The following is a 56,321-nucleotide window of genomic DNA, read 5'->3' as shown; positions in this document are numbered from 1 at the left end:
CCGAGGCGAGACCCAGCACCACGAAGAACGTGGCGACGCCGGGGATGCCGAGGCCCCGGTCGCGCAGCAGCGCGATCACGAAGGTGAGGTAGCTCACGTAGCCGGCGCCGAAGAGCACGTACCAGCCGAACGTCGGGGCGAGCCGGGCCAGGTCCGCGCGGGGCAGCCCGGCCCGGGTGGCCCCGGTCACCGGCGCGACCCGCCGCACCGCGACCAGCGCCGGGCCGACCGCCAGCACCGCGACCACCCCCAGCAGCAGCCAGCCGGAACGCCAGCCGGCGTCCCCGGCCACGGTGAGCGCCGCCGGCACCAGCAGCCCCGAGAGCGCCACGCCGACGCCCACCCCGGCCATGTAGATCGCGACCATGAGTGCGCCCCGTCGCTGCCCGTCGCCGGTGGCGACCCGGGCGGCCAGCGCCGAGCCGAGGACGAAGGCGACCGCGGTGGTCAGGCCGCCGACGAACCGCAGCAGGTTCAACAGCGGGTAGTCGGCGGTGGTCGCGGTGAGCAGCAGGGCCAGCGCCCCCACCGCCAGGGTGCCGACGAAGGCGGCGCGGTCACCGAACCGGCGGGCCCAGAACACCGCCGTGCCGGCGCCGATGACGTAACCCGCGGCGTTCGCCGTGTTCAGGCCGCCGGCCTGGGCGTACGTCCAGTGCAGGTCGTCGCGCATGGCCGGCAGCAGCAGCGCGTACGCGAAGCGGGTGAAGCCGAGCGCGACGACCGGCCCGGCGGCCAGGCCCAGTGCGGTCAGCGGTTCCCGCCAGCGCGGGGATCGGGACATGGTTCCTCCTTGGTCGGCGGGCTCGTCGGCCCGCTGATCAGGTAGAACCGGGTGGGGTGGGTGGGCGATGGCCGGCGTTGTGGACAGCCGACCCTCGGATCGGGACATGCCGGGTCCCGACCCGGATGACCGGAATCTGGCTCAGTCGGCCAGTTCGTCGGCGAGCAGCTCCATCAGCAGCGCGTCGTGCCAGGTGCCGTCCTCGCCGCGCTCGTACCGGCGCATGATGCCGACCGGCCGGAAACCGACCTTCGCGTACGCCCGGATCGCGGCGGTGTTCGCCGCCGCCGGGTCGATGGTGAGCCGGTGGTGGCCGTGCGCGGCGACCAGGTGCCGGGCCAGGGTGCGGATCGCGTCCCCGCCCAGCCCCGAGCCGTGCACCGCCGGGTCGAGGTAGATGTCCAGCGCGGCGTGCCGGTAGTCCGGGTCCGGCTCGGCGTAGTACTGGACCAGGCCGACCACCCGCCCGTCGTGCTCGACGGCGTACGCGATCAGGTCGTCGTCGGCCAGCTCGGCGCGGACCGCCGCGGCCAGGTCGTCGCCGCCGCGCCACCACCTGCGCACCTCGGCGGTGGCCCGGATCGCCGCGAGGGCGGGCACGTCCGCGTCCGTCACCGGTCGCAGGATCACGCTCCGCCCCCGCAGCATCGCCTCAGCCCCGGATCTCGCCGTGCTCGACGCAGGTCGCCGACCAGCCGACCGGCAGCACCTGCACCTTCATCCGGCGGCGGCAGCGCGCGCAGTAGCGCGGCGGCTCCAGCGCCCGGGCCGCCGCGCACTCCGCGTGCGGACCGGCCGTGGCGTCCTGGCCGCAGCGGTCGCACCAGGTCACCGCCGGCTCCACAACGTCGGTCACGGTCGGCCTCACAGCGTGGCGGAGAGCGCCTTGACGGGCATCTTCAGGTCGTCGAGCAGCTGCAGGTCGGCGGTCGCCGGCCGGCCCAGCGTGGTCAGGTAGTTGCCGACGATCACCGCGTTGATGCCGCCCAGCAGGCCGTCCCGGGTGCCCAGGTCACCGAGGGTGATCTCGCGGCCGCCCGCGTACCGGAGGATGGTGCGCGGCATGGCCAGCCGGAACGCGGCGATGGCCCGCAGCGCGTCCTTGCCCTCCACCACCGGCCGGTCACCGAGCGGGGTGCCGGGGCGGGGGTTGAGGAAGTTCAGCGGCACCTCGTGCGGGTCCAGCTCGGCGAGCTGCGCGGCGAACTCGGCCCGCTGCTCCACCGTCTCGCCCAGGCCGAGGATGCCGCCGCAGCAGACCTCCATGCCGGAGTCGCGGACCATCCGCAGCGTCTCCCAGCGCTCCTCCCAGGAGTGGGTGGTGACCACGTTCGGGAAGTAGGAGCGGCAGGTCTCCAGGTTGTGGTTGTAGCGGTGCACGCCCATGTCGACCAGCTCGTCGACCTGCTCCTGGCTGAGCATGCCGAGCGATGCGGCGACCTGGATGTCGACCTCCGCCTTGATGGCGGCGACACCCTCGCGCATCTGCTTCATCAGCCGGGCGTCCGGGCCGCGCACGGCGGCCACGATGCAGAACTCCGTCGCCCCGGTCGCCGCGGTCTGCTTCGCCGCCTCGACCAGCGAGGGGATGTCCAGCCAGACCGACCGGACCGGCGAGGTGAACAGGCCGGACTGCGAGCAGAAGTGGCAGTCCTCCGGGCAGCCGCCGGTCTTCAACGACACGATGCCCTCGACCTCGACCTCCGGGCCGCACCAGCGCATCCGCACCTCGTGGGCGAGCTGGAGGGCGGCGGGCAGGTGCTCGTCGGGCAGGTTCAGCACGGCGAGGACTCCGGCCTCGTCGAGGCCGACGCCGTTCTCCAGCACCTGGATACGGGCCTGGTCGAGGATCTCTGGCATGGCTCGTACCCTACAAGGCCGCCCCGGGGCGGAAAAACGGCCGAGGTCGAGCGCTCGCCGAGCGTCACCGGCACCCCGGTGCGGCGGCCCCGCGCCACGCCGGTGCCGGCCGGGCGGGTGGTAATTTCGCCCGGCGGCGCGTTGCTCGCCGACGACCCCTCCGCGTCGGATGCCGGGGGAGGCGACCTGCGCGGCGGAGGGAGACGGTGACGGTGGCGGACTGGCTGGCGGCCCTGGAGCGCCGCGCCGAGCTGCGGGCCAAGGCGGGGCTCACCCGCACGCTGCGCCCGCGCGCCGCCGACGACGCCGTGGTCGACCTCGCCGGCAACGACTACCTCGGGCTGGCCACCCACCCGGAGGTCACCGCCGCCGCCGCACGGGCGCTGTCCGCGTACGGGCTGGGCGCCACCGGGTCGCGGCTGGTGCGCGGCTCCACCCACGCCCACCACGCGCTGGAGGACACCCTCGCCGAGTGGCTCGGCACCGACCGGGCGCTGGTCTTCTCCTCCGGCTACCTGGCCAACCTCGGCGCGGTCCGGGCCCTGGTGCAGCCCCGTACGTTGCTCGTCTCCGACGCCCACAACCACGCCTCGCTGATCGACGGCTGCCGGATCGCCGGCGCCGAGACGGTGGTGACCCCGCACGCCGACGTCGACGCGGTGGCCGCCGCGCTCGCCGCCGCCCCCGGCCGCCCGGCCGTGGTGGTGACCGAGTCGGTCTTCTCCGTCGACGGCGACCTCGCCCCGCTGGCCCGGCTGCACGCCGTCGCCCGGGCGCACGGCGCGCTGCTGCTGGTCGACGACGCGCACGCGCTCGGCGTCACCGGCCCGGGCGGCGCCGGCGGGGTGGCCGCCGCCGGCCTGGCCGGCCAGCCGGACGTGGTGGTCACCGCCACCCTGTCCAAGGCGCTCGGCGGGTCGGGCGGGGTGGTTGCCGGCCCGGCCGAGTTCGTCCGGCACCTGGTCGAGACCGGCCGCACGTTCATCTTCGACACCGCGCTGCCGCCGGCGGTGGCGGCCGGTGTGCGGGCCGCCGTGACGCTGGCCCGCGCCGGCGACGACCTGCGGGCGGAGCTGGCCGACCGGGCCGCGCTGGCGGTCCGCCGGCTCGGCGCGGCGGGGCTGACCGTCTCCGCGCCCGACGCGGCCGTGGTGTCGGTGACCGCGCCCGGCCCGGAGGCCGCCACCACGTGGGCCGCCGACTGCCGCGACCGTGGCGTCGCGGTCGGCTGCTTCCGGCCGCCCTCCACCCCGGACAGCCGCTCCCGGCTGCGGCTCACCATCTCCGCCGGGGTACCGCGGGCGGAGTTCGAACGGGCCCTGGAGGTCATCGTGGAGTGTGCCCCATGACCGAACCGTGGGAGGGTCCGGTGCTGGTGACCGGCACCGACACCGAGGTGGGCAAGACGGTGGTGACCGCCGCGGTCGCGGCAGCCGCGCAGGCCGCCGGCCTGCGGGTCGCCGTGGTCAAGCCCGGCCAGACGGGTACGGCCACCGGCGAGCCCGGCGACATCGACTCGGTGACCCGGCTGGCCGCCCCGCTGACCGGGCGGACCCTGGCCAGCTACCCGGACCCGCTCGCCCCGCTCGCCGCGGCCCGCGTCGCCGAGCTGGAGCCGCTGGAGCTCTACACCGCCGTCGACGCCATCCGCGAGGAGATCGACAAGCACGACCTGGTGCTCATCGAGGGGGCCGGCGGGCTGCTCGTACCGATGGGGTTGCGCCCCTCCGGGGAGCCGTGGACCGTCGCGGACCTCGCGGTCTCCCTCGGCGCCCCCGCCGTGGTGGTTGCCCGGGCCGGCCTCGGCACGCTCAACCACACCGCGCTGACCCTGGAGGCGCTGGAGCGGCGGGCCGTCCCGGCCGGCGTGGTGATCGGCGCCTGGCCGGCCCAGCCGGAGCTGGTGCACTGGGCCAACCTCACCGACCTGGTGCCCAACCTGCTCGGCGCGCTGCCGGACGGCGCCGGGGCGATGGACCCGGGCGTCTTCCGCCGCTCCGCCCCCGGCTGGCTCACCCCCGCCCTCTACGGCGTGCTGGACGACTGGCGCGCCTGGGCCGAGGACAGCTGACCACCTGACCTTCGTCGGTGCCCGGGCCCGCCGGGCGTCGGTAGCCTGGCCGACGTGCGCGAACGCGAGATCTGGCGCCGGGTGGACCGCCGGGTGGCCGGCGACGTGGCGCTCTGGGCCGGGCTCGCCGCCCCGGTGGCGTACGCCCGGCTGACCCCGCCCTACGAGCCGTACGTCGTACCCCTGCTGGTCGGCTCGGTGCTGCTGCTGGCCGCGGCGGTGGTGGTGGGCCGGCGGCTGCCGGCGGTGGCCGTGCTGCTGGTGCTGCTCGGCTCGGTGGTGGACGGCAACTTCGTCTTCGCCCTGCTGGTGTTCAGCTACCTGGCCGGGCGGCGCGGGGAACGGGCGGCCCCCGCCGGGGTGCTCTTCGCCGTGGTGGCGGCCGCTGGCACGCTGCTGCACCTGGTGCTGCTGGACACCGGCATGGCGACCTGGTTCCTGCTCAGCTGCGTACTGCTGGGCGCCGGGGTGTTCCCCTGGCTGGTGGGCCGCTACCGGCGGCAGCAGCAGGCGCTGGTGCTGGCCGGCTGGGAGCACGCCGAGGCGGTGCAACGGGAGCAGCGGGGCGCCGCCGAGCGGATCCGGCTGCGGGAACGGGCCCGGATCGCCCAGGAGATGCACGACACCCTCGGCCACGAGTTGAGCCTGATCGCGCTGCGCGCCGCCGCCCTGGAGGTCGCCGGGGACCTGGACCCGCGCCACCGGGCGGCGGCCGGCGAGCTGCGGGCCAGCGTGGCGGGGGCCACCGAGCGGCTGCACCGGATCATCGGGGTGCTCCGCGAGGCGGACGTGCCGGCCAGCACCCACCCGGCCGGGGAGAGCGTCGCCGACCTGGTCGACGGCGCGCGTGAGGCGGGCATGACGGTCCGCCTGGACCACCCGCCGGACGCCGCCGACCTGCCGGAGCTGACCGCGCACACCGCGCACCGGGTGGTCCGCGAGGCGCTGACCAACGCCGCCCGGTACGCCGCCGGCGCCCCGGTCACCGTCACCCTCACCGGCCTCGGCGACCGGGCCGAGGTGCGGGTGGTCAACGCGCCGTCGCCGGCCGGCCCGCTGCCCGGGCCGGCGTCGCACGGCTCCGGCCTGCTGGCGCTCCGCGAACGGGTACGGCTGGCCGGCGGCGTCCTCGACGCCGGCCCGACCGACGACGGGGGCTTCGCCGTGGCGGCCCGGCTGCCGGTGGCGAACGCCGCCCCGCGCCCCGATCCCGGGGACGGGGGACGGGCCGGGGAGCCCGTGCGGCTGCGCGACGCCCGGCGCGGGGTGCGGCGCAGCCTGCTCGCCGCGCTCGCCGCGCCGCCGGCCGTCGCGCTGCTGCTGTCGCTGGTCTACTACCCGGTCGTCACCACCGGCGCGGTGCTGGACGGCTCGGCGTTCGACCGGATGCGGATCGGCACGCCCCGCTCCGAGCTGTCCGGGCTGCCCCGCCGCCAGGTCGAGCCGCCGCCCGACGCGCCGGCCGCGACCGCCGGCGTGACCTGCGAGTACTACACCGACGGCAACTTCCCGCTCGCCCAGCCGACCTGGCGGCTCTGCTTCGCCGACGGCCGCCTGACCAGCAAGGGACGGACCACGACGTGACCGCTGACGACGTACCGGTGACGGTGCTGCTCGCCGACGACGAGGCGATGGTCCGGGCCGGGGTGCGAGCCATCCTCGCCGCCGACCCCGGCATCGAGGTGGTGGCCGAGGCCGGCGACGGCCGAACCGCGGTGGAGCTGACCCGCGCGCACCGGCCCCGGGTCGCGCTGCTGGACATCCGGATGCCGAAGCTGGACGGGCTCGCCGCCGCCGCCGAGATCCGCCGGCTGGTGCCGGCGACGGCCACCGTCATGCTCACCACGTTCGGCGAGGACGAGTACGTGGCCCGGGCGCTCGGGCACGGCGCCAGCGGCTTCCTGCTCAAGGCCGGTGATCCCCGGGAACTGCTCGCCGGGGTGCGGGCCGTGGCCGAGGGCGGGGCGTACCTGTCGCCGCGGGTGGCCCGCCGGGTGATCGAACTCAACGGCGACCGGATGGCCCGGGTGCCGGCGGCCCGGGACCGTACGGCCGGGCTGACCGACCGGGAGCGGGAGGTGCTCGGCCTGGTCGGGGCGGGGCTGTCCAACGCGGAGATCGCCCGCCGGCTCTTCCTCACCGAGGGCACCGTGAAGGGTTACCTGACCAGCATCTTCACCCGGCTGGACGTGCGCAACCGGGTGCAGGCGGCGATCATCGCGTACGAGGCGGGGCTGGCCGGCTGACCGGCCCGCCCCGCCCCGTCCCGCTCAGGCGTCGCGGCGGCGCAGCGCGGCCCGGCCGACCGCCAGCGCCCCGCCGGCCCAGCCGGCCAGCAGCACCAGACCCACCACCGGCGGGTACGGGTCGGTGTCCCCGACCAGGAAGTGCCCGCCGGCCACCCCCGGGAACGCGTCGGAGATCCGGGTGAGCACGGCGATGTCCGGCTCCCGCAACGACAGCGGCACGATCATCAGGACGGCGAAGAGCACGGTGAGGGTGAGCACCGAGTTGCGCAGCGCCGCCCCCAGACCGAGGGCCAGCACCCCCACCAGCGCCAGGTACGTCGCTGTCGCCAGCACGTCGCCGAGCGTCCCGGCCAGCGGCGCCCGCCCCCACTCGCCGAGCAGGGGCCGGGCCGCGAGCACCCCGACCAGGCCGAGCAGCAGCCCGAAGGCGAACGTCACCGCGCCGGCCACCACCGCCTTGGCCAGCAGCATCCGGCCCCGCGACGGGGTGCCCTGGAGGGTGGTGCGGATGGTGCCGGTGGCGTACTCGCTGGTGATGGCGAGCAGGCCGAGCGCCAGCACCGCGTACTGGGTGAGGTCCAGCGCGCCGACCAGCACGCTGCCGACGGTGACCACGCCCCGGTCGTCGGCGGGGTCGTCGTTGGTGTTGGCGTTGGCCGCGTAGATCGCCAGTTGGGCTGAGGTGGCGGCCATCAGCAGCACCCCGGCCAGCAGGGTCCACCAGGTGGCCCGCACCGACCAGAGCCGGGTCCACTCGGCGGCCACCGCGCCGGCGAGACCCCCGCCCCGGGCGGCCGGGCGGGCGGAGGAGAGGGGAATCACCGGGCACCTCCCGCGGCGTACTCGACCGCGTCGCCGGTCAGCCGCATGAACGCCTGTTCCAGCGTGACGGCCACCCGGCTCAGCTCGTGCAGCGGCACCCTCAGCTCGTACGCCAGGTCGCCGACCCGGTCGACGGTGGCCCCGGAGACGGCCAGGTCGCGCGGGCCCTCGGCCGTGACCGCGTACCCCTCGGCGGTGAGCCGTCCGGCCAGCGCGGCCAGCCCCTCCGGGTGTGGCCCGCGGACCCGCACGGCGGCGGTGGCGCCCGTGGCGAGCACCTCCGCGACGGGCGCGTCGGCGATCAGCCGGCCCTTGCCGATCACCACCAGGTGGGCGGCGGTCTGCTCCATCTCGCTCATCAGGTGGCTGGAGAGCAGCACGGTCCGTCCCTCGGCGGCGAGGCCGGCGGTGAGCTGCCTGATCCAGCGCACCCCGTCCGGGTCGAGCCCGTTGACCGGTTCGTCGAACATCAGCACCGGCGGGTCGCCGAGCAGCGCCGCGGCGATGCCGAGCCGCTGCGCCATGCCGAGCGACAGGGTCCGTCCCGGCTTGGCGGCGGCCCGGTCGTCCAGGCCGGCCACGGCGAGCACCTCGTCGACCCGCCGGGCCGGGATGCCGTTGCTGCGGGCCAGCGCCAGCAGGTGCGCCCGGCCCGCCCGCGCCGGGTGGATCGCCCGGGCGTCGAGCAGCGCCCCCACCTCCCGCAGCGGATGGCGCAGCTCCCGGTACGCCCGCCCGGCAACCAGGGCCCGGCCGGCGGTGGGCCGGTCCAGGCCGAGCACCATCCGCATGGTGGTGGACTTGCCCGCGCCGTTGGGGCCGAGGAACCCGGTGACCCGCCCGGGTGCGATGTCGACGGTCAGGTCGTCGACGGCCGTCACCGCCCCGAACCGCTTCGTCAACCCACGTAGTGTGATCATGCGTTGACGGTAGGAACCGACGGGCCGGCGCCGCCGCTGCCGATCGGCGTCCGCCGGACCCGACCTTCGTCAGGTACTCCGGCCGTTTCCGCCGTGCGCCCGCCCGGTCGGGTCGCCGTCGCGGGGTCCGCCGTCCCGACCCGCCGTGCCGGTCGCCCGCCCGGTCGCCCGCCGTGCGTCCGCCCGGTCGGGTCGCTGTCGCCGGGCGGTCCGGCGTTCCGTCGACCATGGTGCTCATGCGCTGTCGAGCTGATGTCACGGACGACTCATGTGCCGGGCGTGGCAGCGTGAATCGTTTGCGACATCAGCTCGACAGGACGCGGGGGAGGTGGTGTGGGCCCGGCCATGAGCGCGGCACCGGACCCGAGTCGTCCGGCTGGCCGACGGGGGGCGACCCGGTCCGCCGGCCGCGACACCGCCCCGGAGGGACATGGGACGTGGTGCCGACCTTGCACGAGCGCGGCACCGGACCCGAGTCGACCGCCGGGGGCCGGCGCGGCCAACCCGTCAGCCGGCTGCGATGCCGGATCGGCGGACGTCGAAGGTCAGGGCCGGCGGACCACGAACGCGTCCGGCATCCGGAAGGTCAGGTTGTCCGGGCACCAGGGCGGGCGGACCACGGTCACCCCGTCGAGCAGCGAGCCCGCCTCGGCCACCACCACCGCCGCCTCCATCCGGGCCAGCTGCGCGCCGACGCAGCGGTGCGCACCCGCCCCGAAGGCCAGGTGTCGGCGTGACCCGCGCTGCCCGGGCCGGAACGCCTCCGGCGCGGCCACCACCTCCGGGTCGCGTCCGGCGCGGGCCAGCCAGAGCACCACGCTGGTGCCCGCCGCCACCGCCGTCCCGCCCAGCGTGGTGTCCACCGCCGCCACCCGCCGCCAGGTCACGATCGGCGGTTCCAGCCGCAGCCCTTCCTCCACCACGTCGGCGACCGCCACCGTGCCGGCGCGCAGCCCGGCGCGTACCTCGGGCTCGGCGGTGAGCCGGTGCAGCAGCAGGGTGAGGAACTGCGAGGTGGTCTCCTGGCCGGCCACCAGCAGGAAGAACAGCGCGCCGACCACCACGTCGGCGGAGTGCCCGTCGGCGCGCAGCGCGGCGACCAGCCCGCCCCCGGTGGCGGCGAAGTCACGCAGCACGGTGTGGAACCGGCCCACCTCGGCGGCGAGGGCGAGCTGACGGTCGGCGTCCAGCGGCGCCCAGAACAACTCCAGCGCGGCCCGGGCGAAGTCCTTCACCGCGCCGACCGGGGCGTCCGGCAGCTCGACGAGCCGGGCCAGCACCAGCAGCGGGAGGTCGGCGGCGAGTTCGGCGTACAGGTCCACCGGTTCGCCCGCGTCGAGTGCGCCGGCCAGCCCGGTCACCCGCCGCCGGACCAGCCCGGCCAGCCAGGGCTGCTGCGCGGCCACCCGGGTCGGGTGCAGCGCCTCCGCCACGATCCCCCGGATCGCCGGATGGCTGGGGGTGGAGTTGTTCGCCAGCGTCGGCGGCAGCCGGAACCGGTGCCCGGCGAGCACCCGCAACGCGACCACCGGGACCGGGGTCACCGCGTCCAGGGCGTTGTCGGGCCGCCAGGTGTCCGGGTCGGCGAGGACCTGCCGCACCAGCGCGTGCCGGGTGACCACCAGGTGGTCCACGCCGACGTGGTCGGCGACGGCGGCCACGTCCGGCCACCGCCCGTCGACGGACTCCCCCCAGCCCCGGAACAGCACGCCGACACGCTAGCGGGCGGCCCCCGGCGGGGACGGGTCCAGTTCCCAGACGGTGGTGCGCTTCACCCGTACGCTCTCCAGCGCCTCCGGCACCGGCACGTCGTAGGCGGCCAGCTCGTGGAACCGCTCGCGGGGCAGGAAGGCCCGCCCCGGGTCGCCGACCAGCACCCGGGCGCCGGAGCGGGCGGCCCGCAGCAGGAAGCGCAGCACCCGCCGGGCCATCGCCTCGCTGTAGAAGACGTCCCCGGCGAGCACCACCTCGGCGTCCCCGGCGTCGCCGTCGAGGATGTCGCCGAACTCGGCGTCGACGCGTACCCCGTTGGCCTCGGCGTTGAGCGCGACGGCGGCCACCGCCCGCACGTCGACCTCGACGGCGCGGACGGCGGTCGCGCCGGCCCGGGCGGCGGCGATGGCGACCAGGCCGGAGCCCGACGCCAGGTCCAGCACCCGGCGGCCGGCCACCAGCTCCGGATGGTCGGTGACGTAGCGGGCCAGCGCCTGGCCACCGGCCCAGGCGAAGGCCCAGAACGGCGGCGGCTGGGAGCTGCGGAACTCGCCCTCGGTCAGCTCCCAGAGCCCGATCGGCTCGTCGGCCTGGTGCAGCCGCACCTCCGGGACGAAGGCCACCGGGGCGAGGCGGGCGTGCAGCCGGACGAAGGCCGCGGAGAGATCGGACACCCGGGGATTGTCCCTCGGGGCGGTTCCCGGGCGTGTCGCGGGTGGGGCGTGACCGGTTCACCACCCAGCGTGATAACCCGACCTGTACTTCACGGTTCGTGCGAACACGCCCGTCTACCGGCTTCCCGACCCCCCTCATAGCGTTGCCAGGTGGATGCGACCGACGAAAGGGCGAGGCGGTGGTGACGGTGTGGCGAAACGCGCTGCGGGCCGGGGCGGTGCTGGCCTGCCTGTCCGTGGTGGGGCTGGCCGCGCCCGCGCCGGCCTCGGCGGCGGCCGGCTTCGCCACCGAGCTGAGTGGCCTGCCGGACGAGTTCAGCGGCGATCAGGTGAGCACCCTCTCCGCGGTGGTGTCGCGCAACGACGGCGGCCGGTGCGTGAAGGTTCGCTGGTCGATGGTGCTCAGCGTGCGCGGCCTGCGGCTGGACCAGGTGAAGATGGACCGGGTGGAGGACTCGGGCAGCTTCCCGTTGCAGATCCAGACCGAGGGGGACATCGCCCGGCTCACCGACCGTCAGCTCGACCCGGGCACGCTCTGCCCGGACCGGACGGTCACCGCCCGCTACCGGGTGGCCTTCGCCGAGGACGTCACCCGGGGACGGGTCACGCTGGCCGCCGAGGCGTACGACGCCGACCTGCGGCTGCTCGCCCGGCAGAGTGCCACCCGCGACGTGGTCGGCCTGCTCGCCGCCGAGGCGTCCGCCACGCCGGAGCCGAGCGGCTCGGCCGTGGCCGTCGACCCGACCGAGCCCGTCGACGCGTCCGCCGAACCGACCGAGGAGGCGGTGGCGCAGGTGCCACCGGCCGCCGGGCGTCCGGTGGCCGGTGCCACCCGAGGGGGATTCGGCCTGGTGCAGGCCGCCTTCCTCCTCGGCGGGCTGCTGCTCTTCCTCGGCGCCGGACTGCTGCTCAAGTTGCGGCAGCTGACCCGCGTGTCACGGGGCGGCGGGACGGACCTCGGCGGGCCGGCCTACGAACGGGCCCGTCGGACCGGGCGCTGGGCGGCGGCGCGCCGCTGATCGGGGGCCGCCGGGGCCGGGGGCGACGCCACCCGACCCCGGCGGGGTTCACTTCGAGAACACCTGGAACTCGGCGATCCGGACCTGGTCGCGCGCCGGGCTGGCGGTCGCGCAGTCGGTGCTGCTGGCCGGGTCGTCGTCCTGCTCACCGGCGTACGCCGGGCCGCCGGTGCACTGGCTGGCCAGCACCTCCAGCCGCACGTGGGTGGCGAGCGTGGTCGGCACCGGGAACGACCGCAGGTTGATGTCCCGCGTGTACGCCCGGTACTTCCCACCCGGGAACGCGTCGCCGGCGCTGGTGTAGATCCGCTCCCAGCGCGCCGGGTCGGCGCAGTCGGTGGTGGTCGCGTTGCAGGTGAGCACGGCGAAGGAACGCAGCGCGGTCAACGCGTTCTGCCCGCCCGCGTCGGGGTCCCCGGCGATCGCCGGACGCAGCATGGCGCTGACGTTGACCCGCTTGACCACCTGCGGGGCGCCGCCGGGCAGCGCCACCGTGACGCCCCGGCCGGCCACCCCGGTCAGCGACGCCCAGTTGGTGCTCTCGGTGTCGTCGCCGATCCGCTCCAGGTTCACCCCGTCGCCGGTGATGACCGCGCCGGAGGTGGTGGACGCCAGGTTGCGGCTCAGCCGCAGGTCGACGTACCCCTCCTCGCCGGCGCGGGCGACGACGCTGAGCCGCTGGTGCCCGAAGCCGGGCGCCACCGCCAGCAGCTGGTGCGTGCCGGCGACCGCCTCGAAGGTGTCCGGCAGGGCGGTGGCCGGGTCGGTGTCGGCGATCGGGGTGGCCCGGGCCTCGTAGTCGCCCACGTACAGCCGGATCGGCGCCTCGGCGCTGTCCCCCTTCGGCCGCAGGGTGAGCGTGGCGTTGTCGCCGTACGGGCTGGCGAAGCTCGGCGTCGGGTCGGTGTCGGTGGCGCCGTTGGTGGCGGCGTCCCGGCCCATCCCGGAGCGGGCGAACTCGGCCCAGATCAGCTGCTGGTTGGCCCCGCCGAAGCGGAGCCGGTCGGCGGTGAGCAGGTTGTCCCGCATGTCGAGCATGCTGACCTGGCTGGCCGCCTGGAGCAGGAACGAGTCGAAGACCAGCTGCGCCCAGCGCCGGTTGCCCGGGCAGCTGTCCGCGGCGACCTTCCCCTGCGCGCAGTCGAGCTGCCGCTGCGGGGTGCCCGACCCGTACCGCTTCACCAGGGCGGAGCGGATCCGGTAGTTGGTGGCGCTCCAGATCTCCCCGTCGGCGTGCACCGCCGGGCCGGCGGTGTTGTAGCCGACGTCGGAGTAGTTGAGCGGGCTGCGGCTGAAGTCGTAGTTGCGGATGCCGCTGATCAGGTTGCCGGTCACGTACCCGCCGGTGACGAAGGGCGTCTGGCCGGGGGCGCGCAGACCGTGCTCGTAGAGGTACTCGGCGGCGAGCAGGTCGCTCCACGACTCACCCATCGCGCCGCCCTGCAGGCCGCCGATGCCGCTGTCCGGACCGGCGATCATGCGGTTGGTGATCGCGTGCGTGTACTCGTGCCCGATCACCGTCATGTCGTAGTCGCCGTCCACGCACGGCGGGTACGGCCCGCCGGCCTGCGGCTGCCACAGGTACATGTTGGTGGTGGGCGGCAGGCCGTCGCGCGGCGTGCCCTGGTTGGCGTTGTTCCGGTTGCCGGACAGCGCGCCCTGCTGGGCGCGGCCCTGCTCGGCGTCGCCGCCGAGGCCGGCGCCGCTCACGTTGACCGCCTGGAGGTTCCAGGTGGCCTCGGTGAAGCCGAGGTGCCAGGCCCAGTCGTGCATCCGGTTGTGCATGGCGAAGAGGTTGGCGATGGCGGCGTCGGTGTCGTTGCGCTGCGCGGAGGTGAACACCGCCGGGTTGCAGCGGGCCTGGTGCCACTGGTCGGTGAACGGGTACTCGTAGCGGCGCTTGGGGCTGGCGGTGGCCGGCAACAGCGGGCTGCCCGCACCCCAGGAGACCACCGTGTTGGCGGAGTTGCCGCGCGAGGTGCCGGTCGGCGTGCCGGTGGCCGCGTCGACGTCCCAGGCGTTGCCGGTGGCCGGGTCGCGGAAGGCGGCGGCGCAACCCGGAGCGGGGTCGCCGCACCAGCGCACCCGGGGGTCCTGCCCGGGGGCGAGGTCCTGCGGCGGGGTGGCCGGGTAGACCGCCCAGCTCGGGTTCTCCGAGTCGAAGTCGACGAGGTCCTCGCGGACCAGCACCGCACCGGTGATGCCGTCGACGTAGGTGGTGAAGGCGGCCGGGTGGTCGCTGTCCGCGCCGATCAGGGTCACCTCGTACGCGGCCCGGGTGCCGTCGAGCGGGGTGGGCACCGCGACCGGGCGGACCCGGTGGCTGGCCACCCGGGCGGCGTCCAGACCGGCGTCGGCGAGCGCGGCGGTGTACGCCTGCTCGCCGGTGAGGGTGGCGGGGACGGGCGCGGTGGCGTCCCGGGCGAGCGAGGAGCTGACCGAGATGACGGCGCCGTCGGCGACCGCCACGGTGACCAGCCCGTCGTGGCCGGCGGGCAGGTCGCCGAAGCGCTGCCGCAGGGTGACCACCGCGCCGTCGCCGATCGGCCGGACCAGCAGCCGGTCCATCGCGGCGATCGAGGCGGCGTCGAGGCCGAACAGGTCGCGGTTGTCGGTGAGGTAGCGCCGGGCGGCCGCCTCCGGGTCGGCGGGCAGGCCGGTGGCGAGCGGCGTCCGGGTGGGGCCGAGCGCGTGCGGGGTGCCGAGCCGGTTCCACCGCACGTCGGCGTCGACCCGTCGGGCGAGGCCGCGCTGCCGGGCGTCGGGCGCGGCCGTACCGGTGCGGTTGTCGAGGTCGGCGGCCTGGTGGCTCTCGTCGGCGAACGAGCCGGAGCGGCCCGGTGTCGCGGTCGCGGCGTCGCCCGGCGCGGCGGCGGCGGTGGCGCCGCCGGGCAGCAGGGCGGCGACCACGGCGGCGGTCGCCAGTACGGGGACGAGCCGGCGTCGGGGCCGGCTCGTCGGAAGTGTCCACTCCGGTCTGGGCACGGGACCTCCTCGTGGGAGCGGGGGCCGACGCTGCGCCGGCCTGGTGCAGGCGCGGTTACGCATGCGCATCTGTGAATACCAGGCAGATCGGGCGAGGGCAAGGTCATCGGTGACGGTGGGTGCCGTGACGATCACCCTGATCGCTTTACAAAAACTTGCCTCTTGTAAAAATGAATGACCGGTGCCACAGTCAGGACAGTCCGCGAGATCGGAGGTCGGCGATGGCCATCAGCCCGGACGCGACGGTTCCTCCCGTCGCCTGGCGCGACACCCGCAAGCCGCTCTGGCCGTTGGCCCTGCTCGTCCCGGTGCTGCCCTTCCTGGGCTGGCTGGGTTGGCGGGGCAGTGGCGACGCCTGGGCCTGGTGGCTCACCCCGGCGGTGGTCTTCGGGCTCATCCCGGTGGTGGACCTGCTGATCGGCGACGACCGGCGCAACCCGCCCGACGAGGCGGTGCCCCGGCTGTCCGCCGACGGCTACTACCGCTGGCTCACCTACCTCTACCTGCCCACCCAGTACGCCGCCCTGGTGCTCTGCTGCGCCGTCTGGGCGCGCGGCGACCTGTCCTGGGCGGCTGCGGCCGGGCTGGTCGCCACCGTCGGAGTGGTCAACGGTATCGCCATCAACACCGCCCACGAACTGGGCCACAAGCGGGAGACCGCGGAGCGCTGGCTCTCCAAGGTCGCCCTCGCGCCGACCGGCTACGGGCACTTCTACGTGGAGCACAACCGGGGCCACCACACCCGGGTCGCCACCCCGGAGGACCCGGCCAGCTCACGGCTGGGGGAGAGCTTCTGGGCGTTCTGGCCGCGTACCGTCTGGGGCAGCCTGCGGTCGGCCTGGCGGCTGGAGACCAGCCGGTTCCGGCTCCGGGGCCGCAGCCCGTGGACGTGGCGCAACGACATCCTCAACGCCTGGGCGATGACGCTGGTGCTCCACGCCGCCCTGATGCTCGCCTTCGGCCCCGGCGTACTGGTGTTCCTGCTGCTCCAAGCGGTGGTCGGCTTCAGCCTGCTCGAGGTGGTCAACTACCTGGAGCACTACGGGCTGGCCCGGCAGCGCACCGCCGCCGGCCGCTACGAGAAGGTCGACCCCCGGCACAGCTGGAACAGCGACCGCACGGTCACCAACGTCTTCCTCTTCCAGCTCCAGCGGCACAGCGACCACCACGCCAACCCGCTGCGCCGCTACCAGACGCTGCGCAGCTTCGACACCTCGCCGCAACTGCCGGCCGGCTACGCCACCATGATTGTCGCCGCCCTGGTGCCCCCGCTCTGGCGGCGGGTGATGGACCACCGGGTGCTCGCCCACTACGGCGGCGACCTCGACCTGGCCAACGTCCACCCGCCGGCCCGGCGCCGGCTGCGGGAGCGCCAGCGCCGCCGCCCCGTGGCCCCCGGACAGGGGTACGCCGACTGACCCCGTTGACCGCGCCGGTCGGACGCCGGACCCCCCTCGGGCGTCCGGCCGGCGCACCCCTCGACCCCGCTCGGCGCTCAGCTCCCGCCCGGCCAGCCGGCCCCGGTCGCGGTCGTTCCGGTCCGACGCCCTCGCGGGTTTCCGACAGTCCTCCCGGCCCTTGCGGGCGGCCGCCTCGCCAACCCCGGCCGTCGAAGTGACGCCGGCCGGTCCGTCGTGGTCAGGCCGGCGGTGTCCAGTCCGGGTCGCGGCCGAAGGCGGCGATCAGCCGGTCCTGCGCGTCGGCGCCGGCCCGCACGTCGAGCCCGGGCCGGACCAGGTCACCGCTGCGATAGTCGGCGACCCGGGCCTCGAACCACCGGGTGCAGGCGGCGACCAGGTCGCCGTCCAGGCGCGGGTCCGCCCCGATCGCCACCGCCAGGTCCCATCCGTGTACGAGGTGCTCGGCGACGAGCTGGTTCAGGTATTCACCCGCCGGCGTCTCCCCGGCGGTGAGGTGCACCGTGGTGTCGAGGGCACCCGGATGGCTGGCCGCCACCTCGGCCTGGGACGCCACCTGCCGGACTGCCCCGACCGGGTCGTCGCCGAGTTGGTCCCCCTCGAACCGGTCGCCGATCTCCTCGACGGTTCGGCCGGCGAGCAGCGGCCCGGTCCACCGGTCCTCGGTGACCACGTGGTTGACCAGCGCGCGAACGTCCCAGTCGGGGCAGGGCGTCGGGTCCGACCACTGCCCGGGCGCGACCTGCTCGACCCGGTCGACGAACTCGGCCAGGCTCCGTCGGTACGTCTCCAGCAGGTCCATGCCGCCGATTGTCGCGGCTGTCCGTGGCGGTCCGGGCGGTTTTGCCCGGTCGTCCGGCCGTCGGGCGGTCGGTGCCGGGCCGCCGCCTCGGTGCCTGCGCCCCCGGACTGGTGTCCGCGACTCCGGGTCGGTCCCGGGCGAGGTGGAGCGGTCAGTCGAGCCGGGCGGGGTCGAGGCCCAGTTCCCGGGCGGTGATCAGCCGGATCCAGTCGGCGAACTGCCGCCGGGAGATCACCCGCTCGTGCACCGCGAGCTGGACGGCCAGCCCGTCCATCACCGCGTTGATCCGCCAGGCGGCGGCCATCGGGTCGGCGCAGACGAAGGTGCCGTCGGTCACCCCGTCGGCGATCACCGCGGCGAGGTCCTGCCGCCACCGCAGGTCGAGCCGGCGGGAGACCCGCTCCACCTCCGGGCTGCGCAGCGACTCGGCCCAGCCGTCGATCCACATGGACCAGGAGATCGACCGCCCGGGCGGGGTGTAGAGGCGCAGCAGCTTGCGCAGCTTGGTCAGCGGTGGGGCGGAGGAGCGGACCACCGCGTCCAGCCGGGCCAGGTCCTGCTCCACCGCGTACGCGAAGGCCTGCGCCAGCAGGCGCTCCTTGGTGGCGAAGTGGTAGAAGACGAGCGCCTGGCTGACCCCGGCGGCCTGCGCCACGTCGGCCGTCCGGGTGTTGGCGAGTCCGCGCTCGACGATCACGTCGCAGGCTGTACGCAGCAGGGAATCCAGGCGGACATCGGCGGCACGTCTCGTCACGCGGTTACGTTAACCCATCGATATGAGCACAGCGCGTTACCGAGCCGGTCGGCCGGGCGTGCCACAGTCGGAACCCGGACAGCTCTTCTCCGGCGCGTCGCGTCGCCCCGACCTGGCCCTTCGGCTGACCTCCCGCAATCCCTTCGACCATCCCACCCAGTCTCCTAGGAAGCTCTAGGGGGAGTTCCCGGATTCTCGCCCCGGAACCCGCCAGGGACGCGCCGACAGCACCCCCGAGTTGGCAACTCTTCCGAGCCTCGGCTAAAGTTCTCATCCGTCACCGGGAACGCCGGAGACATGCGGACGTAGCGCAGCTGGTAGCGCATCACCTTGCCAAGGTGAGGGTCGCGGGTTCGAATCCCGTCGTCCGCTCGGAGCTGCCGCCACGCATGACGGGGGCAACCTCGGTGGGGTGGCCGAGAGGCGAGGCAACGGCCTGCAAAGCCGTGTACGCGGGTTCAAATCCCGTCCCCACCTCGGTATTAGCACGGGCGATTGGCGCAGTGGGAGCGCGCTTCCTTGACACGGAAGAGGTCACTGGTTCAAACCCAGTATCGCCCACAGAATGATCAGGCTGGTCACCGGAACCTTCGGTGGCCAGCCTTTTCGTTTCCGCGCCCTCCTGGGCTCTGCATGCGGAAGCGCCGGCCACCCGTGGGCGACCGGCGCCTCCTCGTGCGCCCGCGACCGATCAACCCCGTCGGCCGGGTAGTGATGGGCCCTACAGCGGCGGAGCGACGTCCCGGCGCTCCTCCACCCGCCGGTACTCGACCGGCTCCGGCTCGGTGGTGGTGACCACCTGGCGGCGGCGACCCCAGACCAGCGCGGTCATGACGAGACCGAGCACGCCGGCCGCCATCAGGATCCAACCGACCACGTCCAGGTTGACGCCGCCGACGCTCGCGTCCAGGGCGAAGGTCAGGATCGCGCCGGCGGCGAGCAGGAAAATACTCGTTCCGATACCCACGACAGCCTCCTTCAGGGGGATGCGGTGTGCTGTCGAGGTGAATCAGTACCCCATGAGTGACCAGCGCAATCACCGGCGGTGGAGCGGGCGGGTGGGGCGGCGGAGCCGGCGATCTTGCCGTCGGGTAGAGTTCAACCCGTCGCCGGGGAGACCGGGCGGCACGCGGACGTAGCGCAGCTGGTAGCGCATCACCTTGCCAAGGTGAGGGTCGCGGGTTCGAATCCCGTCGTCCGCTCTCGACCACGGGCGATTGGCGCAGTGGGAGCGCGCTTCCTTGACACGGAAGAGGTCACTGGTTCAAACCCAGTATCGCCCACCAGGCATTTGCCCGACGTACGGAGCCCCGGCTGATGAGCCGGGGCTTCTGTCGTTCTTTCGCTTTGCCGTTGCCGTTGCCGCTTTCCGATGACCGCGCGGGGGTCTCTCTGTCGGTCCCCGGGTTGCGGTGGTCGGTGGTGGGGGTGTGGCCCGCCGTGTCCGGCTCCGGGCGGTCAGGCTTGATCCCTGCGCCGGGCACGGCGGGCCACACCCCCGCCGTGGGCACCCTCCGTCCGGGCCCTCACGGCCACACACCCTCGCCACGCGCCGTTGCCTTTCGCGCCGCGCCAGCGACGGGTGGAACGTCATGGGTGTCTGCGGCCATCGGACACACCCATGGTGTTCCACTCAGTCGGCGGACGGGCTTGTGTACGCCGCTGGCCGGCACCCCGTGCGGGGGTGCCGGCCAGCGTGTCGTTCACGTGTCAGTTGTTCCAGTGCTTGGCGACCAGGTCGGCGGCCTGCTGCTCCCACTGGGCGTAGTGGTCCGGGTAGGCCGAGACCTGCACGGTCTGCGCGGCCTCGGTCAGCGGCATGTCCTGCCACCCGTCGACCTGCTTGAGGCCCTTCAGGAACGCCATCGTCGAGTATTCGGGGTCGGTGATCTGCTCGACCGTGCCCCAACCGCTGGACGGGCGCTGCTGGAACAGGCCCTGCGAGTCGAAGTCGTTGCGCTCACCCAGGTGACCCAGGTTCTCCAGCTTCGACTCCTGCAGCGACGTGGCGATCGCGACGACGCCGGCCCGCTCGTCCATGCCCGACTTCTTCGTCGCCGCGATGATCGCCTTCACGTTGGCGGTCTGCTCGGCGCCCACGTCGATGCGCGACTGCTTGCCCTGCACACCGTGCGGGATCAGCTTGCCCTTGTCCACACCCGGCTTGTCGGCCTGCACCACGGCGACCGCCTTGGCGTCGACCGGGTTGGCGTGGGCCTCGGTCACGGGGCCGGCGAAGACGCCACCGGCGAAGGCCAGACCAGCAATACCCAGCACGCTCTTCCGCAGAATGGTGGTGTTCATCAGAAGTGGCTCCATTCGGGGGTTGGCACCCAGGCTCGATGGGGGTCGAGCGGGCGCAAGCACCACGACGGCGCTCAAAGATCAGGGGAAAGTCTCTGCCCGGCAGGCTTCGCGAGCGGGGGCTCGCGGCGCCGGGTCCATGTGTAACGACCGGCGGCCCACCATCATTCCGGCGGCGGCATCCCGGGCGGCCCAGGTGATCGGGCCAGGCCAGCGGGCTTGCTACTGCGATCGTCCAGAGGGTGTAACGACCCCGGCCCGGCCACCATTCCGCCGCGAGCGTGCCGCCGGTCACGGGACGACCGAGCACTGGCCGGCCAGAACCGGCCATCCCGACTTGCCCAGCGGGCCGATAACCGGACATCCGGCACACTGAGGCCAAGCCCGGAGCGCGGCATCCGGCACGCCGATCTGGACAGAACCCCGTGTCCCCCGAGCCCGGCCCTGGCGGACCATGGCGATCCGCAGGGCAGGGGCGGGATTCTGCCGTTGGCAGATCCGCTAGCGGTGAACGGGGGGTCCGTCCGGGGCCGGGACCGGACAGGCTGGGACGCATGAGACTGCTGGTGCTGGGTGGAACAGGCTTCGTCGGCGGCGCGACCGTGGCCGAGGCGGTACGCAGAGGCTGGTCGGTGACCGTCTTCAACCGTGGTGTGCACGGTGCGGTCCCACCGGGCGTACACCGGTTGCGGGGTGACCGGACGGCGCCGGACGGCCTGGCGGCGCTCGCGGGCGGCGAGTGGGACCTGGTGGTGGACACCTGGGACGGCGCGCCGCGGGCGGTGGGGGACGCAGCCCGGGCGCTGGTCGGGTCGGTGCGGCACTACGTCTACGTCTCCAGCGGCTCGGTCTACGCCCACCCGCTGCCGTCCGGGGCCGGGGAGGAGGCGCCGGTGGTGGACGCCGCGCCGGACGCGGGCGACGGGGACTACGCGCACAACAAGGCGGGCGGGGAGCGGGCCGCAATGGAGGTGTTCGGGGACGCGGCGTTGCTCGTCCGGGCCGGGCTGATCCTCGGGCCCGGGGAGGACATCGGCCGGCTGCCCTGGTGGTTGGAGCGGATCGCCCGGGGCGGGGACGTGCTGGCGCCGGATCCGGAGGACCTGCCGATCCAGTACGTGGACGTGCGGGACCTGGCGACCTGGATGCTGGACCGGGGCGCGGAGCGCGTCGGCGGGGCGTACAACGTGATCAGCCGCAGCGGGCACGCGACGATGGGAGAGCTGTTGGCGGCGGTCGTCGCGGCGACCGGGTCGGACGCGCGGCTGCGCTGGACGGATCCGGAGCGGATCCTGGCGGCCGGGGTGGTGCCCTGGAACGACCTGCCGGTCTGGGTGCCGCGCGGCCACGAGTACCGGTGGTTGCAGGAGCGGGGCGTGGAGAAGGCGTACGCGTCGGGGCTGACCTGTCGGCCGGTGGCCGAGACGGTCGCCGACACCTGGCGGTGGTTGCGGCAGGTGGGGTCCGTGCCGGCGCGGGCCGGGCGGCCGGCGCGCGCGGCGGTGGGGCTGGACCCGGAGCGGGAGGCGGCCCTGCTCGGCAGCTCCCGCCCCGCCTGACACCGGCGCACCCGCCAGGACCAACCACGCTGCCGGCCCGGGGACGGCCGCCGCCAGCGACCGGATCGGCGGCCGGCCCCGGGTGACGGGGGCGGGGCCGGCCGCCGACCGGCGGCACGGGCGGAGCGGGTACGGCTCAGGCCGACACCACGGGCAGGTCGAGCACGTCGTCCACGCTGCGCCGGGGGGTGGCCGCCCCGGGCTGGCCGTAGCCGATCCGCATCACCATCTGGGGCGTGCCGAACCGGCCCAGCGACAACCGCAGCGCCTCGCGCGCCCCCTGCACCTCGATCGGCTGGGACAGCAGGGAGACGCTCAGCCCGGCGTCGGTCGCGGTGAGCAGCACCCGTTGGAGGGCCTGCCCGGCCAGGATCTGGTCGGTGGACGTGTTGCCCGCAGAGCCGAGGACGGCGACCAGCGGCTCCGGCTCGAAGTCCCGGCCGGGGGCTCGGTCCCGGCCGCCGAAGCCACGCATCGGCAAGAGGTCCTGCGGTTCGCTCTGCGGGCCGCCGGCGGCGGCGGGCACCCCGTCGGGCGCGGGCTCGCGGCGGATCCACTCCGCCCGCTCCCGCCGGTAGTCGGGGTCGCGTTCCAGCACCCGGTGGGCGCTGCGGGCGACCTCGGCGAAGGCGTTGACCGCGCTGGTGCCGATGACCAGTTCCAGCCAGCACTGCTCGGCGCGGGCCGCCTCGCCGAGCCGCCACCGGGCGTCGGCGGGCACAGGGTCCGGCCAGAACGGCGCGCGGTTGCTGAGCCGGCGCGGGATCGCCGAGTGCAGGCTGCGGTCGGCGGGTGTGGCGGGCCGGGGCGCGTCCGGGACCAGCCGGGCCAGCACGTTCGGTTCGGTCGGGTACGGCCGCAGCCGCACCGTGGCCGGGGTGCCGGCGACGGCGAGGGCGAGCCGCAGGTTGAACAGGGCGGCTCCGCAGGAGATGCGGGCACCCCAGCCGCTCGGGTCGGTGGCGGGCAGCCGGCGGGTCGGGTCGACCGACAGTTCGATGCCGCCGTCGCGCAGCCGGAACCGCCAGGGCTGGGTGTTGTGCAGGGAAGGCGCCCGGACGGCGTCCGCGGCGGCCGCTCGCAGCTGCGCGACCGTGAAGCCGGTTTCCATGGTGATGCTCCTTCCGTGGCAGGTGGGGCGGCCCCCGCTGGTTCACCTCCACCGTGCGTCAGCGGCCGGGGAGCCGGGCAGGGCCGGATGTCCCGTCCGCCCGGGTCCCCCTTCCCGCCGTGCCGCGGCAGGTAGGGGACCTTCGGCCCGTGCGGGGCGCGGCCGGGGCGGGTAGAAACGAGGGATGATTCGGGTGTTCCTCCTTGACGACCACGAGGTCGTCCGTCGTGGCCTTGCCGACCTGCTGCAGAGCAGCGGCGACATCGAAGTGGTCGGCGAGTCCGGCTCCGCGCAGGAGGCGGCCCGCCGCATCCCGGCCCTCCGGCCGGACGTGGCGATCCTCGACGCCCGCCTGCCCGACGGCAACGGCATCGACGTGTGCCGGGACATCCGGGCCGTGGACTCCTCGATCAAGGGTCTGATCCTCACCTCGTACGAGGACGACGAGGCGCTCTTCGCCGCGATCATGGCGGGGGCGGCAGGCTACGTGCTCAAGCAGATCCGGGGCACCGATCTGGTGGACGCGGTGCGCCGGGTGGCGGCCGGCCAGTCCCTGCTCGACCCGGCGATCACCACCCGGGTGCTGGAGCGCATCCGCAGCGGCGTCGAGCAGCCCCGCGAGCTCAAGACACTCACCGAGCAGGAGCGCCGCATCCTGGAGTACGTGGCCGAGGGGCTGACCAACCGGGAGATCGCCGGCAAGATGTTCCTGGCCGAGAAGACCGTGAAGAACTACGTCTCCAGCGTGCTGGCGAAGCTCGGTCTGGAGCGGCGGACCCAGGCGGCGGTGCTCGCCACCCGCCTGCTCGGCAAGACCCACTGAGCGCCCGCCGGGACGTGCGCCCCGGAGCGCCCGCCGCGTCGGGACGGCCCGGGGCGGACGGCCGGACCGGGGTCAGTCCCGCAGCGGGACGCACCAGAACAGCTCGGTGCCGTGCGGCCGTGCCGGGCGTACCTGGAACTCGCCGCCGTGCCGCTCGGCGCGCTCGCGCAGGTTGACCAGCCCGCCGCGCGCGGCGGCGGGGTCGCAGCCGACGCCGTCGTCGGTGACGGTGAGCGCGACCCGCCCGGCGTCGACCCGGATGGCGACGGCGACCCGGGTGGCCTCGGCGTGCCGGACGGCGTTGGACAGCGCCTCGCGGAGCACGGCCGTGAGGTCGGGGCGGACCGATTCCGGCACGGCGCTGTCGATCGGCCCGTCCAGCTCCACGGCGGGGCGGAAGCCGAGCGACTCGGTGGCCAGGTCGATGGCCTCCCGGATCTCGGTGCGCAGCGCCGCGCTCATCGGGGTGCGCAGCTCGAAGATGGTCCGCCGGATGTCCCGGATGGTGGCGTCGAGGTCGTCGACGGCCGTGTTGATCCGCTTGGCGACCTCGGGCCGGGCGTTCATCGGGGCGGCGCTCTGCAGTTGCAGGCCGGTGGCGAAGAGCCGTTGGATCACCACGTCGTGCAGGTCGCGGGCGATCCGCTCACGGTCCTCCAGGACCACCAGCAGCTCCCGTTCCTCCTGGCCGCGGGCCCGCTCCATGGCGAGCGCGGCCTGGCCGGCGAAGCTGCTCAGCAGTCGCACGTCGTCGTCGACGGTCCGCGCGGCGTCCGGTCGGTGTGCGATCACCAGCACGCCGTGCAGGGTGTCCGCCGTGGCGAGCGGGGACACCACGGCGGGGCCGGCGACCACCGGCGCCGGCCAGGGGGCGGCCTGGGCGAGGTTGTCCACCAGCCCGTGCCGGTGTTCGGTGACCGGTCCGGCGAAGCTGGTCTCGGCGGCCGGCAGCACCGCGCCGACCAGTTGCCGGTCGGCGCCGTCGGCCGAGTCGACCACCTCGACGGTGAACTGGCCGGCGTCCTCGTCGTAGAGCAGCACCAGGGCCAGCTCCGCCTCGGCGACCTCCCGGGCCCGGCGGGCGACCAGGGCCAGCGCGTCGGTGCGGCGGACCTCGCCGAGCAGCACCGAGGTGATCTCGGCGGTGGCGGCGAGCCAGCGTTCCCGCCGGTGGGCCAGCGCGTAGAGGCGGGCGTTCTCGATCGCCACGCCGGCTGCGGCGGCGAGCGCGACGACGATCTCCTCGTCGTCCTCGGTGAACTCCGCCGCGCCCTGCTTCTCGGCCAGGTAGAGGTTGCCGAAGACCTGGTCGCGGATGCGGACCGGCACGCCGAGGAAGCTGTGCATCGGCGGGTGGTGCGGTGGGAAGCCGTACGACTTCGGGTGCTGGGTGATGTCCGGCATCCGCACCGGGCGCGGCTCGTCGATGAGCAGGCCGAGCACGCCCCGCCCGTGCGGCAGGTCGCCGATCTTGGCGTGCAGCTCGTCGCTGATGCCGTGGATGATGAAGTCGTGCAGCAGCCGGTCCGGCCCGATCACGCCGAGCGCGCCGTAGCGGGCGCCGACCAGCTCGCAGGCCGACTGCACGATCCGTAGCAGGGTGCTGCGCAGGTCGAGGTCGGAGCCGATGCCCACCACCGCGTCCAGCAGGGCGCGCAGCCGCTCCCGGCTGGTGACCACCTCGCCGACCCGGTCGAGCATCTCCTGGAGCAGTTCGTCGAGGCGTACCCGGGACAGCGGGCTCAGCCCCAGCGAGGGGGCGAGCGGCTCGTTGCGGGGTGTCGGTGTGCTGGCGGCCACGCAGGTGATGCTATCTCCCGCCTGGCCGCGGGAACGAGATCGTCAGGAGTGCTGGTCGCGGACCGCCGAGGTGTCGACCACCTGCGCGGTGGGGAGCCGCGGGGTGTGCGGCGGCCCCGCGTGCGCCGGGTCCGCGATCCCCAGCCGCACCACCAGGTACGGGAAGCCGAGCCCGCTGAGCAGGTGGCGCAGCGTCTGCCGGGTGCCGGGCACCTCCACCACCCCGGAGAGCGGCACCACGGACACGCCGAGGCGGGTGGCGGTCAGCCAGAGCGCGGAGAGCGCCTCGCCGGCGCGCAGCCAGCTGTCCGGCTCGTCCTCGTCGCCGTTGAGCAACGCGTACACGGCGGCCTTGTCGTGGCCGGGGCCGATCGGCAGGGTGCCGGCGCGGCCGAAGTCGCGGCCCGGGACGGTGGTCTGCGGCTGCTGTTCGGGCAGCACCTCCGGCGGCAGCCCGGTGCCGCCGTCGGCCCGGCTGGTCCAGTACGCCAGCTCCTCGCGCAGCTGCGGATCCTCCGCCTCGACCGTGCCGGCGTGGGAGGCGGCGGCGGCCAGCTCCATCACCTGGTCGGAGTCGAGGATCTGCAGGTTGGCGCCCTCGGCGGCGACCGCCCGGCTGATCTGACCGATCGCGGCGGTCGGGACCGGCTCGTCGCTGACCGGTCGCCGGTCGGTGTGCCGTACCTGCATGCACTGCACCATGCGCATGGCGTCCGCGTCCGCGCCGGACCGGTCCAGGCCGGTCAGTCGGGCCAGCAGGTCCGGTTGCGCCGGGTCGGGCAGCCGCTCCACCACGGCCGTCCAGCCCTCGGCGGCCAGCGCGAGCCGGGCGTGGTGCAGCGCGGCGCCGCAACTGATCGCCAGCAGCCGCCCCTCCGGGTCGGTGGCGGTCAGCTGACGGTCCCGGACGATCCGTAGTTCCAGGGCGTCGGGCAGCACCCGCCAGCGCCACGGTTGCGTGTTGTGCACCGAGGGGGCGTAGCCGGCGGTCGCGGCGGCCTCCGCGAGGGCGGTGGTCAGCGGGCGGTCCTGTCCCGGCTTCTCGTGGCTCATCGTCAAGACCTTTCCGTTTCTCCCCATCGTGCCCCACCCCGGCGTCGCGGTGGTGGAGTCCCGGCTCCATCCTTCGTCATGCCCGGAACAGGCGCAGCGTACGCAGGCCCCGCGCCGCCGGCCCGCTTGCTCCGGCATCCCGTCGCCGGCGGGAGCGACACCGGGATGCGGCATGTCGCGCTGTCCCGCCGACGGGGAGGGCCGCGACACGCCACAAACGGCGTCGATCACCAGGGCGGCCGGTGCCGGCGCCGGAACCGTCAGCGTTCCCGGGCCACCACGACCGGGCAGGACGAGTGCTGGAGCAGTTGCTGGCTGACCGAGCCGAGCAGCATCCCCCGCAGCCCGCCCAGGCCCCGGCTGCCCACCACCACGAGCTGGGCGCCCCGGCTGGCCTCGACCAGGGCGGCGGCCGGGTTGCCGCGCGCCACCTCGACGTCGACGTCCACGTCGGGGAAGGTGTCCCGCCACGGGGCGAGCGACTCCTCTACCGCGGCCCGTTCCCCGGCGACGGTGGCCTCCTCGTCGTGGTCCGCGGGCCGCCACCGCCCGGCCGGCGGTGCGAAGACCCGCACCACCCGCAGCGGCACCCTGCGTTGTGCGGCGCTCTCCACCGCGAAGCCGAGCGCCACCCGGGAGGACTCCGAGCCGTCGACGCCGACCACCACCGGACCCGCCCCGGTGGCCTGCCCGGCGCGGACCACCACCACCGGGCAGTGGGCGTGGGCGGTCACCGCGACGGCGGTCGAGCCGGTGAGCAGGCCGGCGAAGCCGCCGTGCCCCCGACTGCCCAGCACCAGCAGCCCGGCGTCGGCGGAGCGTTCCTGCAGCACCAGGGCGGGCGGCCCGTCGTACACCTCGCCGTGCACGGTGGTGCCCGGCCGCTGGGCCACGGCGTCGGCCGCGGCCTTGTGGACCAGCTCCTCGACCTGCCGTCGGGCGGTCTCGTCGGGCCAGATCCCCGGGGCCACCCCGGGGCCGATCCAGCCGGCCACGGTCAACCACTCGAAGACGTACGCCAGGCGGACCGGCCGGCCGCTGCGCTGCGCCTCGTCCAACGCCCAGTCCAGCGCCAGGGTGGCGTCGGTGGAACCGTCGTAGCCGACCAGGATCTCGTCGCCGCTCATCACGCTCACCTTCTGCTGCCGGCCGGCCGGTTCAGTGCCCGCCGCGCAGGGCGGGGTCGCTCTCGCGGATCCAGCGCCACTCGGCGACCCGGGGGTCGTCCTCGCCGTACCGGCGGGTGTAGTCGCGGCAGGCCTGCCGGGCGTCGACCATGTCCTGGCGCAGGTGGGCGGCGCGCGAGGCGAGCCCGGGCACCCGGTCGATCACGTCGATGACGAGGTGGAAGCGGTCCAGGTCGTTGAGCATGACCATGTCGAAGGGCGTGGTGGTGGTGCCCTCCTCCTTGTATCCGCGCACGTGCAGGTTGTCGTGGTTGGTCCGGCGGTAGGTGAGCCGGTGGATCAGCCACGGATAGCCGTGGTACGCGAAGATGATCTGCTTGTCGCGGGTGAAGATGGTGTCGAACTCGCTGTCCGGCAGGCCGTGCGGGTGTTCCGACGGCGGCTGGAGCCGCATCAGGTCGACCACGTTGACCACCCGCACCTTCAGCTCGGGCAGGTGCTGGTGCAGCAGGTCCGCCGCGGCGAGGGTCTCCAGGGTGGGCACGTCGCCGGCGCAGGCCAGCACCACGTCCGGCTCGCTGCCCTCGTCGGTGCTGGCCCAGTCCCAGATGCCGAGGCCCCGCCGGCAGTGCTGGATCGCCTCCTCCATGGTCAGCCAGTTCGGCGCGGGCTGCTTCCCGGCGACCACCACGTTGATGTAGTGCCGGCTGCGCAGGCAGTGGTCCATCGTGGAGAGCAGCGTGTTGCCGTCCGGCGGCAGGTAGACCCGCACCACCTCGGCCTTCTTGTTCATCACGTGGTCGATGAAGCCCGGGTCCTGGTGCGAGAAGCCGTTGTGGTCCTGCCGCCACACGTGGCTGGAGAGCAGGTAGTTCAGCGACGCCACCGGTTCCCGCCAGGGGATGGCCCGGGTGACCTTGAGCCACTTGGCGTGCTGGTTGACCATCGAGTCGACGATGTGGATGAACGCCTCGTAGCTGGTGAAGATGCCGTGCCGGCCGGTGAGCAGGTAGGCCTCCAGCCAGCCCTGGCACAGGTGCTCGGAGAGGACCTCCATCACCCGGCCGTCGGGAGAGAGGTGGTCGTCGCCGTCGGAGGTGTCGGCGACGAACGTCCGGTCGGTGACCTCGAAGGCGGCGCCGAGCCGGTTGGAGGCGACCTCGTCGGGGCCGAAGAGGCGGAAGGTCTGCGGGTTGGCGGCGATCACGTCGCGCACCCACGGGCCCAGCGCGCCGGTCGCCCCGACCATCGGCGTACCCGGTTGCTTGACGTCGACCGCGTAGTCCCGGAAGTCCGGCAGCTCCAGTTCACGCAGCACCCGGCCGCCGTTGGTGACCGGGTTGGCGCTCATCCGCCGGTCGCCCCGGGGCGGCAGGGCGGCCAGTTCGGCGACCGGGGCGCCGGTGGCGTCGAAGAGCTCCTCCGGCCGGTAGCTGCGCAGCCAGCGCTCCAGCTCGGCGAGGTGCGCCGGGTTCGTGCGTACCTCGGAGACGGGCACCTGGTGGGCCCGGTAGGTCCCCTCGACCCGCTTGCCGTCGACCTCGCGGGGACCGGTCCAGCCCTTCGGCGTACGGAGGATGATCATCGGCCAGCGGGGGCGCTCGACGGTGCCGCCGGAGCGGGCCCGCCGCTGGATCTCGGCGATCTCGTCGACCGCCCGGTCCAGCGTGGCGGCGAGGGCCTGGTGCACGGTGGCCGGGTCGTCGCCGGCGACGATGTACGGCTGGTGGCCGTAGCCGCGCATCAGCTCCAGCAGGTCGTCGGTGGGGATCCGGTCCAGCACCGTCGGGTTGGCGATCTTGTAGCCGTTGAGGTGCAGGATGGGCAGCACCGCCCCGTCGCGGGCCGGGTTCAGGAAGACGTTGGACAGCCAGCTGCCCGCCAGCGGCCCGGTCTCCGCCTCCCCGTCGCCGATGACGCAGGCGACCAGCAGGTCCGGGTTGTCGAAGGCCGCGCCGTACGCGTGGCTCAGCGCGTACCCCAGCTCGCCGCCCTCGTGGATCGAACCCGGCACCTCCGGTGCCACGTGGCTCGGGATGCCGCCGGGGAAGGAGAACTGGCGGAACAGCCGGGCCATGCCCCGCTCGTCCCGGCTCACCGCGTGGTAGAGCTCGCTGTAGGTCCCCTCCAGCCAGGTGTTCGCCACCAGGGCCGGGCCGCCGTGGCCGGGGCCGGTGACGAACATGGCAGACAGGTCACGGTTGACGATGACCCGGTTGAGGTGGGCGTAGAGCAGGTTGAGACCCGGGCTGGTGCCCCAGTGGCCGAGCAGCCGCGGCTTGAGGTGCTCGGGCTGCAACGGCTCGCGGAGCAGCGGGTTGTCGAGCAGGTAGATCTGCCCGACGGTGAGGTAGTTAGCCGCCCGCCAGTAGGCGTCCAGCCGGCGCAGCTCGTCTTCGGTCAGTGGGCTGTGCAGGTCGAGAGCGGTGTCCATGCTGCAATAGCCTCTCGCGCGTCGGGGACTTCTGCAGCCCGAAGGCGGATATCACCCGGGGCGTGTCCAGCTTGACCCGGCCGGGTGCGAGTGGATCAGGGCCGTTGGTCCCGGGACCGGGGGGCGTCACGGCCCGTCCGGTGGTGTGGCGGTCAAGCCACGGACCACGATGACCGGCGACGGCGCGTGGTAGAGCAGGGTCTGGCTCACCGCGCCCAGCATCCCGCGCCACGGCTCGTCGCCCCGGGCGCCGACCAGCGCCAGCTGCGCCGACCGTGACTGCTCGACCAGGACGGCGCCCGGGTCGCCGCGGACGGTGTGGCACTCCGCCGCGACGCCGGGGTACCGCCGCCCTACCTCGGCCACCGCCTCGATGAGCACCTCGTCGCCGCCGTCGGGCCGTCCCGGCTCGACGACCCGCACCGCGAGCAGCCGGGCCTCCCGGCGGGCGGTGCAGTCGAAGGCGAAGTCGAGCGCCGTCCGTGAACTCGCCGACCCGTCCACCCCGACCAGCACCGGCCCGGCGACGGGCGGCTCGCGGCGGACCACCAGCACCGGGCAGCCGGCGCGGGCGGCGAGCTGCACCGCCGGCGCGTCGGGGGGTACGCAGTCCCCGCAGGTGGTCATGCCGCCGTCGCCGACGGCCACCAGGAACGCCGACTCGGAACGGCGGATCAGCGCGTCCAGCGGGGGGCCCTCGACGATCTCGCCGCTGACCGACACGGCCGGCTCGATCTCGGCGGCGGTCGCGGCGGCCCGGGCGATCATCTCTTCGGCCTCGGCGCGGGGCTCGGCGACCGAGGTCGCCTCGAACGCCGCCTGCCAGTTGAAGGCGTGCAGCAGGACGAGGTTCCGGCGGTGCGCGGCGGCCGCCCGGGTGGCCTCCCGGACGACCTCCATGGCCTGCGGCAACACGCTGATGCCGGCGACCACCGGCGCGCCGGCGGATCCGGTCATCCGGCTCACCTCCCGGGCGCCCCGCACGGTACGGCCACGCCGACCCCACCGACGCTAGTCGCGCCGCCGCCCGGGCGGGCCGGGATCGGCACACCCGGGCGTGGGTGTCCGGCGTGCCGGTCGGCACAGCGGGGCGGCGCGCCGGGCCCGATCGGCGCGCCGCCGGGCGGCTCAGCGGAACTGGAGCCGGGCGACCGCGTCGAAGACCCGCGCGCCGAGCAGCCGGCGGGTGTGCACCATCGCCCACGCGGCGGCGGTGACCAGGTAGCGGGTGCGGGGGCGGCGGGCGGTGATCGCCCGCTCGATCACCCGGGCCACCGTCTCGGGCGTCGCGGCCAGCATCGGGTTGGCGTAGGACTTCGCCATCGCCGCGTCGACCGAGGCGACCATCGTCCGGTACGGCCCGGCCGGAGCGCCGCCGGCACCGAGCGACTTCGCGGCCACCGCCCCGAACCCGGTCCGGATCAGACCGGGCTCGACGACCACCACGTCGATGCCGAACGGCCGCACCTCCTGGCGCAGCGCGTCGGAGATCGCCTCCACCGCGTACTTGCTGGCGTGGTAGTAGCCGCCGCCGGGGAAGACCAGCCGGCCGCCCATCGAGCTGACGTTGACGATCCGGCCCCGGCCGGCCCGGCGCATGCCCGGCAGCACGAGCTGGGTGAGCCGGCTGAGCCCGAAGACGTTGGTCTCGAACTGGGCCCGGACCCGGTCCAGCGGGGCCTCCTCGATCGGCCCGTACTCGCCGTAGCCGGCGTTGTTGACCAGCACGTCGATCTGGCCGTGCGCGGCCTCGACGGCGGCTACGGCGGCCCGCATGGACTCCTCGTCGGTGACGTCGAGGGGGAGCAGCCGGGCGCCGCTGTCGGCGAGGTCGGCGATCGCCTCGACCTTGCGGGCGGTGGCGTAGACGGTGAATTCCGGGCGGCGGGCGAGCCGGCGGACCGTGGCGCGGCCGATGCCGGAGGAGGTGCCGGTGATCAGGACGGAGGTGGTCATGCGGGGGCTCCCGGGTGGGCGAGGCCGGCGACGAGCAGCGCGACACCCTCGCGCAACCGTCGGCGGGGCAGGTCGGGGTCGGTGAGGTCGGCCTCCAGGCCGCGGGTGAGCGCGACCAGCACGTCGGCGACCGCGCGGGCGCGCGGCCCGGCGGCGTCGGCGAGCGCGTCGGCGACCACGTCGGTCAGCTCCCGGGTGTACGCCTCGGCGAGGTCGCCGGTGAGCCGGGTGCCGGTGTCGAGGAGTTCGGCGGCGTGCCGGCTCTCCCGGTGCAGTCGGAGGGTGAGTTCGAGCTTGGCGGCGAGCACGTCGTGCAGCCGCTGCCGCAGGTCGGCGTCGGGTGCGGTGGCCGCCCGGCGGGCCTGGGCGAGGGAGTCGGCGAAGAGCCGTTCGGCCAGCCGGCGGTAGGCGTCGTCCTTGTTGCGGACGTACTGGTAGACGGCGGGGCGGGACATTCCGGCGGTGGCCGCGATGTCGTCCATCGTCGTGCGCCGCACGCCGTGCCGGGTGAAGCACTCGTACGCGGCGGCGAGGATCGCCGCCAACCGGTCCTTCGACACGCTGACAATCTTTGCATGGAATGTCAGCCCGTCAAGAGTGTTCGCCGTCACCCTCGACGCCGGGCCGGACCCGGAGCACCACGGCGGTGGCGTTGTCCTCCCCGCCCTCGGCCAGGCTGCTGGTCAGCAGGCTGCGCACCGCCCGCTTCGGGTCGCCGCTCGCGAGGGCCTCCCGCATCCGGTGGTAGTCGACCTGGTCGCTCACCCCGTCGGTGCAGAGCAGCCAGGTGTCGCCGACCCGCAGCGGCACGGCCTGCAGGTCCGCGTCCGGGTTGTCGGGGTGGCCGACGTAGCGCAGCAGCTGGTAGCGGGCCCGGGCCGCCTCCGCGGAGCCCGCCCGGTACCAGCCGTGCAGCAGCCCCAGCCAGGCGGCCGTGTGGTCGACCGTCATCAGCTCCAGCACGCCGTCGCGCAGCCGGTACGCCCGCGAGTCGCCGAGCTGGACGAGCCAGGCCTGCTCGCCGTCCGGCTCGACCAGCAGGGCGGTCAGCGTGCAGCCGGTCAGCTCGGTCAGGCGTGCGCCGGCGGCGCGGACCAGGGAGCGGGCGTCGGCGACCGCGGCGCGCAGCTCACGCGGCCCGACCGCGGGCCAGTCACCGCGGACCGCCTCGACCAGGGTGGTCATCGTCGTGGTGCCGGCCACCCGGGCGCCCTCGCCGGAGCCCATGCCGTCGACCACGGCGACGAAGGGCAGCGTCGCATCGACGTGCAGCACGTCGAAGTTGGCCGGATAGCGGTGGCCGACCACGCTGCCGCCGGCTACCTCGAGCGCGACCCGCCCGGCGGCGAGACGGCAGGTCAGCGGCTCGGGTCGGTCGGACGGGGCGCGGCGGAACATCAGCGGACCGTAACACCGCCGAAGCCCCTGGTCGGGGCGTCGGCGGTCGTGTCGGACGGTGGGTCCAGGTGGGTTCTCAGCGAAGGTGATCCGGGGCGGCCAGCCCACCAGCAGCCGATCACGCCACTCAGTCGAGACAGAACTCGTTGCCCTCGATGTCCTGCATCAGGAGGCACGACTCGTTGTCGTCATCGGCAGGTAGTAGTCGCACGCGTACCGCGCCGAGCGCGGCCAGTCGTGCGCATTCGGCCTCAAGTGCGGCCAGGCGCTCTTCACCCACGAGCCCGGCGCCGACCCGCACGTCAAGATGCAGCCGATTCTTGACGACCTTGCCTTCGGGAACGCGCTGGAAGAACAGTCGCGGGCCCACACCTGAGGGATCAGTGCAGGCGAACGCTGAACCCTGTCGCTCAGGCGGCAGCGCGCGATTGAAATCGTCCCAGGTAGCAAACCCCTCCGGTGGCGGCGGTACGACGTAACCCAACACCTCGCACCAGAAACGAGCGACGCGCTCAGGTTCTGCGCAGTCGAAGGTGACTTGGACCTGCTTGACCGACGCCATCGGCCCACCATAGGGGCGGGGTGAGAACAGATCAACTTCGCTGAGAACGCGCCGGGTCGGCACCCGCGTTGTCAACGAGGGTTGACAGAGTGGCGGTGTCAACGTAAGTTGACGACATGAGTCAGGCAACGGAACTTGCGGCGGCCGCCGGCAGCACCGACCCGAAGGTCGGGCTCCGGGCGGTGCTCGCCCTGCGCCGGCTCCTCGAACGGCTGGAGGTCGTCCAGGTGGACAACGCCCGTCGACAGGGCTGGTCCTGGCAGGACATCGCCGACGCGCTCGAGGTCAGCCGGCAGGCGGTCCACAAGAAGCACGCCGGGCGACCGGCGGTCCGAGGAACCTGGGAGGCGTGATGTTCGAACGGTTCACCGACCGGGCCCGTGCGGTCGTCCACCGGGCGGTCGACGAGGCGCGGGCCGAGCGGCAGCGGCCGGTCGGCACCGAGCACCTGCTGCTCGGCGTTCTCGCCGACGGCGACGCGCTGGCCAGCCGGGTGCTCACCGAGGCGGGGGTGCGCGCCGAGGACCTGCGCGCCGCCATCGCCCGGCACACCGCCCCCGGCGCCAGCGGTCTGGGCGAGGCCGACGCCGCCGCGCTGCGCGAGATCGGCATCGACCTCACCGCCATCGTCGCCCGGATCGAGGAGTCCTTCGGCCCCGACGCGCTGCGCGAGGCCGCGCCCGCGCCGCGCCGCCGCTGGGGCTTCCGGCGGTACGACGACGGACGCTTCTCGCCCCGCGCCAGGAAGGTGCTGGAGCTTTCCCTGCGCGAGGCGCTCCGGCTGCGCCACCACCACATCGGCACCGAGCACATCCTGCTCGGGCTGCTGCGCGAGGGCGGCGGCCTCGCCGCCGTGGTGCTCACCGAGGCCGGGCTGAACCTCGACGACCTGCGCCGGCGGGTCGAGACGGCGCTGCGGACGGTGGCCTGACCGGTGCCCGGTGCTCCCGGGCTCGGTCCGCCGGGGTGGATCGTGCGGGGCGAAGCGGGAGGCCACCCGCGTCCGGCGGGTGACCGAGATTGCCGAGGGCGCGGCCCGCGGGGAGCGGGCCAACCGGTGGCGTGGCGTTTCAAACCTGATTGCGGCCAGTGCAACGTTGCCCCGCGCCGGCTCGCTGACCGGCCCCGCTTGCTGCACACTTGCGCCGTGGATGGTGGAGAGCAGACGCGCCCGGTGACCGCCGACGACGCCCCGCCGCGCTCGGCGGTGGTGGTCAACCCCTCGAAGGTGACCGATCTGGACCAGTTCCGCCGTACGGTGGACGACGCCCTCGCCGCCGCGGGCTGGCCCGAGCCGACCTGGTACGAGACCACGGTCGAGGACCCGGGCCGGGGCCAGACCGAGGCGGCCGTCGCCGCCGGCGCCCAGGTGGTCTTCGCCTGCGGCGGCGACGGCACCGTGATGGCCTGCGTCAGCGGGCTGGTCGGCACCGACGCCGCGCTGGCCGTGCTGCCCCAGGGCACCGGCAACCTGCTCGCCGCCAACCTCGGGCTCTCCAACGACCTGGCCGCCGGCCTGCAGGTCGCCGTGGAGCGCGGGATGCGCCGGCTGGACGTCGGCGCGGTCGAGGACCGGCACTTCGCCGTGATGGCCGGGATGGGCTTCGACGCCCAGATGCTCCGGGACACCTCCGAGACGACCAAGGCGCGCATCGGCTGGCCCGCGTACGTGATGGGCGCCGCGAAGCACCTGCGGGACCGGCCGATGCGGGTCTCGATCCGCATCGACGACCGGCCGCCGCTGCGCCGCCGGGCCCGCTCCGTGCTGATCGCCAACGTCGGCCGGCTCCAGGGCGGGGTGCGCCTGCTCACCGACGCCGAGCCCGACGACGGCTGGCTCGACGTGGCCGTGCTCACCCCCCGTACGCTGCGCCACTGGCTGGCCATGGGCTGGGCGCTGATGCGCCGGCGCGGCAGCGTGCCCCGGATGGAGGTCTTCCGGGCCCGCCGGGTGCAGATCACCAGCAACCGGGCCCAGCCCCGGGAGCTCGACGGCGACCTGATCGAGCCGGGCCGCTCGCTGACGGCCGAGATCAAGCCGCAGTCCCTCTGGCTCTGCGTGCCGCGCCCCGAGCGCCACCCCGACCTGTCGATGGACGCCGAGGCGGCGGCGGAGCGGGGCGAGCGGCTGATCGAGGAGGCGCGCCGTGAGTAGCACCAAGCTCGTCCCCGAGACCCGGCTGATGGCGGAGGACGACCTCTCCGCCGACGACGCCTGGCGCACCCTGCGCCGGCAGGGCGGCTGGTGCCTGCTGCGCGACGCCTTCATCCGGTTCCGCTACGGCGACGGCTTCAGCCACTCCCGGGCGTTCGCCCTGCAGCTCTGCCTCGCCGTGGTGCCGTTCATGATCGCGTTGACCGGTCTGATCAGCGAACTCGGCGTGGAGGAGGGCGGCCAGGTGGTCGCCGACACCGTGCTGGCCCTCACCCCCGGGCAGAGCGAGTCGGTGGTCCGCGAGCTGCTCGGCGACGGCGAGCGCACCGAGCGGGCCGGCGAGTTGGCGCTGACCCTCGGTCTGTTCACCGGCCTGGTCGCGCTCACCACCACGATGGCCCAGATCGAACGCGGCGCCAACCGGATCTACGGCGTGGAGCGGGACCGCCCGGCCCTGGCCAAGTACGCCCGGGCCGCCGTCCTCGCGGTGACCGCCGGCGTGCCGGCACTGGCCGGCTTCCTGATCCTGGTCGGCGGCGGGGCGATCGGCGACTCCGTGCAGCGGCACTACGAGTGGGGCGCGTTCGCCCACGGCGTCTGGGACGTGATCCGCTGGCCGCTGAGCCTCGGGCTGACCGTGCTCGCTGTGGCGGTGCTCTTCCGGCACTCGCCCCGCCGCAACCAGCCCAGCCTGTCCTGGCTCTTCTTCGGCGCCGGCATCGCCACCGCGCTCTGGTGGCTGGCCAGCCTGCTGCTCGCCGGGTACGTCACGTTCAGCGACGGGTTCGGCCAGACCTACGGCGCGCTGACCGGCATGATGGCCCTGCTGCTCTGGGCCAACCTCACCGGCATCGCGCTCTTCGGCGGGCTGGCCTTCGCCGCCCAGCTGGAGGCGATGCGAATCGGGGTGCAGGAGCCGGCCCAGCCGGACCTGTGGGAGCCCGAGGCCGAGCGCGAGGAGCTGCACGACACCGGTGAGATGACGTCCCTGTAGACGCCCGTTCCGGCACCCCCGGTGTACGGGGAGCGCGGATCGGGTACAGCGCCTCGCCAGGAGCGAGAGGGAGGCTGCCGTGAGCGCGGTCATCGACGTGTTACGACGACCCCTGGGTCATTTCACCGAGCGGACGCTCGCCGGCCTGGCACTCGTGCTCGGGACCGGCGTCGGGTTCGGACTGCTGCTGGTGCTGGTCCGGGTGCACTGGACCCCGCTCTACGATGTCGACCACGGCGTGGCGGCCTGGCTCAACGACCTGGTCGCGCCGCACGGGCCGCTGGTGACCGTGCTCAACGCCCTCACCGACCTGGGCGGCCGGGCGGTGATCATCTGGCTGGTCTCGGTCGCCGTGATTGGGCTGCTGATCCGCCGACAGGGTCGGCTCGCGGTGTTCCTGATCGTGACCGGACTCGGCGCGCTGATCCTCGACCCGGCGTTGAAGACGCTGGTCGACCGGTTGCGCCCCGAGGTGGAGGTGCCGATCGGCACCTACGCCGGAGACAGCTTCCCCAGTGGCCACGCGCTGGGCTCCTTCGTCGCATACGGGGCGCTGCTGCTGGTGTTTCTGCCGGCCCTGTCGCCCCGGTGGCGCAAGCCGGCGATCGCCCTGGTCGCCCTGATCGTCTTCCTCATCGGCCTGACCCGGATCGCGCTCGGTGTGCACTTCGTCTCCGACGTGCTCGGGGCCTGGCTGCTCGGTGCCGCCTGGCTGGGCATCACCGCGTACGCCTTCCGGCTGTGGCGGCTGGAGCGGGGCCGCCGGGTGCCGACGCTGACCGAGGGGCTGGAGCCCGAGGCCGCGCACGAGGTCGCCCCCGCCCCCGACGAGGCGCACGTGCTGCCGCACCCCCGGGCCGCCGTCTTCGAGCTGCTGGTCGGCTGGGTGCTGGTGCTCGGCGCGCTCTACGGCTTCGGGATGTTCGTCAGCTACCACGCCGGCGGGACCTTCTTCGCCACCCTGGACACCGAGGTGCCGAGGTGGTTCGCCGAGCACCACACCCCGGGCCGGGACGACGTCAGCTACTGGTGGAGCAAGGCCGGCGACACCCACGCCATCCTGCTGATCTCGCTGGTCTTCTGCCCGCTCGTGCTGGCGGTGTGGCGGCGCTGGCGGCCGGTGCTCTTCGTGGCGCTGACCATGTTCGGCGAGTTGAGCCTCTTCCTCGCCTCCGCCGTGGCGGTGGGCCGGCCACGCCCGCCGGTGGGCAACCTCGACGGCCCCATGCCGACCTCCTCCTTCCCCTCCGGCCACATTGCGGCGACGATCTGCGTCTGGGTGGCGATCATGCTGATCGTCCTGCCGCGCACCGACCGCTGGTGGCGCTGGCTGTTCGTGGCGCTGGCCGTGATCATGCCGGTCGGGGTGGCCGTCTCCCGGATGTACCGGGGCATGCACCACCCGACCGACTTCATGGGCGCGATCCTGCTCAGCGCGCTCTGGATCGGGCTGCTCTACTGGGTGGTCCGCCCCAACGCCGACGTCTACGAGGGCAACCGGCCGGCCATCGAGTCGGAGCAGGTCGGCGAGCTCGACGACGAGCTGGCCAAGGCCGCCCGGCCGCAGTGACGACGCCGCCCATGCTGCGGGTGATGACCTGGAACATCAGGACCGGCGGTCGGGACCGCACCGGCTCCGACCGGCGCGACCTCGTGGTCGGGGTGGTCACCGCGCAGCGGCCGGACGTGCTGGCCCTGCAGGAGCTGCGGGGCTTCGACCGGGGTGGGCTGCTCGACGACGTGGCGGGCCGGATGGGGATGCGTCCCCACCTGGCCGGCTCCTGCTTCGGGCAGCCGGTGGCCGTGCTGGTCCGCCCGCCGCTGCGGGTGCTGGCCGTCGGCCGGGTGCGCCGGCCGTTCCACCACGCCGCCGCCTGGGTTCGGGTGGACACCGGGCACGGGCCGTTGACGGTGTTCAGCACCCATTTCAACCCGTACTCCGGGGGCCGGCGACGGATGGAGGCGGACTGGCTGGCGGCGGCCGTGCGACGTACCGGCGGTCGGCTGGCGCTGCTCGCCGGCGACCTGAACACGCTGGAGCCCACGGCGGAGCACATCGACCGGCTGGCGGGCCTGCCGCTGCACTACCGCCGCCGGCACCTGCGCCGCGACGGCCGGACCGTGGACACCCGGGCCGTCGCCCGGCTGCTCGACGCCGGCCTGGTCGACCTCTGGCCGGCCCGCGCCGCCGACACATCCCAGGTCGACGGCCTGACTGTGCCGACCCGGTACGGCGGGGCGGAGTTCGCCGGCATGCGACTGGACTACCTGCTCGGCACCGCGCCGGTCGCCGCGCTGACCCGCGAGGTGCGGGTGGTCCGTGGCGGGGACGCCGACCGGGCGTCCGACCACTACCCGGTCGTCGCCGAGCTGGACCTGCGCCCCGCCTGACCGGCTCGCCGTCGCCCTTGATCGACGCAGGTTGCAACGTGCCGCGGTATCCCCGCCGCCCGTCACCGCGACACGCCGCAGGTCGTCTCGGCCAAGGTCGTCCGGGCCGCCACCCGGCAGGTGCCGGCCGCGCTGGGGCTGCGCCGCGGCACTGCCGGGTGCAACCCTTCACACCGCCACAGCCATCACCTGGGTGACAGCGCTGACGACGCGGGGGAGCGACCGATGCACGGCAGGAACGACCTCGACCTGGTGCGGCCGCTCTTCCGGACGGACTGGCTGCCCGACGGAATGACCCACCGGACGTGCGCCAGCCACCGGGGGGAACGGTCCCTGATCGCCTGGGAGGGCCCGCTGACCGGCCCGATGGCTGGCAGTCGGGTGCTGTCGGTGCGGGTGGGCTCCGCCGTGGACACCTCCGCCACCCACCGTGGCTGGCGGCGCGGCCCAGACGTGTCCGTGCAGGGCCGCACGGCCCAGCTGTGCGCCGACCCGAACCACGGGCACACGTCGCTGACCTGGCAGCACCGGCCCGGCACGACGGTGACCGTCCTGGGCACCAACCTGCCCGCCCCGGCGCGGACGCTGCGGCGGATCGCCGACGGGCTGGTCTGGACGGAGGAGCCCACCCGGGTGCCCTTCCTCGCCGTGGCCCCGGCCGACGGCGCGCGCTGGGAGACGACGGTGGTCGACTGGCGCGACGGCCGGTGGCACCGGGCGCGGTGCGGGTACCGGGTCATCGGCGCGGCGGGACCGCACGAGGACCTGACCGTCGGCGTGGTGCGGACCGGCACGACGGCCGCCGGACCAGCGGTGGACGCGGCGCCGGGCGGCCTCGGGGCGTACCGGGTGGGTGGGCCGGGCGGGGAGTTCGCCGGCGAGGTCGTGGCGCTCACCATCCGGGGTCTCGCCGCGCTCGGTGGGCCGGACGGCGCCCTCGCGCTGGCCGCCGCCGTGCGGCTGGTCGGCCGCCCCGGCGACGAGTCCACCTGGCGGCTGCCGTGAGCCGTGCAACCGTTGCGGGCCCCGCGCCCATCCGTACGGTGAGGACGCCGGCGTCCGGGAACGGGGAGTGGTCGATGCATGCCACGCAACGGCAGGAGTACGTCGAGTTCGTCGAGGCGGCGACACCGAGGCTGCGACGGACGGCGTACCTGCTGACCGGTGACAGGCACCGGGCCGACGACGTGGTGCAGCAGACCCTGACCCGCCTCTACGTGAAGTGGGGCCGGGCGCGGGGCGCCGACGACGTCGGCGCGTACGTGCACCGGATGCTGGTCAACGCGTTCCGCCAGGAGCGGCGCTCCCGCTGGTTCGGCGTGCAGCTCTTCGAGCGGGCACCCGAGCCCGGGTTCCGCGTTGGCTCGTCCGGCCCGGACGAGTCCGTCGTGGACGCGGTGGCGGTGCGGGCCGCGCTGGCGGCGGTGCCGCCCGGCCAGCGGGTGGTGCTGGTGCTGCGCTTCTACGCAGACCTCAGCGTGGAGCAGACCGCCGAGGTGCTCGGCTGTTCGACCGGGAACGTGAAGAGCCAGACGGCGCGGGGGCTGGCCGCGCTGCGCCGGCGGCTGCCGCTGGGCGACGGGACGGAGGTGAACCGGTGAACCGGAACGAGGAAGCGGAGGTCCGGTCGCTGTTGGCCCGGGCGGCGGACGACCTGCCGGCCGGTGGGGTGCCGGCGCAGACGCTGCTGGTCGCGGGGGAGCGGGTGGTGCGACGCCGGCGCCGGTCGGCGGTGGCCGCCGTCGCGGCGGTCGCCGCCGTCGTACTGCTGGGGTCGGCCGCCGTGCTGGGTGGGCCGGGCGGCTCCACCACACCCGCCGACCAGGGGGGACGGTCGCCCGAGCGGGTCGCCCCGAGCCGTGCCGTCGCGACCCCGTCCCGATCCACCGCCGCCCTGGTCGGCCCCGTCACCACCCGGGGCAGGGCGCCGACGGTGGCGCCGGCGCGGTTCGACCCGACCCGGCGGTCGTTCCGGCTCGGGTGGTTGCCGCCGGGCGCCATCCACCAGGCGACCCGCACCGACGCCACGATCCTGTCGGCCGAGGCGAACGTGCCCGACCCGCTGGAGGAGGGCGGCCCGGTGGAGCCGGGATCGATGATGGCCGTCGCCGGCTCGGTCACGGTCCGGATGGGCGCGCGGGGAGTGGACATCTTCTCGCCGCAGCTCGGCTCCGGGCTGACGGGCCAGGTGCCCGCGACGGAGGCTCCCGGCAGACCGGTCGCGTCGGTGGACGGGCATCCGGCGTACCTGCACGGCGACCGGACGCAGATGCTGCTGTCGTGGCAGTACGCCCCGGGCGGCTGGATCTCCGTCACCGTCTGGAGCATGGCCCGGCCGGAGGAGGTCGCGCGTCAGGTCGCGGCCGGGCTGACCTGGCAGGACGAGCGCGTCACCGTACCGTTCCGGCCGGTCGACGTCCCGTCCCGCGCCACGCTGGCCGGCATGGAGCTGCGCACCTGGGAGGGCAGGTGGCTGAACGCGACCGCGTACTACCGGATGCCGGGCGGGGACCAGCCGAACGTGAGCGACCTTTCGATCGGCGTGAGCAACGGGATGTGGGGCAGGGGCGGCAGTGAACTGGGCCGCTCCAAGCTCCGGGTGGACGGCCGGGTCGCCGCGGCGGTGGACGGGCCGAAGGGCCTGGGCGCCTACCGGGTCGCGCAGGTGCCCGGCTGCCGCGACTGCGTCGTCGACGTCGGCTCCGAGTCCTCGGCCGGCCTCGTGGCGTTGGGTGGCCGCTCCGCAGCCCTCCGTCTGGCCGCCGCCATCCGCCTGGTCGCCGATCCCACCGATCCGACGAGCTGGCGCCCCCTCTGAACGCGGCAGCGGGCCGTGCTCAGAGGATCACGTTGAGCAGCACCGTCAGCACGACCGAGGCGAGGATCGAGAAGAGGATCATCAGCAGGCAGCCGAGGCCGCCGCCGAGGAATCGGACCTCCGTGTTTCCGATGCGCATGGGTCCACCTTGTCAGGGTCGGGGGTGAGCAGGGCACGGATCGCGTCGGCCACCTGGCGGGGTGCGGTGGTGACCACGTTGTGCGCGGCGCCGGGCACGGTCGCCGCCCGGGCGTGGGGGATCAGCCGGGTCACCTGGGCCCGCCAGGCCGGTGGCACCACGGTGTCCCGGGCGCCGGCCAGCACCAGGGTCGGCGCGGCGACCCGGACCAGGTCCTCCTCCACCCGGTTGTGGACGGAGTGCGACACGGTGGCGGCGACCCGCCAGGGGCGGGCGTCCCAGACGTCGCGGAGCAGGACGGGTGCCTGCAGCGGCGCCTCCGCCACGGTGTCCAGCAGCCAGCGGCCGACCAGCCCGCGGCGGGACCGGGCGGCCGGGTCGCTGGTCGGGCCGGCCAGCACCAGCGCCCGGACCGTCCCGGGCCGGCGGGCCGCCAGCGCGGCGACGACCTCCGCGCCGAACGAGTGCCCCACCAGGCAGGCGGGCGGCAGCCGGTACGCGGCCAGCCAGGCCGCCAGGAACGCGGCGTGCCGGCCGACGTCGTACGCCCGCCCGGGGCGCTCGGTCAGCCCGAAGCCGGGCAGGTCCGGCACGTACACCGGATGGGTGGCCGAGAGCGCGACGGCCAGCGGGGTGAGGTAGCGGTGCGACACCGCGAGCCCGTGCACCAGCACCACCGGCGGCGCGTCGCTGCCCGGGTTCCGCGAGCGGCGGGTGTGCGTCCGCAGGCCGTCCACCAGCCGCCACTCGCTGGTGAGTCCGGCGGCCGGGCGGGGTGCGGCCAGGGCGAGCCGCAGCTCGGACGCCCCGAAGCGCCCGGGCGCGGTCGACCCGGGCCTCACAGTTCGCGCAGCCGGGGGAGCAGTTCCTCCTGCGCCCAGTCCAGGAACATCGGCTGGGTCTCGCCGCCGACCTGCACGATCGCCACGTGGGTGAAGCCCGCGTCGACGAACTGCTTGAACGCCTCGACGTGCCGGTCGACGTCGGGGCCGCAGGGGATGCCCTCGGCGACGTCCTCCTCGCGGACGTACTGGGTGGCGGCGGCGAACGCCTCCGGGCCGGGCAGGTCGGCGTTGACCTTCCAGCCCATGCCGAACCAGCGGAACTGGTCGTGCACGAGCTTGCGGCACTCCGCCTCGTCCGGGCCGTAGCAGATGGCCACCTGGCCGTAGCGGGGCTGGCCGGCGCCGCCCGCGTCGTCGTAGAGCTGGATGATCCGGCGGTCGGGTTCGGTGGCGACGATGCCGTCGGCGTACTCGGCGGCGAGCGCGGCCGACGACGGCCCGGAGGCCGCGACGGCCATTCCGACGGGCTCGTCCGGCCGGTCCCACAGGTACGCCTCGGGGACGTCGAAGTGGTTGCCGGAGAAGGTCAGCGTCTCGCCGTTGAGCAGCGGCCGGATGATCTGCAACGCCTCCTCGAACATCTCGTGCCGCTGCTGCACGTGCGGCCAGCCGCCGACCACGTGCTCGTTGAGGTTCTCGCCGGCGCCGAGGCCGAGGGTGAACCGGCCGTCGGAGAGCGCGCCGAGGGTGCTGGCCTTCTGCGCCACGACGGCCGGGTGGTAGCGCAGGATCGGGCAGGTCACGAAGGACATCAGCTCGGCGCGGCTGGTGGCGTGCGCGACCGCGCCGAGCACCGACCAGGCGTACGGGGAGTGGCCCTGGGAGTCCAGCCACGGGTAGTAGTGGTCGGAGATCACCAGCTGCTCGAAGCCGGCCGCCTCCGCCCGCACCGCGTAGTCGACCAGTTGCTTCGGGCCGGCCTGCTCGCACATCAGGGTGTAGCCGACGGTGACCATCCTGGTTTCTCCTTCCGCCCCACGATCGTCACGGGATACCCCGCCCGGTGCCGGTCAACCCCGCCCGTCCCGTTCTGGCGCGGCCGTCACCCGTGGCGGTGACCCTCGCCGGTCGGTGCGGCGACCGCCCTTGACCGGGGCGCGAGATTGGGCCTAGGGTCCCGCTTAACCGGTTCAGAGCCGGTGGCGACACATCCTGTGGTGGGGTGACCGCCCCTGTGGCGGCCTGCGGTCGACGTGGGCCGCCACAGGCCTTCCCGCCGAGCGTGCCATCTACTTAACCGGTTGCTTTCCCGATCGCATCGTCCTACGCTGATCCCTGCGCACGACCAGGGAGTCGAGTGGCGGCTGCCGGGCTACAGCCGCCACGACCGTCACCAACCACCGCAACCCCGCCAGGGCAACGGGGTCGACACTCCTGAGGAATGCCATGGGAAAGCGACTCTCCGTCGCCGGCGCCGCCCTGCTCACCGTTCTCGCCGCCGTCTTCGCCTTCGTCCAGCCGGCCCACGCCGCCGCCGGGTTCTCGGTCGCCAACGGCCGGCTCTACGACGCAGGAGGCACCGAGTTCGTCATGCGCGGCGTCAACCATGCCCACACCTGGTACCCGCAGCAGACCAGCTCGTTCGCCAACGTGAAGGCGTTGGGCGCGAACAGCGTCCGGGTGGTGCTGGCCAGCGGCGACCGCTGGGCCAAGAACAGCGCCGCCGACGTCAGCAACGTCATCTCGCTCTGCAAGGCCAACCGGCTGATCTGCGTGCTGGAGGTGCACGACACCACCGGCTACGGCGAGCAGAGCGGGGCGATCAGCCTGGACCGGGCGGTCGACTACTGGCTGAGCATCGCCGACGCGCTCAACGGCCAGGAGAGGTACGTCATCGTCAACATCGGCAACGAGCCGTACGGCAACCAGGGGTACGCGACCTGGGCCACCGACAGCGCCAACGCGGTCAAGCGGCTGCGCGCCGGCGGCCTCGCCCACACGATCATGGTGGACGCCCCGAACTGGGGCCAGGACTGGTCCTTCACCATGCGGGACAACGCGGCGACGGTGTTCAACGCCGACCCGGCGAAGAACACCGTCTTCTCGATCCACATGTACGGCGTCTTCGACACCGCCGCCGAGATCACCGACTACCTCGGCCGGTTCCGCAGCGCCGGGCTGCCCATCGTGGTCGGCGAGTTCGGCTTCAACCACTCCGACGGCAACCCGGACGAGGACACCATCCTCTCCTACAGCCAGGCCAACCGGATCGGCTGGCTCGGCTGGTCGTGGAGCGGCAACGGCGGCGGCGTCGAGTACCTCGACATGGCCACCAACTTCGACCCGGCCCAGCTGACCAGCTGGGGTCAGCGGATCTTCAACGGCGCCAACGGCATCAAGGCGACCGCCAGGGAGGCCTCGGTCTACTCCGGCAGCACACCGACGCCGACGACCCCCACCCCGACCACGCCTCCGCCCACGACGCCTCCGCCCGGCGGCTGCACGGCCAGCTACACCATCGTCAACCAGTGGCAGGGCGGCTTCCAGGGTGAGGTCAAGGTGAGCGCCGGCTCGGCCGCCATCACCGGCTGGACGACGAAATGGACCTTCACCGGGGGCCAGACGGTCAGCCAGTCCTGGAATGCCGCGCTGAGCAGCTCCGGTGCGGCGTACACCGCCCGCAACGTCGACTACAACGGCCGGCTCGGCGCCGGCGCCAGCACCAGCTTCGGCTTCATCGCCAGCTGGAACGGCAGCAACCCGGCGCCCGCGGTGACCTGCACCGCGAGCTGACCGGGTCGTACCACCGGTGGCCGGGTCCGCGCGGACCCGGCCACCCCTCCCGGGTACCGCGCCCGGTACGCGGGTCAGCCGCCGGCCAGCCGGGCGGCCCGTATCCGCAGGTAGTGCTGCTCGGGCAGGCTGGTCGTGCCGCCGGCCGCCGCCCGGTAGTGCGCGACGGCCCGGTCCCGGTCCCCGGCCATCTCGTACAAATGGGCCCGGGCCGCGTCGAGCCGGTGGTGCCCGGTCAGCCGGGGGTCGGCGGCGAGGGTGGCGAGCGCGGCGAGGCCCGCCTCCGGACCCTCCACCATGGCCGTCGCCACCGCCCGGTTGAGCGCCACCACCGGATTGCCGGAGAGCCGTTCGAGCACCTGGTAGAGGGCCAGGATCTGCGGCCAGTCAGTGGCCTCGGCGGTCGGCGCCTCGTCGTGCAGCGCGGCGATGGCGGCCTGGAGCTGGTACGGCCCGACCGGCCCCCGGGCCATCGCCCGGGTGACCAGCGCGGTGCCCTCGGCGATCGCGGTCGCGTCCCAGCGGGACCGGTCCTGATCGGCCAGCGAGATCAGCTCGCCGGACGGGCCGGTGCGGGCGGCGGCCCGGGCGTCGGTGAGCAGCATCAGCGCCAGCAGCCCGGCGACCTCGCTGTCGTCGGGCAGCAGGGTGTGCATGGCCCGGGTCAGCCGGACCGCCTCCTCCGACAGGTCGACCCGGCGCAGGTCAGGGCCGAGGGTGGCGGTGTGTCCCTCGGTGAAGATCAGATAGAGCACGTGCAGCACGGTGGCCAGCCGCTCCTGCCGCTCCCGCTGGTCGGGCAGCCGGAACGGCACCCCGGAGTCCCGGATGCGCTGCTTGGCGCGGCTGATCCGCTGGGCCATGGTGGCCTCGGGCACCAGGAACGCCCGGGCGATCTCGGCGGTGCTGAGCCCGCCGACGGCGCGCAGCGTCAGCGCGATCGCCGACGCGGTCGACAGCGTGGGATGGCAGCAGAGGAAGAGCAGCACCAGGGTGTCGTCCCGGTCCGTGGCCAGCGACTCGTCCGCCGCCGGGGCGGCACCCCGCCGGTCGGGCTCCCGCCGGGCGGCGCGGTCCTCCCGCTCGCGCCGGGCCGTCTCGGCCCGGACCAGCTCGATCATCCGCCGGTACGCGACCTGCACCAGCCAGCCGCGCGGGTTGTCCGGCAGGCCCTCGGCGGGCCACTGGGTGGCCGCGTCGAGCAGCGCCTCCTGGACGGCGTCCTCGGCGGTGGCGAAGTCACCGAAACGGCGGGCGAGCACGCCGAGGACCTGCGGCGCCAGTTCGCGCAGCAGGTCCTCGACGGTGTGGTCCGGGGTGTCCAGTCGTCACAGCTCCTGCGTCGGGGCCGACATCACCGGGTGGACCTCGATCGGCATGTTGAGCGGCCGGCCGCCGGGGCCGGGCGCGGTGGAGATGTGCGCGGCGATCTCGACCGCCCGCTGCGGGGTCTCGCAGTCGAGGATCCACCAGCCGGCGAGGAACTCCTTGGTCTCGGCGAAGGGCCCCTCGGTGACCACCGGCGCGCCGCCCGCGCCGGCCCGGACGATGCGTGCCTGCTGCGGCCCGCCCAGCCCCTCGGCCTGGACCCACTCGCCGGAGGCGGAGAGCTTGCCGTTCACCTCCCGCATGAACCCGATGTGCGCGGCGATCTCGTCCGGCGTCCAGGTGTCGATCGAGGGGAAGTCGGTACCGGCGGCGCTGAACTGCATCAGCAGCATGTACTTCACGGCTGGCTCCTCACGTCCGAGCACCGATTCTCGGTGCTTGCACCCGTAGGTAGAAGCCGCCGCTCCGGTTCTCTACATCTGCGCGGAAGAAATTCCGAACTTTCTCAGCCGACCGCGGTGACCTCCAGCAGCAGCGCCTGTTCCGGGTGCAGGGCGGGCAGTTGCACCCCGACCGTGCCCAGCACCGCCCCGCTGAGGGTGATCCCCTTCGGCAGCCAGCCGGGCTCGGTCAGCTGCAGCACCGCCGGCTCGGGCAGGCCCGCCGGCGGGCGGACCGAGTAGCGGCGGGCCGGGTCCAGGCCCGGCAGGCGCACCGCTCCGGGGACCTGCGCGGCGGAGGTGGTCAGGCGGGACACCGCGTACACCGCCTGGGAGCCGTCGTGGGCGATGACGCCGTGGGCCTGCACGGCCAGGTCCGGGTGGTCGACCCGGACCACCCGGCCGGAGTGCAGCAGCGGGCGGAGCCGCTTGTGCAGGGCGACCCAGGCGGCCAGCTCGGCGCGCTGAGCGGCGTCGATCGACCCGATGTCCCACTCGATGCCGTGGTGGCCGAAGAGCGCGGTGACGGCCCGGAAGCCGAGGTCGTGCACCCGGTGGGTGGTGTGCGAGCGCTCCGGTCCGATGTGGGTGCCGACCAGCTCGGGCGGGAGCAGCAGCCCGGTCCAGCGTTGGATGGCGAGCCGTTCCAGTGCGTCGTTGCAGTCGCTGGCCCAGACCCGGTCGGTGCGGCGCAGGATCTCCAGGTCGACCCGCGCCCCGCCGGAGGAGCAGCTCTCGATCTCCACGCCGGGATGCCGGCGGCGCAGCTCGTCGAGCAGCCGGTAGACCGCCACGGTCTGCGCGTGCACCCCCGGCCGGCCCCGGTGCCCGGCCTCGGTGAGGTCGCGGTTGTGGTCCCACTTCAGGTACGCGATGCCGTCGTGCCCGGCCAACAGGGCGTCGAGCCGGCCGAGCAGGTGCTCGTACGCCTCCGGGTGGGCCAGGTCGAGCACCTGCTGGTGGCGCCATTCGGGTGGCAGCCGGCCGGGCGCGGCGAGCACCCAGTCCGGGTGCGCGCGGAACAGGTCGGAGTCGGGATTGACCATCTCCGGCTCGACCCAGAGCCCGAACTGCATCCCGTGCCCGCGCACGTGGTCGATCAGCGGTTGCAGCCCGTCCGGCCAGACCCCGTCGTCGACGTACCAGTCGCCCAGGCCGGCCCGGTCGTGCCGGCGGCCCCGGAACCAGCCGTCGTCGAGCACGAACCGCTCCACGCCCACCTCGGCGGCCCGGTCGGCCAGCGCGGTGAGCCGGGCCAGGTCGTGGTCGAAGTAGACGGCCTCCCAGACGTTCAGGGTGACCGGTCGGGGCGTGCCCGGGTGCTCGGGCCTGGCCCGCAGGTGGCGGTGCAGCACGTCGCTGAGCCCGTCCAGGCCGGCGGCGGAGTGCACCGCGTACAGCAGGGGAGTGGCGTACTCCTCGCCGGGGGCGAGCACGATCTCGCCGGGGGCGAGGAGTTCCCCGCCGCCCAGGGTGGACTCGCCGGTGGGCCGGCGTTCGGCGACGGTGACGTGGTCGCCGCTCCAGGCGGTGTGCACCGCCCACACCTCGCCGTGGCCGAAGTCGAAACCGGGCGTGCCGGCCACCAGCAGCAGCGTGGCGTCGTGCCCGGTCCGCCCGTGCCGGCCCTCCCGCACCCAGGCGCCCATCGGCCACGGGTGCCGCTGCGGCGCGCGTTCCCGGCACCAGCGTCCGGTGAGGTCGAGCAGTTCGCTGGCGACCGCCGGCACCGGCAGCACCGGAGTCAGCTCGCGCAGCTCGTAGGCAGCGTCACCGTCGTTGCGCAGCCGGTGCCGCACCGTCAGCAGGCCGGTCGGGTCGAGGGTGATCTCGACGGTGAGGGCGAGGGCCGCCGCCGGGTCCGACGCCCGCACGGTCACCCGGGCCGCGCCGGGCCCGCCCCGGTCGTCGTCGGCCTCGGATACGCGCACCGGGTCACCACCGAGGGCCACGCGGCCCTGTTCCGGGCCGGCGGCACCGCCGCCACTGGTCCCGTCGGCACTGCCGGTCGTGGTGTCGTCGACGACGTCGAGCCGGTCGAGTCGGAAGGCGGTGGACCAGGCGGTGCCGTCGCGGTGGCCGGCGAGTCCCGGCCGGCCGCTCCATCCGGCACTCGCCTCGGGCAGCAGCGACAGCACCGTCGGCGCGTCGAAGCTGCTCGGCACCACCGGCGGGATGGTGGCGTCGACCAGCGCGGGCAGGTCGTCGGCGGGCAGCGGGCCCAGGTCGGCACCCCAGTGCACGACCCGGGGCAGGCCCGGGCCACGCGCGTCGAGCACCAGGCTGGTCGCCGCCCGACGCAGGTGGATGACGGACGGGTTCGTCATGGCCGCTCATTTCTCCGTCAGGGCACGCCCGGCCCCGTCACCATCGTGACGGGGCCGGGCGGCCGGCGAGGTCAGCCCTTCGAGGCGCCGAGGGTCAGCCCCCGGACGAACTGCTTCTGGAGCAGGAAGAAGATCACCAACGTGGGGATGGCGACCAGCACCGAGCCGGCCGAGACCAGGTTGTTGTCGGTGAAGAACTCGCCGCGCAGGTTGTTCAGCGAGCTGGTCACCGGGAACTTGTCGCCGCTGCGCATCAGCACGGTGGCCCAGAAGAACTCGTTGTAGATCCAGGTCACCTCCAGGGTGGCCAGCGCCGCCAGGGCCGGCCGGCACAGCGGCATGGTCACCTGCCAGTACTGCCGCCAGACGCTCGCGCCGTCGACCATCGCCGCCTCGTACAGGTCGCGGGGGAGCGCCTTCATGTAGTTGCTCAGCACGAAGACGCAGAAGCCGCACTGGAAGGCGACGTTGACCAGGATCAGCCCCCAGTAGCTGTCGTAGAGCAGCTCCGAGTCGCTCATGAACTCCGGCAGCGGCACCTCGGTGAAGAGCCGGAACAGCGGGATCAGCAGCGCCTGCTGGGGCAGCAGGTTGGCCGCGGTGAAGAGCCCGAGCAGGATGATGTTGAGTTTCCAGCTGAACCGGGCGATCACGAACGCCACGCAGGAGGCCAGGAAGAGCGTCAGCAGCACCGCCGGGACGGTGATCCAGACCGAGTTGAGGAAGTGCTTGCCGAACTCGGCGGTCTGCCAGGCGGTGACGTAGTTGTCGAAGGTCCAGCCGCCGAGCGAGGCGTACCCGTTCGCGGCGGTGTAGTCGTACGACCGGAGCGAGGTCAGCACCGCCCAGATGATCGGGAAGAGCCACCCGATCGCCACCACGCCCAGGAACAGGTGCAGGACCACCCGGGCCGGGCGCAGCGGCGCGCGGCGCCGGGCCGGGGCGTCGGCCGCCGGCTCGCGGGTCATGGTCGACGCGCTCATCGCCGGTCCTCCCTCATCACGGTGGCCAGGTAGATGGTGATGAAGACCAGGGAGACCACCAGCATGATCGTCGCCAGCGCCGAGCCGAAGCCGATCCGGCTGGCCTCGCCCACCACGTTCTGGGTGACCAGCGCGGAGAGCAGTTCCAGGCCGTTGCGGCCCTTGTTGATGACCCAGACCAGGTCGAACGCGCGCAGCGACTCGATCACCGTCACCACCAGCACGATGATGTTGATGGGCCGCATCACCGGGAAGACCACCCGGAAGAAGGTGCTGGTCTCCGAGGCGCCGTCGACGGCGGCGGCCTCGCGCAGCGACGGGTCGACGCCCTTCAGGCCGGCCAGGTAGAGCAGCATGATGTAGCCGACGTGCCGCCAGCCGGCGGCGAACATCACCGCCCAGATGTTGACGTTCGGGTCGCCGTACCAGTCGGTGTCGCCGCCGAGCACGGCGTTGAGCAGGCCCTGGTCGCGCGAGTAGATGAGCTGCCAGACGAAGCCGATCAGCGCCAGCGAGAGCACCACCGGCAGGTAGAGCGCGGTCTGGTAGAACCGGCTGCCGCGGATCTCCTTGTCCAGCAGCACGGCGAGGAACATCCCGAACGGGGTGGCGACCACGAAGAGCGCCGCCAGCCAGAGCAGGTTGTTCTGCACCGCCGGCACGAACGGCGGGTAGATGTTGACCACGTCGGAGTAGTTGCGAGCGCCCACCCACTCGATCTCGCTGAGCGGGCCGATGCCGTCCCAGTCGGTGCCGGAGAGGGCCACGGTGGCCAGCGCCGGCAGCCAGACCAGCGCGACGACGAGCAGCAGCGGTACGAGCACCATCAGCGTGATCACCACGCGGTCGGTGCGGGACAGGAGCCGTAGCCGGCGGCCGCGACCACCCGTGGAGGTGGTGGTCGCGGCCGGCGACGGCACGGCGCGATCCGCTTGGATCAGGGGCAGGTCGGACACGAGGTCCTCCCCCTCTCGCCGTCAGCTGGTGAAGATCGACTTCTTCTGGTTCTCGATGCTGTTCAGCAGCCCGCCGATGTCCTTCGGGTTCTTGATGAACTGCTGGAGAGCCGGAATGATCACGGTGGAGGCGAAGTCCGGCCGGGTGTCGCGGTCGAGGAACTGGGCGATCTCGGTGGCCGAGCCGACCAGCTCGGCGGCCTTCTTCTGCAGGGCGGTGTAGCCGCCGGTGTCGGCGCCGCCGTTGGCCACCAGGGTGCTCGGGTCGTTCTTCACGGTGATGTCCGCGGCGGCCTTCGAGCCGACGTACTCCAGCAGCTTCTTGGCGTTCGCCTCGGACTTCGGCTTGCGGGCCATCATGTAGCCGTCGATCGGCGCGTCGAGGGCCTTCGCCCCGATCGTCGAGTCGACCTCCGGGAAGGTGAAGAAGTCGAGGTCGTCCTGCTCTTCGTTGCTGAACTGCTGGGCGACGAAGAGGCCGAGCAGGTACATGCCGCTCTTCTTCTGCTGCAACGACTGGGCGGCCTCCTGCCAGGTGCGGCCCAGGCTGTCGGCCTGGTGCAGCGGCAGCAGCCCGTTCCAGGTGTCGAAGACCTTCTTCACCTTGTCGGAGGTCCAGGCCTCCTTGCCGGCCATCAGGTCGACGTGGAACTGGTAGCCGTTGATCCGCAGGTTGAGGATGTCGAAGGTGCCCATCGCCGGCCAGCCGTCCTTGTCGGCGAAGGCGATCGGGTTGAGGCCGTCCTTCTTCATCTGCGCGCCGAGGGTGTTGAGGTCGTCGAGCGTCTTGGGCACCTGGTACCCGCGCTGCTGCCAGACCGACTTGCGGTAGAAGACCGCCCACGGGTAGTACGACGCCGGCACGAAGTACTGCTTGCCGTCGTCGCCGGTGGAGGCCTTCTTGAACGCGTCGGAGTAGCCGGAGAGCTTGCCCCAGACGTCGCTGAGGTCGCCGGCCAGCCCCTTGGCGGCGAAGAACCGCATCCGGTAGCCGGCGAACCACATGAACACGTCGTCCGGCTTGCCCTGCAGGTAGTTGTTGATGTTCTCCTGGAACGTGTTGTGGTCGACCGTGTTGACCTTCGGCTCGATGCCGGAGGCCGTCTGGAAGCCGGCCATCACCTTGGCGATGACCTCCTTCGGCTTCGGGTCCGACTGGTTCGAGCCGACCGACACGGTCTTGCTGGCCGAGCCGGAGTCCGAGTCGGAGCCGCAGCCGGCCAGCAGGCCGGTGCCGAGCAGCGCGCCCGCGCCCGCGCCGGCGAGCAGCGAGCGCCGCCCGATGCCGGCGACGGAGGGCGGTACGAGCCGGGCGAGGTACTCGGCTTCGGTACGGGGACGGGACATGGTGCCTCCTGCGGATGAAGAGGTGCGGCGCCCAAGGGTTGGTCAGTGATGGAGGTGCCGGCGTGTCCGCGAATGCCAACACAGATCCACCGAGATCCAACATTGGCGAACAAGAACAGCCGATGGCGCTTGAAGCTACCCCTCCGTGCGGCCGTGTCAAGAGGGCTGGTCGGGATCGATACCGCAGTGTTGACAAGGGATCCCGGTGGTAAACGTTGGAAACGAGTCGATGTTGGAAAGTGTTGACTTGCGCAGTCTTCGGGGGCACTCTCTGCACTCATGCGGCAGCACGGCACCTGGCAGGGCGACGGCATCTTCTACGGCGCGGACTACAACCCGGAGCAGTGGCCGGAGGAGGTGTGGGCCGAGGACGTGGCGTTGATGCGCCGCGCCGGCGTCGACCTGGTCTCGGTCGGCATCTTCTCCTGGGCCCTGCTCGAACCGGCCCCCGGCCGGTACGAGTTCGGCTGGCTGGACCGGGCCCTCGACGTCCTGCACGACGGCGGCATCAACGTCGACCTGGCCACCGCCACCGCCAGCCCGCCGCCGTGGCTGGCCCACCGGCACCCGGAGACGCTGCCCCGCACCGCCGACGGCACGGTGCTGTGGCCCGGCGGGCGGCAGGCGTACTGCCCCAGTTCGCCGGTCTTCCGGGAGCGTTCGCTCGCCGTGGTCGAGGCGGTCGCCGGCCGGTACGCCGAGCACCCCGCCGTGGTGATGTGGCACATCTCCAACGAGCTGGGCTGCCACAACGTGCACTGCTACTGCGACGTCAGCGCCGAAGCGTTCCGCCGCTGGCTGCGCGAGCGCTACGGCGATCTGGACACCCTCAACGCCGCCTGGGGCACCACCTTCTGGAGCCAGCGGTACGGCGACTGGGCCGAGATCAACCCGCCGCGCAGCGCGCCGACCTTCGCCAACCCCACCCAGCAGCTGGACTTCCTGCGCTTCTCCTCCGACGAGCAGCGGGCCCAGCTGCGCGCCGAGCGGGAGGTGCTCGCCCGGCTGGTCCGGCAGCCGGTCACCACGAACTTCATGATCGGCACCGGGATCAAGTACCTGGACTACCACTCCTGGGCGTCCGACGTGGACGTGGTCTCCAACGACCACTACCTCACCGCCGCCGACCCGCTGTCGCACCTCGGCCTGGCGCTCGCCGCCGACCATACCCGCGGCGTCGCCGGCGGCGAACCGTGGTTGCTGATGGAGCACTCCACCAGCGCGGTCAACTGGCAGCCGCGCAACGTCGCCAAGACCGCCGGCCAGCTGCGCCGCAACAGCCTGGCGCACGTGGCGCGCGGCGCCGACGGGGTGCTGTTCTTCCAGTGGCGGGCCTCCCGCGCCGGGGCGGAGAAGTTCCACTCCGCGCTGGTGCCGCACGCCGGCCCGGACACCAAGGTGTTCCGCGAGGTGTGCCAGCTCGGGGCCGACCTGAAGGCCCTCGCCGAGGTGCGCGGCAGCCGGGTCGACGCCGAGGTGGCGATCCTGTTCGACTGGGAGGCCTGGTGGGGGGTCGAGCTCGACTCGCACCCCAGCGTCGACGTCACCTACGCCGACCGGCTCCGGGCGCTCTACGGCGCGCTCTGGCGGGCCGGCGTCACCACCGACGTGGTGCACCCCTCGGCCGACCTCAGCGGCTACCAGCTGGTCCTCGTGCCGACCCTCTACCTGGTCCGCGACGCCGACGCCGAGGCCCTGCGCCGGTACGTCGACGGCGGCGGCACCGCCCTGGTCACCTACTTCAGCGGCATCGTCGACGAGCATGACCACATCCGCCTCGGCGGGTACCCGGGAGCGTTCCGCGACCTGCTCGGCGTCCGCACCGAGGAGTTCTTCCCGCTGCGCGAAGGTGAGCGGGTACGCCTCGACGACGGCGCCACCGCCGACGTGTGGACGGAGTGGCTGCACCCGGAGGGCGCCGAGGTGCTCGCCTCGTACGCCGACGGGCCGCTGCCCGGCGTCGCCGCCCTCACCCGGCACCGGGTGGGCCGGGGCACCGCCTGGTACGTCGGCACCCGACTGGACGAGGCGGCCACCGACCGGCTGGTGGCCCGGCTGCTCGCCGAGGCGGGGGCGCGTCCCCCGGTGGCCGCGCCGACCGGCGTCGAGGTGGTCCGCCGCCGCGACGGCGACCGGTCCTGGCTCTTCGTCATCAACCACACCGACGCCGAGGTCCGGCTCGACGTCACCGGCACCGAGCTGCTCGGCGGCGCACGCTGCACCGGTGAGCTGCGCGTGCCGGCCGGCGAGGTGGCGGTGGTCCGGGAGGGACACGTCGGTGCGGTTCCGCTCGGCGAGCCGACGGCGACGGCCTGACCTGCGTACCGTTTCCCCGTCCGCCCGGTTAGGAGGCTCGATGCTCGCCCAGCAACGGCAGACCGCCATCCTCGAACTGATCCGGCAGCGCGGCGGCGTGCGGGTCAGCCACCTGGTGAGCCGGTTCGGGGTGTCCGACATGACCATCCGGCGGGACCTGGAGGTGCTCGCCGAGCGAGGGCTGATCGACAAGGTGCACGGCGGGGCGACCCTGGCCGGGCCCGGCTCGGCCGAGGAGCCGGGCTTCGCCGCCAAGTCGATCCGCCAGCAGGGGGAGAAGCGGGCCATCGCCGAGCACGCCGCCGGCATGGTGGAGCCCGGCATGGCGATCGCCCTCTCCGCCGGTACGA

50 protein-coding genes, 5 tRNA genes and 2 pseudogenes (2 of these 57 running past the window's edge) are annotated in these 56,321 nt (G+C 74.0%); 26 read left to right on the top strand and 31 right to left on the bottom strand.

The window, feature by feature from the left end; translation table 11 throughout:
• The 4 genes from GA0074696_RS24480 to bioB all read right to left on the bottom strand — a co-directional run.
• Positions 1–784 carry the 5' portion of a YbfB/YjiJ family MFS transporter gene (locus tag GA0074696_RS24480; protein ID WP_088963258.1) on the bottom strand. The gene continues 446 nt to the left of window position 1, outside the view, so 784 of the gene's 1,230 nt are visible here — the first part of the coding sequence; the start codon lies at positions 782–784; the stop codon falls past the left edge of the window.
• A 141-nt stretch (positions 785–925) separates the two neighbouring features.
• A complete protein-coding gene (locus tag GA0074696_RS24475; protein ID WP_088963257.1) occupies positions 926–1,432 on the bottom strand; it encodes a GNAT family N-acetyltransferase in 507 nt (168 codons plus the stop codon).
• Positions 1,433–1,436: 4 nt separating this feature from the next.
• Positions 1,437–1,652, bottom strand: coding sequence for a biotin synthase auxiliary protein BsaP (gene bsaP, locus GA0074696_RS24470; RefSeq protein WP_331716510.1), 216 nt, complete (start codon positions 1,650–1,652; stop codon positions 1,437–1,439).
• Positions 1,649–2,644 carry a biotin synthase BioB gene (gene bioB / locus GA0074696_RS24465; RefSeq protein WP_088963256.1) on the bottom strand — a complete coding sequence of 332 codons (996 nt, stop codon included), beginning with the start codon at positions 2,642–2,644 and terminating at the stop codon, positions 1,649–1,651. Before bioB ends, bsaP begins: the two co-directional genes overlap by 4 nt.
• Positions 2,645–2,856: 212 nt before the next feature.
• Between bioB and GA0074696_RS24460 the strand changes: the two genes are divergently transcribed.
• Genes GA0074696_RS24460 through GA0074696_RS24445 form a run of 4 tightly spaced genes read left to right on the top strand, consistent with a single transcriptional unit; the run spans position 2,857 to position 6,961 of the window.
• Positions 2,857–3,993, top strand: a complete 1,137-nt coding sequence (locus tag GA0074696_RS24460) for an 8-amino-7-oxononanoate synthase (RefSeq protein ID WP_088964779.1) — start codon at positions 2,857–2,859, stop codon at positions 3,991–3,993.
• The gene (gene bioD, locus GA0074696_RS24455; protein WP_088963255.1) at positions 3,990–4,715 is read left to right on the top strand and encodes a dethiobiotin synthase; all 726 of its coding nucleotides are present in this window, start codon (positions 3,990–3,992) and stop codon (positions 4,713–4,715) included. Before GA0074696_RS24460 ends, bioD begins: the two co-directional genes overlap by 4 nt.
• Before the next feature lie 54 nt (positions 4,716–4,769).
• On the top strand, positions 4,770–6,299 hold the full coding sequence (locus tag GA0074696_RS24450; RefSeq protein WP_231925145.1) for a sensor histidine kinase: 1,530 nt from the start codon (positions 4,770–4,772) through the stop codon (positions 6,297–6,299).
• A gap of 47 nt (positions 6,300–6,346) precedes the next feature.
• On the top strand, positions 6,347–6,961 hold the full coding sequence (locus GA0074696_RS24445) for a response regulator (RefSeq protein ID WP_088964777.1): 615 nt from the start codon (positions 6,347–6,349) through the stop codon (positions 6,959–6,961).
• Between the two features lie 24 nt (positions 6,962–6,985).
• On the opposite strand, the gene GA0074696_RS24440 is transcribed toward GA0074696_RS24445, so the two are convergent.
• The 4 genes from GA0074696_RS24440 to GA0074696_RS24425 all read right to left on the bottom strand — a co-directional run bounded on the left by GA0074696_RS24440 (position 6,986) and on the right by GA0074696_RS24425 (position 11,093).
• Entirely contained in the window at positions 6,986–7,786 is an 801-nt protein-coding gene (locus tag GA0074696_RS24440) for an ABC transporter permease subunit (protein WP_231925144.1), read from the bottom strand.
• Entirely contained in the window at positions 7,783–8,706 is a 924-nt protein-coding gene (locus GA0074696_RS24435) for an ATP-binding cassette domain-containing protein (protein ID WP_088963254.1), read from the bottom strand. The genes GA0074696_RS24440 and GA0074696_RS24435 overlap by 4 nt, the downstream gene beginning before the upstream one ends.
• A 545-nt stretch (positions 8,707–9,251) precedes the next feature.
• The gene (locus GA0074696_RS24430; RefSeq protein WP_088963253.1) at positions 9,252–10,415 is read right to left on the bottom strand and encodes a cytochrome P450; all 1,164 of its coding nucleotides are present in this window, start codon (positions 10,413–10,415) and stop codon (positions 9,252–9,254) included.
• A gap of 9 nt (positions 10,416–10,424) precedes the next feature.
• A complete protein-coding gene (locus GA0074696_RS24425; RefSeq protein WP_088963252.1) occupies positions 10,425–11,093 on the bottom strand; it encodes a class I SAM-dependent methyltransferase in 669 nt (222 codons plus the stop codon).
• A gap of 182 nt (positions 11,094–11,275) precedes the next feature.
• On the opposite strand from GA0074696_RS24425, the gene GA0074696_RS24420 reads away from it, so the two are divergent.
• A complete protein-coding gene (locus GA0074696_RS24420; protein WP_231925143.1) occupies positions 11,276–12,112 on the top strand; it encodes a hypothetical protein in 837 nt (278 codons plus the stop codon).
• A 48-nt stretch (positions 12,113–12,160) separates the two neighbouring features.
• Here GA0074696_RS24420 and GA0074696_RS24415 read toward each other — a convergent pair whose 3' ends face one another.
• The gene (locus GA0074696_RS24415; protein ID WP_088963251.1) at positions 12,161–15,097 is read right to left on the bottom strand and encodes a M36 family metallopeptidase; all 2,937 of its coding nucleotides are present in this window, start codon (positions 15,095–15,097) and stop codon (positions 12,161–12,163) included.
• Positions 15,098–15,318: 221 nt separating this feature from the next.
• Here GA0074696_RS24415 and GA0074696_RS24410 point away from each other — a divergent pair, with 221 nt between their 5' ends.
• A complete protein-coding gene (locus GA0074696_RS24410) occupies positions 15,319–16,515 on the top strand; it encodes an alkane 1-monooxygenase (RefSeq protein WP_088963250.1) in 1,197 nt (398 codons plus the stop codon).
• A 220-nt stretch (positions 16,516–16,735) separates the two neighbouring features.
• Here GA0074696_RS24410 and GA0074696_RS24405 read toward each other — a convergent pair whose 3' ends face one another.
• On the bottom strand, positions 16,736–17,317 hold the full coding sequence (locus GA0074696_RS24405; protein WP_088963249.1) for a TIGR03086 family metal-binding protein: 582 nt from the start codon (positions 17,315–17,317) through the stop codon (positions 16,736–16,738).
• Positions 17,318–17,468: 151 nt separating this feature from the next.
• On the bottom strand, positions 17,469–18,071 hold the full coding sequence (locus GA0074696_RS24400) for a TetR/AcrR family transcriptional regulator (RefSeq protein WP_088963248.1): 603 nt from the start codon (positions 18,069–18,071) through the stop codon (positions 17,469–17,471).
• Between the two features lie 299 nt (positions 18,072–18,370).
• On the opposite strand from GA0074696_RS24400, the gene GA0074696_RS24395 reads away from it, so the two are divergent.
• The 3 genes from GA0074696_RS24395 to GA0074696_RS24385 all read left to right on the top strand — a co-directional run bounded on the left by GA0074696_RS24395 (position 18,371) and on the right by GA0074696_RS24385 (position 18,632).
• Positions 18,371–18,443: transfer RNA gene (locus GA0074696_RS24395), tRNA-Gly, on the top strand.
• 34 nt (positions 18,444–18,477) lie between these two features.
• Positions 18,478–18,548: transfer RNA gene (locus GA0074696_RS24390), tRNA-Cys, on the top strand.
• A gap of 12 nt (positions 18,549–18,560) precedes the next feature.
• Positions 18,561–18,632 (top strand) — tRNA-Val (locus tag GA0074696_RS24385).
• A 160-nt stretch (positions 18,633–18,792) separates the two neighbouring features.
• On the opposite strand, the gene GA0074696_RS24380 is transcribed toward GA0074696_RS24385, so the two are convergent.
• A complete protein-coding gene (locus tag GA0074696_RS24380) occupies positions 18,793–19,038 on the bottom strand; it encodes a DUF6458 family protein (protein WP_088963247.1) in 246 nt (81 codons plus the stop codon).
• A gap of 162 nt (positions 19,039–19,200) precedes the next feature.
• Here GA0074696_RS24380 and GA0074696_RS24375 point away from each other — a divergent pair.
• Together GA0074696_RS24375 and GA0074696_RS24370 are read left to right on the top strand one after the other, a co-directional pair.
• A tRNA-Gly gene (locus tag GA0074696_RS24375) sits at positions 19,201–19,273 on the top strand.
• Positions 19,274–19,282: 9 nt separating this feature from the next.
• Positions 19,283–19,357 (top strand) — tRNA-Val (locus GA0074696_RS24370).
• A 424-nt stretch (positions 19,358–19,781) separates the two neighbouring features.
• Here the strand turns inward: GA0074696_RS24370 and GA0074696_RS24365 are convergent.
• Positions 19,782–20,375 (bottom strand): hypothetical protein, encoded by a 594-nt coding sequence (locus GA0074696_RS24365; RefSeq protein ID WP_088963246.1) that lies wholly within the window; start codon positions 20,373–20,375, stop codon positions 19,782–19,784.
• A 554-nt stretch (positions 20,376–20,929) separates the two neighbouring features.
• Here GA0074696_RS24365 and GA0074696_RS24360 point away from each other — a divergent pair.
• Positions 20,930–21,934 carry an NAD-dependent epimerase/dehydratase family protein gene (locus GA0074696_RS24360; protein ID WP_088963245.1) on the top strand — a complete coding sequence of 335 codons (1,005 nt, stop codon included), beginning with the start codon at positions 20,930–20,932 and terminating at the stop codon, positions 21,932–21,934.
• Positions 21,935–22,070: 136 nt separating this feature from the next.
• Here the strand turns inward: GA0074696_RS24360 and GA0074696_RS24355 are convergent, their stop codons facing one another.
• A complete protein-coding gene (locus GA0074696_RS24355; RefSeq protein WP_088963244.1) occupies positions 22,071–23,045 on the bottom strand; it encodes an Acg family FMN-binding oxidoreductase in 975 nt (324 codons plus the stop codon).
• Positions 23,046–23,229: 184 nt separating this feature from the next.
• Here GA0074696_RS24355 and GA0074696_RS24350 point away from each other — a divergent pair, with 184 nt between their 5' ends.
• Positions 23,230–23,868: a response regulator gene (locus tag GA0074696_RS24350; protein ID WP_088963243.1), complete on the top strand. Its 639-nt coding sequence runs from the start codon at positions 23,230–23,232 to the stop codon at positions 23,866–23,868.
• A 72-nt stretch (positions 23,869–23,940) separates the two neighbouring features.
• Here the strand turns inward: GA0074696_RS24350 and GA0074696_RS24345 are convergent, their stop codons facing one another.
• The 9 genes from GA0074696_RS24345 to GA0074696_RS24305 form a co-directional block, all read right to left on the bottom strand.
• Positions 23,941–25,614: a GAF domain-containing sensor histidine kinase gene (locus GA0074696_RS24345; RefSeq protein ID WP_088964775.1), complete on the bottom strand. Its 1,674-nt coding sequence runs from the start codon at positions 25,612–25,614 to the stop codon at positions 23,941–23,943.
• Positions 25,615–25,710: 96 nt separating this feature from the next.
• Positions 25,711–26,721 (bottom strand): Acg family FMN-binding oxidoreductase, encoded by a 1,011-nt coding sequence (locus GA0074696_RS24340; protein WP_088963242.1) that lies wholly within the window; start codon positions 26,719–26,721, stop codon positions 25,711–25,713.
• 260 nt (positions 26,722–26,981) lie between these two features.
• Entirely contained in the window at positions 26,982–27,848 is an 867-nt protein-coding gene (locus tag GA0074696_RS24335) for a universal stress protein (RefSeq protein ID WP_088963241.1), read from the bottom strand.
• A gap of 31 nt (positions 27,849–27,879) precedes the next feature.
• Entirely contained in the window at positions 27,880–30,282 is a 2,403-nt protein-coding gene (locus GA0074696_RS24330; RefSeq protein ID WP_088963240.1) for a phosphoketolase family protein, read from the bottom strand.
• A gap of 126 nt (positions 30,283–30,408) precedes the next feature.
• Entirely contained in the window at positions 30,409–31,239 is an 831-nt protein-coding gene (locus GA0074696_RS24325; RefSeq protein WP_088963239.1) for a universal stress protein, read from the bottom strand.
• A 171-nt stretch (positions 31,240–31,410) separates the two neighbouring features.
• A complete protein-coding gene (locus GA0074696_RS24320; protein WP_088963238.1) occupies positions 31,411–32,238 on the bottom strand; it encodes an oxidoreductase in 828 nt (275 codons plus the stop codon).
• Positions 32,235–32,798, bottom strand: coding sequence for a TetR/AcrR family transcriptional regulator (locus GA0074696_RS24315; protein WP_157746102.1), 564 nt, complete (start codon positions 32,796–32,798; stop codon positions 32,235–32,237). Before GA0074696_RS24315 ends, GA0074696_RS24320 begins: the two co-directional genes overlap by 4 nt.
• Positions 32,799–32,829: 31 nt before the next feature.
• Positions 32,830–33,636: a PP2C family protein-serine/threonine phosphatase gene (locus tag GA0074696_RS24310; protein ID WP_088963236.1), complete on the bottom strand. Its 807-nt coding sequence runs from the start codon at positions 33,634–33,636 to the stop codon at positions 32,830–32,832.
• Positions 33,637–33,763: 127 nt separating this feature from the next.
• Complete coding sequence (locus GA0074696_RS24305; RefSeq protein ID WP_088963235.1) at positions 33,764–34,198, bottom strand: VOC family protein; 435 nt, start codon at positions 34,196–34,198, stop codon at positions 33,764–33,766.
• Between the two features lie 116 nt (positions 34,199–34,314).
• Between GA0074696_RS24305 and GA0074696_RS24300 the strand changes: the two genes are divergently transcribed.
• The 10 genes and pseudogenes from GA0074696_RS24300 (at position 34,315) to GA0074696_RS24260 (ending at position 42,556) form a co-directional block, all read left to right on the top strand.
• On the top strand, positions 34,315–34,551 hold the full coding sequence (locus GA0074696_RS24300) for a helix-turn-helix domain-containing protein (protein ID WP_088963234.1): 237 nt from the start codon (positions 34,315–34,317) through the stop codon (positions 34,549–34,551).
• Positions 34,551–34,736, top strand: a pseudogene (locus GA0074696_RS32755) (Clp protease N-terminal domain-containing protein); the annotation flags it as partial. The gene GA0074696_RS24300 and the pseudogene GA0074696_RS32755, both read left to right, overlap by 1 nt.
• Before the next feature lie 189 nt (positions 34,737–34,925).
• Positions 34,926–35,102, top strand: a pseudogene (locus GA0074696_RS32750) (Clp protease N-terminal domain-containing protein); the annotation flags it as partial.
• A 243-nt stretch (positions 35,103–35,345) separates the two neighbouring features.
• The gene (locus tag GA0074696_RS24290) at positions 35,346–36,353 is read left to right on the top strand and encodes a diacylglycerol/lipid kinase family protein (RefSeq protein WP_088963232.1); all 1,008 of its coding nucleotides are present in this window, start codon (positions 35,346–35,348) and stop codon (positions 36,351–36,353) included.
• Positions 36,346–37,347, top strand: coding sequence for a YihY/virulence factor BrkB family protein (locus tag GA0074696_RS24285; RefSeq protein ID WP_088963231.1), 1,002 nt, complete (start codon positions 36,346–36,348; stop codon positions 37,345–37,347). The genes GA0074696_RS24290 and GA0074696_RS24285 overlap by 8 nt, the downstream gene beginning before the upstream one ends.
• Positions 37,348–37,426: 79 nt before the next feature.
• Positions 37,427–38,917, top strand: coding sequence for a phosphatase PAP2 family protein (locus GA0074696_RS24280; protein ID WP_088963230.1), 1,491 nt, complete (start codon positions 37,427–37,429; stop codon positions 38,915–38,917).
• Between the two features lie 11 nt (positions 38,918–38,928).
• A complete protein-coding gene (locus GA0074696_RS24275; RefSeq protein WP_088963229.1) occupies positions 38,929–39,738 on the top strand; it encodes an endonuclease/exonuclease/phosphatase family protein in 810 nt (269 codons plus the stop codon).
• A 225-nt stretch (positions 39,739–39,963) separates the two neighbouring features.
• Complete coding sequence (locus tag GA0074696_RS24270) at positions 39,964–40,743, top strand: hypothetical protein (RefSeq protein ID WP_088963228.1); 780 nt, start codon at positions 39,964–39,966, stop codon at positions 40,741–40,743.
• A gap of 74 nt (positions 40,744–40,817) precedes the next feature.
• Positions 40,818–41,339 carry a SigE family RNA polymerase sigma factor gene (locus GA0074696_RS24265; protein WP_088963227.1) on the top strand — a complete coding sequence of 174 codons (522 nt, stop codon included), beginning with the start codon at positions 40,818–40,820 and terminating at the stop codon, positions 41,337–41,339.
• Positions 41,336–42,556, top strand: coding sequence for a hypothetical protein (locus tag GA0074696_RS24260; protein ID WP_088963226.1), 1,221 nt, complete (start codon positions 41,336–41,338; stop codon positions 42,554–42,556). The genes GA0074696_RS24265 and GA0074696_RS24260 overlap by 4 nt, the downstream gene beginning before the upstream one ends.
• Positions 42,557–42,637: 81 nt before the next feature.
• Here the strand turns inward: GA0074696_RS24260 and GA0074696_RS24255 are convergent, their stop codons facing one another.
• Together GA0074696_RS24255 and GA0074696_RS24250 are read right to left on the bottom strand one after the other, a co-directional pair.
• Positions 42,638–43,537: an alpha/beta fold hydrolase gene (locus tag GA0074696_RS24255; protein WP_088963225.1), complete on the bottom strand. Its 900-nt coding sequence runs from the start codon at positions 43,535–43,537 to the stop codon at positions 42,638–42,640.
• Entirely contained in the window at positions 43,534–44,496 is a 963-nt protein-coding gene (locus GA0074696_RS24250) for a TIGR03557 family F420-dependent LLM class oxidoreductase (protein WP_088963224.1), read from the bottom strand. Before GA0074696_RS24250 ends, GA0074696_RS24255 begins: the two co-directional genes overlap by 4 nt.
• Before the next feature lie 430 nt (positions 44,497–44,926).
• Between GA0074696_RS24250 and GA0074696_RS24245 the strand changes: the two genes are divergently transcribed.
• Positions 44,927–46,273: a cellulase family glycosylhydrolase gene (locus GA0074696_RS24245; RefSeq protein WP_088963223.1), complete on the top strand. Its 1,347-nt coding sequence runs from the start codon at positions 44,927–44,929 to the stop codon at positions 46,271–46,273.
• Positions 46,274–46,347: 74 nt separating this feature from the next.
• Here GA0074696_RS24245 and GA0074696_RS24240 read toward each other — a convergent pair whose 3' ends face one another.
• The 6 genes from GA0074696_RS24240 to GA0074696_RS24215 all read right to left on the bottom strand — a co-directional run bounded on the left by GA0074696_RS24240 (position 46,348) and on the right by GA0074696_RS24215 (position 53,655).
• On the bottom strand, positions 46,348–47,598 hold the full coding sequence (locus GA0074696_RS24240) for an RNA polymerase sigma factor (protein WP_088963222.1): 1,251 nt from the start codon (positions 47,596–47,598) through the stop codon (positions 46,348–46,350).
• Between the two features lie 3 nt (positions 47,599–47,601).
• Positions 47,602–47,994: a YciI family protein gene (locus GA0074696_RS24235; RefSeq protein WP_231925481.1), complete on the bottom strand. Its 393-nt coding sequence runs from the start codon at positions 47,992–47,994 to the stop codon at positions 47,602–47,604.
• 113 nt (positions 47,995–48,107) lie between these two features.
• Positions 48,108–50,369 carry an alpha-galactosidase gene (locus GA0074696_RS24230; protein WP_088963220.1) on the bottom strand — a complete coding sequence of 754 codons (2,262 nt, stop codon included), beginning with the start codon at positions 50,367–50,369 and terminating at the stop codon, positions 48,108–48,110.
• A 71-nt stretch (positions 50,370–50,440) separates the two neighbouring features.
• Positions 50,441–51,352: a carbohydrate ABC transporter permease gene (locus GA0074696_RS24225; protein ID WP_172894414.1), complete on the bottom strand. Its 912-nt coding sequence runs from the start codon at positions 51,350–51,352 to the stop codon at positions 50,441–50,443.
• Complete coding sequence (locus GA0074696_RS24220) at positions 51,349–52,308, bottom strand: carbohydrate ABC transporter permease (RefSeq protein ID WP_088963219.1); 960 nt, start codon at positions 52,306–52,308, stop codon at positions 51,349–51,351. The genes GA0074696_RS24225 and GA0074696_RS24220 overlap by 4 nt, the downstream gene beginning before the upstream one ends.
• Before the next feature lie 21 nt (positions 52,309–52,329).
• Positions 52,330–53,655: an ABC transporter substrate-binding protein gene (locus GA0074696_RS24215; RefSeq protein WP_088963218.1), complete on the bottom strand. Its 1,326-nt coding sequence runs from the start codon at positions 53,653–53,655 to the stop codon at positions 52,330–52,332.
• 279 nt (positions 53,656–53,934) lie between these two features.
• On the opposite strand from GA0074696_RS24215, the gene GA0074696_RS24210 reads away from it, so the two are divergent.
• Positions 53,935–55,971 (top strand): beta-galactosidase, encoded by a 2,037-nt coding sequence (locus GA0074696_RS24210; RefSeq protein ID WP_088963217.1) that lies wholly within the window; start codon positions 53,935–53,937, stop codon positions 55,969–55,971.
• Positions 55,972–56,011: 40 nt separating this feature from the next.
• On the top strand, positions 56,012–56,321 hold the 5' portion of the coding sequence (locus GA0074696_RS24205) for a DeoR/GlpR family DNA-binding transcription regulator (protein WP_088963216.1). Its footprint extends 467 nt past the window's final position; 310 of the gene's 777 nt are visible here — the first part of the coding sequence; its start codon is at positions 56,012–56,014; the stop codon falls past the right edge of the window.

This window comes from Micromonospora purpureochromogenes, assembly GCF_900091515.1.
Classification (GTDB): domain Bacteria; phylum Actinomycetota; class Actinomycetes; order Mycobacteriales; family Micromonosporaceae; genus Micromonospora; species Micromonospora purpureochromogenes.
The sequence above is the reverse complement of the archived record's forward strand: the minus strand, read 5'-3'. Positions and strand labels throughout refer to the sequence as shown.

Bases quoted from the DNA above. Each gene is read 5' to 3' on its own strand.
- GA0074696_RS24325 (WP_088963239.1), bottom strand. From the start codon at position 31,239: ATGACCGGATCCGCCGGCGCGCCGGTGGTCGCCGGCATCAGCGTGTTG.
- bioD (WP_088963255.1), top strand. From the start codon at position 3,990: ATGACCGAACCGTGGGAGGGTCCGGTGCTGGTGACCGGCACCGACACC.
- GA0074696_RS24355 (WP_088963244.1), bottom strand. From the start codon at position 23,045: ATGGAAACCGGCTTCACGGTCGCGCAGCTGCGAGCGGCCGCCGCGGAC.
- GA0074696_RS24265 (WP_088963227.1), top strand. From the start codon at position 40,818: ATGCATGCCACGCAACGGCAGGAGTACGTCGAGTTCGTCGAGGCGGCG.
- GA0074696_RS24230 (WP_088963220.1), bottom strand. From the start codon at position 50,369: ATGACGAACCCGTCCGTCATCCACCTGCGTCGGGCGGCGACCAGCCTG.
- GA0074696_RS24360 (WP_088963245.1), top strand. From the start codon at position 20,930: ATGAGACTGCTGGTGCTGGGTGGAACAGGCTTCGTCGGCGGCGCGACC.
- GA0074696_RS24320 (WP_088963238.1), bottom strand. From the start codon at position 32,238: ATGACCACCTCCGTCCTGATCACCGGCACCTCCTCCGGCATCGGCCGC.
- GA0074696_RS24445 (WP_088964777.1), top strand. From the start codon at position 6,347: ATGGTCCGGGCCGGGGTGCGAGCCATCCTCGCCGCCGACCCCGGCATC.
- GA0074696_RS24305 (WP_088963235.1), bottom strand. From the start codon at position 34,198: ATGGCGTCGGTCAAGCAGGTCCAAGTCACCTTCGACTGCGCAGAACCT.
- GA0074696_RS24365 (WP_088963246.1), bottom strand. From the start codon at position 20,375: ATGAACACCACCATTCTGCGGAAGAGCGTGCTGGGTATTGCTGGTCTG.
- GA0074696_RS24300 (WP_088963234.1), top strand. From the start codon at position 34,315: ATGAGTCAGGCAACGGAACTTGCGGCGGCCGCCGGCAGCACCGACCCG.
- GA0074696_RS24270 (WP_088963228.1), top strand. From the start codon at position 39,964: ATGCACGGCAGGAACGACCTCGACCTGGTGCGGCCGCTCTTCCGGACG.
- GA0074696_RS24475 (WP_088963257.1), bottom strand. From the start codon at position 1,432: ATGCTGCGGGGGCGGAGCGTGATCCTGCGACCGGTGACGGACGCGGAC.
- GA0074696_RS24235 (WP_231925481.1), bottom strand. From the start codon at position 47,994: ATGCTGCTGATGCAGTTCAGCGCCGCCGGTACCGACTTCCCCTCGATC.
- GA0074696_RS24245 (WP_088963223.1), top strand. From the start codon at position 44,927: ATGGGAAAGCGACTCTCCGTCGCCGGCGCCGCCCTGCTCACCGTTCTC.
- GA0074696_RS24405 (WP_088963249.1), bottom strand. From the start codon at position 17,317: ATGGACCTGCTGGAGACGTACCGACGGAGCCTGGCCGAGTTCGTCGAC.
- GA0074696_RS24275 (WP_088963229.1), top strand. From the start codon at position 38,929: ATGCTGCGGGTGATGACCTGGAACATCAGGACCGGCGGTCGGGACCGC.
- GA0074696_RS24310 (WP_088963236.1), bottom strand. From the start codon at position 33,636: ATGTTCCGCCGCGCCCCGTCCGACCGACCCGAGCCGCTGACCTGCCGT.
- GA0074696_RS24330 (WP_088963240.1), bottom strand. From the start codon at position 30,282: ATGGACACCGCTCTCGACCTGCACAGCCCACTGACCGAAGACGAGCTG.
- GA0074696_RS24350 (WP_088963243.1), top strand. From the start codon at position 23,230: ATGATTCGGGTGTTCCTCCTTGACGACCACGAGGTCGTCCGTCGTGGC.
- GA0074696_RS24250 (WP_088963224.1), bottom strand. From the start codon at position 44,496: ATGGTCACCGTCGGCTACACCCTGATGTGCGAGCAGGCCGGCCCGAAG.
- GA0074696_RS24215 (WP_088963218.1), bottom strand. From the start codon at position 53,655: ATGTCCCGTCCCCGTACCGAAGCCGAGTACCTCGCCCGGCTCGTACCG.
- GA0074696_RS24340 (WP_088963242.1), bottom strand. From the start codon at position 26,721: ATGAGCCACGAGAAGCCGGGACAGGACCGCCCGCTGACCACCGCCCTC.
- GA0074696_RS24210 (WP_088963217.1), top strand. From the start codon at position 53,935: ATGCGGCAGCACGGCACCTGGCAGGGCGACGGCATCTTCTACGGCGCG.
- bioB (WP_088963256.1), bottom strand. From the start codon at position 2,644: ATGCCAGAGATCCTCGACCAGGCCCGTATCCAGGTGCTGGAGAACGGC.
- GA0074696_RS24410 (WP_088963250.1), top strand. From the start codon at position 15,319: ATGGCCATCAGCCCGGACGCGACGGTTCCTCCCGTCGCCTGGCGCGAC.
- GA0074696_RS24335 (WP_088963241.1), bottom strand. From the start codon at position 27,848: ATGAGCGGCGACGAGATCCTGGTCGGCTACGACGGTTCCACCGACGCC.
- GA0074696_RS24435 (WP_088963254.1), bottom strand. From the start codon at position 8,706: ATGATCACACTACGTGGGTTGACGAAGCGGTTCGGGGCGGTGACGGCC.
- GA0074696_RS24225 (WP_172894414.1), bottom strand. From the start codon at position 51,352: ATGAGCGCGTCGACCATGACCCGCGAGCCGGCGGCCGACGCCCCGGCC.